Below are 57,671 nucleotides of genomic sequence, written 5' to 3'. Positions count from 1 at the left end.
ACCATCATTGATGTAGCTGAAATAAACCTGGAAGGATTCCTTTGTTTCTTGTATTTTTTTGAGATCCAGCTTGTAATGATTATTGTCCACTGTTTCAACCGCATGCATGAGTGTATGAAAATTTGTCTCTTTGCTGTAGGTGCCGAGACTGCTGCTCTCAACGCGCTGTCCTTGATATGAAGCAGCCAATTCGTGATTATTCTCATCCGTGACACACAACAAATTATCCAGCACTACAGAGCTTATATCCAGCAGCTCTTGTAGTGTTTGGTGATGATATACAACCTGCTGCATACGATTCTCCCAATCCTGATAAAGGGCAAAAATCGACTGAATTTGATTAAGTACTGCAGCCACAGGAACCTCGGGATCTACAACGATTATTCCGCTGTCTTTATTCAAATCAAGATCCGCAATGGGAATTCCGCAATAAACAAGGCAGCACCCTGCATACGAGGAATTCCTATTATCTGACATAACATAAATATGATTTTTTTGAACAGCTAACGATGATTCGTACAAAAGCGGTGGATGAAGTCCTTCCAGGCTATGTTCGGCAGCCTCATAATGGATGTTCCACTTTTTGGACAACTGATAAACTAGCATTTCAAATGTGATTCGCATAATAAGCTCTTTTCTGAATTTGTTTAAATATAATTTAACATGATTACCTACAATTTTGTAGGGTTGTAACTATTATTTACTATACTTTTGGAGGTTATTTATAAAATCAATCATCGATATAATCTAAAGTGATAAATTCCAGTAAATGAGAGAAGGGAATCAAGCGATGGATCGTATGAAAGGAAAGGTGGCTCTAATTACCGGAGCTGGGAGCGGGATTGGAAAAGCAACGGCAATCCTTCTGGCGAAAGAGGGAGCCAATGTTATTCTAACTGATATTCGAACGGATCATTTAAAGAATGCAGTGACAGAAATCGAAGCATTTCAAGGTGAAGCTGTTGCTATAGAACATAATGTCTCCGAAGAAGCAGAATGGCATACCGTTATACAGAAATCAGTCGACACTTACGGAACCATTGATGTGCTTGTTAACTCTGCTGGCATTAGTAGCAAATTTACAGATACTTTGGAAGACTGGAACCGATTACTGGATATTAATTTAACTGGAAGCTATCTTGGCATGAAGCATGTCATTGATTTGATGAGAAAGGGAAAAGGAGGGGCTATTGTGAATATCGCTTCTCTTGCCGGACTTGTCGGAGGTGGATTTAATGGTTATGCCGCTTCTAAAGGAGGCATTCGTGCCATATCCAGAGCGGCAGCTGTAGATTTTGCCAAGGATAACATTCGAGTGAATTCTATATATCCTGGCATTATTATTACTCCTATGACTGATGGGATACTTTATGTTGAAGAGCTGAAGCGTAAATTCGAGGAAAGCATTCCTCTGCCTCGCTTCGGAGCACCGCAAGATATCGCGAACGGTGTACTATACCTAGCATCCGATGAAGCTGCTTTTGTAACAGGGGCGGAGCTGGTCATTGATGGGGGAACTACTGCATCATAATATATAAGTCTATTGATGGATATTATGTGATATATAATGACAGTCGAAACTCAGACATTATTTCAAATGAACTTTTTGGCAAGAGCACTTATGTGACAGCTGAATAAACAAATAAAGAACCTCGGTAGCCAATACCGGGTTCTTTTGTCTTGTATATGAACAAAAACGCTGATATAATAAAACAGATTTCTTGTCAGTTGTAATATGTAGGCATAATTAACTCATCTTATATAATAAGAATATCATGCCGGCATATGGTGTGTCAAATGTTTTTTTCTCAATCTAGTAGTAAGGGGAGATATGGATGGATTATCCTTTGGTTCTCGGTTTTCAAGAAATGGATAGAACACAGTTATGGCTTGTTGGTGGAAAAGGATTAAATCTAGGAGAGCTGTCCAAAATTCAAGGAATTGAAGTGCCAGATGGATTTTGTATCACAACTAGAGGATATGAAGCAGCTATCGCACATAACAAAGTGTATCAGAAGCTGCTCAATCGACTTGCCATGTTATCTGTAGAGGATCGCGAGCAGATTGGTGCAATTTGTGAGGAGATCCGGCATACGATCAGGGCTGCGGGAATTCCTTCCGATGTTAAGGAAGCTGCAGCTCACTATCTCTCCAAGCTGGGTGAAGAACATGCCTATGCCGTGCGTTCGAGTTCGACTGCTGAGGATTTGCCGCATGCTTCTTTTGCCGGTCAGCAAGACACATACTTAAATGTTATTGGCACTGAAGCGATACTACAGCATATCAGCAATTGCTGGGCATCTCTATTCACAGACCGTGCGGTGATGTACCGTATGCAGAATGGATTTGATCACAAGCAGATTAAAATATCCGTTATCGTTCAAAGGATGGTATTCCCAGAAGCCTCAGGGATATTATTCACTGCAGATCCCGTAACTTCGAACCGAAAGCTCCTCACCATTGATGCCAGCTATGGACTAGGGGAGGCACTCGTATCTGGAATCGTATCTGCAGATGGCTATAAAGTGTGCGACGGAGAAATCGTTGATAAGAAGATAGCAACAAAGAAATTGGCGGTATATGGACGACCAGAAGGCGGTACGGAGACACAGAGGATCCATCCCGAACAGCAAAACACACAGACGCTGACGGACCAGCAAATCATGGAGCTTGCTCGCCTCGGTAGACAGATTGAAGCTCATTATAGTGCTCCACAGGATATTGAATGGTGTTTGGCCAATGATACATTTTTTATTGTGCAGAGTAGACCAATCACGACGTTATATCCAATTCCACATGTAAGTGATCAGGAGAATCATGTGTATGTATCTGTTGGCCATCAGCAAATGATGACAGATCCCATCAAGCCGCTGGGTTTGTCATTCTATCTATTAACGACACCTGCACCTATGCGCACAGCGGGCGGAAGATTGTTCGTTGATATTACGCCAGTGCTGGCGACAGCTGCTGGGAGAAATCACATGATCAACACGCTGGGACATTCCGATCTTCTCGTCAAGGATGCGCTTATAACCCTTATAGAGCGTGGAGATTTTCTTCCCGCATTAGATCCAGAGAATATAGAGGCGAGTAGAAATGCAGGCAGTGACAGCGCGTCGTCTATTGAAGCAGAGGCTTGGGTTGAATTCGATAAGTCCATCGTATCAGAGTTGATCCATAAGACTCAGAATTCCATCGCAGAGCTGAAGCATACGATAAAAGCGAAATCAGGAAGCGATGTATTTGATTTTATTCTGGAGGATATGAAGCAACTAAAGAAGATCTTGTTCGATCCACAAAGTTCACAAATAATTAATGAAACGATGAAGGCTTCAGCCTGGATCAATGAACAGATGTACAACTGGCTTGGTGAGATCAATGCAGCGGATACCTTATCCCAATCGGTACCATATAATATTACTTCGGAAATGGGTCTTGCTCTGCTTGATGTTGCGGATACCATACGTCCTTATCCGGATATCGTTGACTTTTTACAAAAAGCAGAAGATAATCGCTTTCTAGAGGATCTCGGTACTTTTGACGGCGGACAGAAAGTGCAGGATGCCATCTATGCTTACCTGGACAAATACGGCATGCGCTGTGTCGGAGAGATTGATATAACGCGAACGCGTTGGAGTGAGAATCCGATGACGCTCGTTCCTATAATCCTAGGGAATATTAGAAATTTCGAGCAGGGCGCAAGCGAACTTAAATTTGAGCAAGGACGACAGGAGGCACTCAGCAAAGAACAAGATCTACTGGAGCGTCTAAAACGGCTGCCGGATGGTGAGCAAAAAGCGAAAGAGACCAAGCAACGAATCGACCTCATTCGGAATTTCAGCGGATTCCGGGAGTATCCTAAATACGGCATGATCAATCGCTACTTCATATACAAGCAGGCGCTGTTGGAAGAAGCAGAGCAGCTCGTACAGAAAGGCATCATTCAGGATCAAGAAGATATTTATTATTTGACTTTTGATGAATTTCACGAGGCTGTGCGTGCCCTTACCCTGGACTACCAGCTGATTATGAAACGAAAAGAAGAGTATCGTCGATACGAGAAGCTGACGCCGCCACGCGTAATGACATCTGATGGAGAGAAGATAGCAGGCAGATACCACCGTGAGAATCTTCCTCCTGGAGCGATTGCGGGGTTGGCTGTATCAACCGGAATTATTGAAGGACGTGCGCGTGTCATTCTAAATATAGAAGATGCGAATCTGGAGGATGGAGATATATTAGTAACCTCTTTCACTGATCCCAGCTGGACACCCTTGTTTGTAGCTATTAAAGGACTTGTCACTGAGGTTGGCGGATTGATGACTCACGGAGCCGTAATTGCAAGGGAATACGGTATACCAGCCGTCGTCGGTGTAGATGATGCCGTTAAATTGATTAAGGATGGCCAGCGGATTCGTGTTAATGGAACAGAGGGGCATATCGAATTGCTCTAATAGGATTCCTGTGAATGATTGTTAGGAAAAGCGTGATAGTAAAAAAGATTCCGACAATTAGATCTATCCGTCGGAATCTTTTTTTTAGACCAAATATTTGTTTTTCAATAGGAGTCTATCTTCCTCACTAATTCCAAGTCCCTCAGAAAGATAATTCTCGAATGTTCCATAATTTTGATCAACGGCTTCAAACGCAGCTTGCAATAGGTTAGTCTTTATAAGATCTGTCTTTGAGATTTTTTGAAGTTGTTCTATCTGTTCAGAATCTTCAAAGTTTGCGATGACACGCTGCATGATATCCTCTAACGCCAAATCCGTAAGGTTATAATCTTGGATGACTACATCTCGAGGTACGCCTAAGGTGAGGAGAATAAGACCACATACAACCCCAGTCCGATCTCTACCGGCAGCACAGTGTAACAAGGATGTATTCCTGTCTTCTCTTAACAGCTCCTTTAGTATGAGGGAACACTTATCCGTATTTAATATCATTGCTTTATAAACCGCCTTCATATCATGACTGACCTTGAGCATTTCCTCCGGGTTAGCGTGTGACATAAATGGTATATTCGTGTTGATTGCTTTACCAATTATAGGACTTGGACGTTTCAACACTTCAAAGTCACTGCGCAGATCACAAATCCAGCTGATGTCCAGTTCATCCACGATCTGCATATCCGCTTCGCTTAATTCCGTCAAATCTGCGGATCGTAGTAACATACCCCAGCGTGTAGTGCGGCCATCCACAGTTTCGTATCCACCCATATCTCGAAAATTGAGCACTCCATCTGTATAAATCATACGATCAAAGGCTGAAGATACGGAACCGTCATTAAATTTTACATGATAATAGCATCTCAATGGAAAGTGATTCCTTGAAAAAGTGGCCTCAGTAACCTCGACTTGTGCTTCTTTAATTAGCGTACTACCGCTCTCTTCAAATTCTGGCTTCGAAGAATGATAGATCGCATCCACGCCAAATTGTTCATCCTTACTCCATGTAAGGGTTATCTTGTTCTTATCACTATACCTCGTCTTCATAAGTGGTCCTCGTTTGACAAGTGGCCTAGGTGTTAGCATGATAGTCCTCCTATTAATAGCATTCGTTTGTTGAATACAAGTAGGATACAAGATGAGTGTAAAACGTATGTGAATTATATGCAGTACATTTGTAAATTTATTATGACTTGAAGCTTCACATATAGCAAAGGGCTTATCTCATTATGAGATAAGCCCTTTGTCTTTTGGACAAACCATCGTCATCGCTCACTACTGTACGATTTGTACTACCAAATGTTGTTTTCTAAAATCCATGGGGCTTTACACCTAACTGTGTCTTAATAAATTGAAGCTGGAAGGCTGCGTTCACTTGTCATGATTTGAGCGAGAGCTGTAACACAAGACTACCCTCACGAAAATCACAGTACTGTCTGCCGTATTTAAAATCACATTGAGTTCCGCTCAGCAGAAATGTTGAGAAGACACAAGCAGCATTCAATGAAATTACTAAAGTATCAGGCAACTCCAATTTAGACTTGTTTACAGCCGATTTATGTTCTAAGTATTTCTAACTAATGTTATAAAAGAAAGCAGGAGATAATCCCCTGCTTGGATACTATAGCTTTCTTGCTTTGATCACAAACGTTATTGGAAACATCTTTGCTCTGTCCGCAAGCTCACTGTTATCTTCCCGCGAATACATCAGCTCCTCATCCGTTTCCTCAATCATTTGTTCAATAACAAAGCCCGCATTGGATAGCGCATTCACATAGGTTGATAATTTGCGATCCGCTAAGGTTAGTGCGCCTTCATTTAGAGGAACTGGATACCAAGCTTCATCAAAATAGCTCTTATTAAATACAAACATGTTATTTTCAGCAGTTACACATTTGTGTATAGGATGGGACCAGCTGAAAATAAAAGCGCCATCCTTTTTGACATAAGAGGCGATTCGTTTAAAAGTTCCCTCGAGGTCCGTGGTCCAGCCTATAGCATAGATCGAATAGACAAAGTCAAAATAATCCGCTGGTATGCCGCATTCCTCTTCCATGGGTGAACAGATCAATTTGGCAGACACGCCGCATGACTTCAGGTGCTGCGCTGCCTTCTCAATTTGCTTCTCAGATAGATCAATGCCCCATAGCTCAGATGCGTTGTGCTCTCCGTGATACTGTAGGGATTGACCGTTTCCACAGCCGATCTCCAGCAGCTTTTTTTCAGTTACATCGCCAAAGAGCTGATGTTTTTCTTCTGAAATAAATGCTCCATAGTAAGGAAGCACGATGGCTCTTAAGAAGTCATTTCCTATAGTATTCCAATAGTAGCTGTTTGTTTTATGTATCGAAGCATTCATGCAAGACCCTCCTTGACCATCTTAAAATTCAGTACCAATTCCAGGTTCAATCATACCAGAAAACTTCCACACTAATGAATAAAAATGATTAAGGATAGAACATCGATTTCAGCTGTAATGCATGAATTTTTCAAAAGCTTATCATAATACCAGAAGGACTGTTATGGAATCGATCGGAAAGGAGGCAAACGCATTTGAAATGGTTATCCGCCATGGTCCTGTTTGGACTGCTCACGATGCAAGCGAATCCAGGGGATCTATTGACTGTAACCCAAGATGGTAATTCACTGAGTACACTGGATCGGACCGAGTATAATCTTGGCGTGTTTCCGCTCATTAACACGGATACCTATGAACAGTGGGTGGATCAATTGGATCGAAAGACAATAAAGAAGCCTGAAAACGCACGAATTGCGATGGATGGTCATATTGAAGAGGGTCACAACGGATATCGCTTGGATCGACGTAAAATGCTGGCTCTCTTCTACAACTATTACTATGGAAAGGGACCGGCAACGGTTGAGCTTCCAACCTATACTTTACATCCCAAAGTAGATGCCGAGATACTCACATCCATTCGAACGAAGCCAATCGGGTATTATGTCACTTATTTTAATTCCAATAATAAAAATCGCTCGCATAACATCGCATTGGCAGCCAAGGCAATTGACAGTGCTGTTGTGTTTCCTGGAGAGATGTTCTCTTTTAACGAGGTTGTGGGCATGAGAACTATAGATAAGGGGTACAAAAAAGCGGGCGTCATTGTCCGGGGGGAACTGTCGGAAGGTGTGGGAGGAGGGATATGTCAAGTATCCTCCACGTTGTTCAATGCCATTGACAGAGCGGGGCTGCAAATCGTGAAGCGGTACTCCCATAGCCGGAACGTACCTTATGTTCTGGCTGGAAGGGATGCAACCGTCAGTTGGGGAGGGCCGGATTTCGCGTTTCAGAACGCCTATAATGAGCCAATCCTTATTCGGGCTTACAGCAACGGAGGACAAATTGCAGTGGCTGTGTATTCATCGGAATTCATCGAGTATCAGCCACGCCACGTACCCGGTATGTCCAAGCAGCTGCCTGAAGAGATCATCGACCGACGGGAGACATCCGTAAACGGTGAATAGCGGTATTAATTCGATTAGTTCTGTGAGTTCGCGTGATTTGAAGCAGCGTCTTTATTAAGTGTTAGGTAGATCACCATGATCATGATGCAGAGCGTTCCCATCCATTGAAACCCTCCGAAGGAATCCTTTAACCAGAATACGGTCGTCAGCACGGCCGCGACTGGCTCAAGGCTGCCCATAAGACTGGACTCCTTTGGAGACAAGCTGTTTAAGCTCTCAATATAGAACCAGAAGGCCAGCATAGTTCCAAATATGATAACGAAACATAAATATAAATAGGCTTCAATCGGCAAGCTTGTGAACATTAAATGCCAAGGCGGATGAATCAAGCTGATTGCGGCTCCACCGATTAACATTGCCCAGCCGACGATAACTAACGAATCGTAATTCTTGAGTAATTGGACAGCATAAAGGGTATAGAAGGCAAGCGCAGCTCCGGATAACACTCCCCATACAACCGCATCATGCGGTACGGATAACTGGATTAATGAACCATTTGTCAGCAAGAAAAAACATCCAATTAAAGACAGCGCTGCAGTCAACATATCTTTCTTGGTAGGTGCAGATCTTCCCCGGATTAGCAAGTACATCATAATCATGACAGGTGCCAGATACTGCAGCAATGTGGCTACAGCAGCGTTCCCCCGTTCGATCGAAGCCATATACGTATACTGAACGCCGAGCATACCAACGAGTCCAAATATGATGAGCTGGATCGATCGCTTTTTATCTGTCCAGATCTCAAATATATTTCGGCTGCCCTTTTTACAACAATGGATGGTAAGAAGAAGTATCCCCGCAATCAGCAAGCGAACGGTTACGAGCGAACCCATATCTATACCGTATTGAAAGAGCTTCTTCGCTACCGTTCCGCCAATTCCCCAGAATATAGCACCCAGAATAATCAGAATTAAACCTCTTTTTCTATTCATAGCCAACACTCCAGTAAAGTATTAAAATCGTATCCTGCTTTGACTATAATAAATAGAAAATGTATAAATATATACAAAAATCAGATATAAAAATATAAATATATTGAGGTTAGGTGTTCATGAATGCAATTTAAAGAATTTACAATTGACCCGGATTTTAAAGAGCTTACGCAGCACCGAACCACCATATTGCCACTCGCATGCTATCACACGACGATCATTTGTAATATTAACGGATATATCCCAATGCACTGGCATGAAGAACTTCAATTTGTACTTGTTGTCAAAGGGCAAGTTGTTTTTCAGATCCAGGAAGAAAGAGTGAGATTGGCGAAGGGGGAAGCTTTATTTATTAATAGTGGCTGTCTGCACCTTGCCAAAGATGACAATCATTCGGGTTGTGTCTACATTTGTTTGAACATTTCTCCGAGATTTATGCTGTCCCAAGAGTTATACGGAACTTATGTGTATCCTTATATAAAAGCAACAAACTTACCATACATCCTACTGAACACATCAGAGCAGTGGGTGACTAACATTATAAACAGCATCGTTGAGATTGACCGTTTGATCCAGGAGCGTCCACCTGCATATGAAATCGATATTTCTATAGAGCTTGCACAGATATGGAGAAACCTGATTTTGAATCATTTTCAATTAGAATACATAGAAGGGGAGATGTTAAAGAACGAGAAGATGAAGAAGATGTTGAACTGGATACATTTACATTATCCTGAGAAGATCGTTCTAGAAGATATCGCAAGAGCAGGGCAGCTAAGCAGATCTGAGTGCTGCCGCTATTTTCAAAGATTTATAAAGGATACACCGCTGAGTTATGTGATGGAATACCGAATTCAAAAAAGCTTGCTCCTGCTGCAAGCGCCTGAATATAATGTTACAGATGTGGCTTATCAGGTTGGTTTTAACAGCACTAGCTATTTTATAAGTCAATTCAAGAAATCAATGAACATGACTCCATTGGCCTATAAAAAGCAAAAAATATTCAATGATTGATTGGTCGATCATTCTTTAATATATAACTGAGTGATAGATGTGGTAAATTAGATACATGAGTTAAATGGAGGGAATTAGATGACAGTAGGATCGCAGAATGATATTGAAGGTCTGAAGGAAATCGGCAGAATTGTTGCCATGACGATCAAAGAAATGAAAATTCAGGCACGTGTCGGAATGACAACAAAGGAACTTGATGAAATTGGAGGGCAGATTCTGGCCAGGAATGGTGCTGTGTCGGCACCGAAGATCACTTATGATTTCCCTGGAAATACCTGTATTAGTGTTAACCACGAAGTTGCTCACGGTATACCAGGTAATCGAATTATTCAGCCAGGCGATTTAATCAACATTGATGTTTCTGCAGAAGCGGGGGGGTATTATGCGGATGCGGGTCATTCTTTTGTGATTCCTCCATATGAGTCTTCATTAATGCAGCTGTGCCAATACACGCATCAGACCATGATGAAAGTAATCTCTTCACTGAAGCATGGAGTTAAACTGAACGAAATCGGCAGGATTATTGAAATCGAGGCTAAAAAAGGCGGATACAACATTATTAAAAATCTATGCAGTCATGGTATCGGAAAATCACTGCATGAATCCCCAACAGAGATTCTACCCTTCTACAACAAGCATGATAAACGGGTATTGAAGGAGGGCATGGTTATTACGATCGAGCCTTTTCTATCTACAGGTGCAGGATATGCCGTTGAGCAGTCGGACGGCTGGACATTAAGTGTCCCTGACAATAGCTATGTAGCCCAGCACGAGCATACAATTATCATTACAAAAAATCAGCCCATTATCTTGACGGCTGTATAGTATAGCTAATGATTTAGAACAGACGCGTTTGATCCGAGATATCACGGAGCAGCCCGCTATAGCGGCCAGAGCGAGGCTGCTCCTATTATACATATAAGACCATTTGGGGGCGCTTAAGTATTGGGAAGTATTTATAACAAATCGGATGTAGAAGCAATATTGGCTCGGATCGACAATCTTAAACCGGATTAGAAACCACGCTGGGGTAAAATGAAGGCTGCTCAGATGTTAGCGCACTGCTCTTCGTTTCACGATATTGCAACCGGAAATTCCCGTCCTCGGAGAAGTTGGATTGGAATATTTGTAGGGAAGTTCGCGAAGCCTATTTTTTATAATGAGAAGCCTATACCGCATAACATGTCCACGATACCAACCATAATGATCTGAGATGAAAGGGTTTTTGAATGGGAGAAGGATATACTTAAACAAAAGATCATTGCTATTCAGAAAACAAGGATGAAAATCACCAATCCACGTCCCTTTTTCGGTAAGAAGTATCATCTGAACAACATCTGTTAGTTATTGCTGGCAGGTGTTTTTTGTTCATATCTTTTACGTGTTTAATAAACGAGTCACATGATATCCATTCTCCAACTAGGCATTAAGCACCAAATATCATTGATAATCACTGTTTTTGACAAGATTGGTGTAAAACGAGCTTATTCAAAGCTAGTATTCTGACGATATTATATTTGATAATCTGAAGCCATCCACAAAATCAGAGGAGGAAGCATATGAATTATACAGAGCTAGGGAAACAATTTATAGGTGGAGACTGGAGAGAAGGTTCCAGCGAGAAAGTGTTGCCTGATATCAATCCATATAATGATGAGGTTATCACGACGTTTCAGATAGCCAGCGTTAAAGATATTGATGAAGCATACAAATCAGCGCATAAGGCCAAGCTCGAATGGGATAAGGTTAATCCTTACAAGAAACGCGATATTCTGGAGAAAGCTGTTACATACATAGAAGCAAATGAAGAAGAGATTACATCCCTTATCATTCAAGAGCTGGGTGGTACTCGGATGAAGGCCGCATTTGAGATTGGTCTTGTTAAAAACATGATTAAAGAAGCGGCTACCTTTCCGCTCCGGATGGAAGGAAAGATTCTTCCGTCCACAGAAGATGGCAAAGAAAATCGTCTGTACCGAATTCCTGCCGGGGTAGTTGGGGTTATCAGTCCTTTTAATTTTCCGTTCTTCTTATCTATGAAATCTGTTGCGCCTGCACTGGGTGCCGGCAATGGAGTAGTGTTAAAGCCGCATGAGGATACACCGATTACAGGCGGCACACTGATCGGCAAGATCTTCGAGGCAGCGGGTATTCCAAAAGGTCTCTTAAATGTCGTCGTTACCGATATTAAGGAAATTGGTGATGCGTTTGTGGAGCATCCGATTCCTAGAATTATTTCCTTTACGGGATCAACTCAGGTCGGAAGCTATATTGGCCAGCTGGCAGTCAAGAACTATAAGAAGCCGCTGCTGGAGCTTGGTGGAAACAGTGCATTCATTATATTAGAGGATGCTGATCTAGAATATGCAGTTCAAGCGGCCACTTTCAGCAGATTCACACATCAAGGTCAAATATGTATGTGCGCCAATCGTATTCTCGTACAAAAATCAATATATGAACAATTCCTTAAGATGTTTAAAGAAAAGGTTACTACGCTTAAAGTGGGGGATCCTAGCGATCCAGAAACCGTCATTGGTCCTGTCATTAATAGACGCCAGGCAGAAACACTTGAGAAGCTTATTGCGAAGGGAATTGAGGAAGGAGCCGTTCCGCTCCTGCATGGTAAGATAACAGGAAGAATGGTAGAGCCTACGATTCTCATTGATGTCAATCCAGAGATGGTCGTTGCTCAAGATGAGCTGTTTGGTCCGGTTGTCTGCATCATACCTTTTGAAACAGAAGAAGAGGCTATTGATATCGCAAACGATACGAGATTTGGACTTAGCGGTGCAGTCCACACTTCCAACCTGGAGCGTGGAGTAGAGCTGGCGAAGAAAGTGCATACCGGCATGATCCATGTAAATGATATTACGATAAACGATGAGCCCATTATTGCATTTGGCGGAGAGAAACAATCGGGGTTAGGACGTATGAACGGTGAATGGAGCCTGGATGAATTTACAACGATGAAATGGATTTCGGTTAACTATGGACAGCGGAAATTTCCGTATTAAGAGCTAGGAGAGAAGAACATGAATACAGCAACAGAAGTCAATACACAGCACGACCTTATCAAATCATTTATAGCAGTAGCTCCGTTATTGAATAGTCTCTCAAATGATGATATTACCATTGGAATCTACGATACAGAGAAGCTGATCATTAATATTCCGGGGAAGACATTCTCTCTTAACGTAAACCCGGGAGACCCTTTAATGGAAGGGGATATCGTAACCAACGCCATTCGAAATAATACGCCTATATCCGCAATTGTACCAAAGGAACTCTTCGGATTTCCTTTAGCGGCTAGAGCAATTCCATTACATGATGAAGAGGGCAGAGTAATTGGTGGAATTGGTATGGGGACAAGTCTTGAGAAAGCGAGCAAGCTGTTTGAAATGGCGGAGAGCTTCTCCGCCATTGTCGAGGAGTCTACGGCTTCGATTGAGGATATTAGTCGTGCAGTGACACACCTGAATGATCGAGTGACAGACATGACTACACAAATGAAAGACATTAGTTCAAGTGCTCAGCAGATTGGCAAGATATCGACGGTAGTGAAGGAGATTTCGGATCAGAGTAACCTGCTCGGCCTGAATGCAGCCATCGAAGCTGCTCGAGCTGGTGAAGTGGGAAGAGGCTTCTCCGTTGTTGCCGGAGAGATCAGGAAGCTGGCTACGAGCTCCAAGAACAACGTAGATCAGATCAATGGAATTACACAAAATATCCAAGCGTTGCTGCTGCGTTTAAACCAAGCTTTTTCCGATATTCACACTTTAGCTGATACGCAATCAGGTACCATTCAAGAATTTACGGCTACCATTCAAGAGATCAGCGTTAAAGCAGAAGAATTAGCTCAAGTAGCGGAACAGACCTTGTATTCAAACGATAGTCAGTGAGTATATACATGCTGGCAATGGACGACCCTTAAGGTAAATTATAACTTAGGAGGTCATTGATTCTTGAAATTTGAACTTGGACAGTGCTTATTGAATGAACGATTGATGGAATCCGGAAGATCAGTGGAATGGCTGGCAAAAGAAATGCTTATGAAGCCGGAACGATTATATGATTATATGGAAAACAAAAGAGTGATGCCACTCAAAATGGCGATATCTATCTCCGATACTCTCGGTTGTGATGTTGCTGACTTGTATGAACTGATTCCGAACACATCGGAAACAAAGAGAGATTAACCGGTTAACAATTGCTCAGCATAAGACATACTGGATTAAAGATCGATTCATTAAGAATCGATCTTTAAATCTATCTGTAGAGGATTAGTACGGCCGATCCCCTGCAATTGACACCCGCTCTGCCACACGGCGATGGGGGTAATAATCAGACACAGCATAATGCTGAGTTGCTCTGTTATCCCATAGTGCGACCGAATTCGCTTCCCATTGGAACCGAACCTGATATTCTGGAATGTGAGCCTGACGGAACAGGTAATTAAGAAGCTTCTCGCTCTCCCCCTCCTCAAGTCCGACAATCCGGATGGTGAAGGCGCCATTAACGAATAATGTCTTGCGACCGGTTTCGGGATGAGTCCGCACGATGGGATGCTCTGCAGCAGGAAACTCCTCCTGTTTCGCAGCAAGGATCTCCGGCGGCATGTGACGTCCGAACGTCGTCGTAAAATCATGGATAGCAGTGAGTCCGTGGATTCGTTCTTTAATTGCATCGGGGAGGTTGTCGTAAGCTGCTCCCATATCAGCCCAAAGGGTATCACCACCAAAGGGAGGGACCTCAGATAAACGAAGTACAGAGCCGAGGGCAGGATCTTTACGCCAGGTCACATCTGCATGCCATATGTTCTCATTGCCTGTCATATTTGCATTTTTCTCAAACCGCGTAATTTCTTCTGCGCTTCCCCGGGGGAGGAAAGGATGCTTCTCAAGTTCTCCCCACTCTTTGGCAAAAGCCACCTGCTGTTCGCTCGTAATGTGCTGGTTCCGGAAGAACAACACTTTCCACTCCAGAAATGCGCGCTGAATTTCGGCCTTGAGCTCAGGAGCCAGCGGCTTTCCAAGGTCAACACCTTCGATTTCTGCTCCAATAATCGGACCAAGCGGTTTTAATGTGAACAAGGTATAAGGACGATCCTCTAATCCTTCTGCAAGTCGGTTCAAATGTCTCGCTCCTGCTTTAAATTCCCGGACAGGTGCGTAATCACGTGACAGATAAGTGGTTTGACTCATGGATATTAGCCTCCTCAATTATAGTATTCCTACGTTTTCAGTGGACTTTAGAACGAAAAAAAAGACGCCAGAGAAGTCAGACACGAAGAAGAAGGGTTTCATTTCTCGTGTCCGAATCTCTGGTCGTCCAGTTGATCCGTTCATCGTTTACAGACTGATTTATAGTTCAGTGTGTGATGGACCAAATCTTATCAGCAAGTATCGCAAACTGTCAACCTGTATTTTACTAAAATATGTAAGGTTTTCTTCACGAGATAGTTTAGTCTTTTAAACTTACTAATGTAATCTTACCTGTTTAATCGGGTATTGACAATATCCTCCCAGCTCTGCTAAGATGAGCCACAACAACGAATGATTTGGATCCCTTAACGGTAATTTTGAATCGATATGTGTGAATCGACTGGAACGACCAGAGATTCGGCTGACCCCCTTTTTTTCAGAAGGTGAGCCGAGTCTCTTTTTATTTTCACTAAGAATGGGGGAGCCAATATGTCCGAAGAACGAAGATCAATTCTCGAAGTGAACGCAGTAAATAAAACCTTTAGAGGAGACCAAGGCTCTAATCATGTGCTAGATGAGATCAATCTTACAGTGAAGGAAGGTGACTTCACGACCATTATTGGGCCGAGCGGCTGTGGGAAGAGCACACTGCTCAAAATTGTTGCAGGGCTTGATACCGATTACGAAGGGGATGTATTACTCAAAGGGAAACGGGTAGAGCGTCCATCTCAGGAAAAAGGCTTTATCTTTCAGGAGCACAGGCTGTTTCTGTGGCTCAGTGTAGAGCAGAACATCGCGGCGGATTTATCACTAAAAGATTCGGAAGTTCGAAGCCGAGTCGACGCGTTGATTGAACTGGTTAAATTGAAAGGGTTCGAAAAGGCATTTCCAAGAGAACTGTCGGGTGGGATGTCACAGCGGGTTGCCATTGCACGGGCACTGATCAGAAATCCGGAGGTGATGCTGCTCGACGAGCCGTTCGGTGCGCTGGATGCTTTTACAAGAGGCCATATGCAGGAAGCCCTGCTCGATATATGGCAGACCAACAAGACCGCGATGGTTCTCGTCACCCATGATATTGATGAAGCGGTATTCTTGTCCACCAGGGTGGTTGTGATGGACCGGCGTCCAGGTCGAATCAAGGCGATCGTGCCGATTGATCTGCCCTATCCACGTAAACGAACCAGCCGTTCCTTTATCGAGCTGCGCACTTTAGTATTGGATGAGCTGGATCACCGGGAGGAGCAAGAAGCATATAGTATTTAAATGGAACTATGAGAATAGGCGTGATAGCATCCAATTTTTACGCATAAACCATAAGCAGCCCCTGCTAGTAAACAAGTGTAGTAATAGATCGGGTAACCTCGATTTTGCTTACTTGTTGAACGAAGGGGATTTTTATTATGATTCAGACACAAAAACTCGTTAGGCTCACAGGAGGGCGGATGATCCTGATAATGTACCGCGCAAGAAAATGTCCACGAGCTCCTTGCCTAGCTTAGCAGTGAATTATATTCACTTACCGTTTCATTCTTATTCCCGATCACCATCATGGTTGAGAAAGTTTGTGCTAGAAGCATTGGATTATTCTTTCGAAGTATATTACGTTCCATCGCCTCTCGAAAATAGTCAGCTAATTCCTCGTAAATTTGATTTTCAGCTTCCCTAATTTCGCGTATCTGTTCCTCACTCAGAAACTTCTCCGCTTCTCTTAGAAGCGTCTCAATTTCCGCATGGGGATTGGCTAATCTTGCTTCTGCAACCTTTAGTAATCCTTCTTCCAGATGCTCTGCATCTCTTAATAATCGTGACGTATGTTGATGCACATTATTGAACATGATCGTAACCGCGGCTTTAAAAAGCTCTGACTTACTGGTGAAATGATAGTAGATGGTCGGTTTGGTCACATGGCAAGCTTTAGAAATTTGTTGGAGCGATACGGGCTCATAGCCATGCTGCATAAACAGCTGTGCAGCTGTTTGGAGAATAAGTTCTTGTTTGGATAACTCTTGTTCTGCTTGTTTCGGTCTTCCTGGTGAACGTTGAATCTCTTTATTTGCCATTAGAACCTCCGTGAAAATTTTGTGACAATTGATCGATGTGAACAAATATATCAACAAATGAACTTGTAATTATACTTACTGGTAAATATAATTTACTAGAAATGATCCATTAATTCAATGACAATGAAGAAAGCGAACGGTATCTTCATCCTTACAGAGCCTAAGGTTGGATACGGGGACGAATCGCTGATTGCTGCAGTCATTGAAGATGGGCATCGAAATATAATGATTAAGAAGGTGTTATAGCTTTGACAAAAAAGGCAAAAAAGGTGAAATGGAATAAAATATTATTATGGGGCTGCCTGCTCATCGTAGTTGTTGTTATTGGTTTATGGGTGTACTTAAATTCCATAACTTATAGTCCTTCCCAACAAGCAGAGTTCGCTTCACAGAGTGATGATCAGGTTAAAGTAACGAAGGTCAAAGAGGGTTATAAATTTGAGCCTGAAACTGGAAAGATTAACGAGCCTAATATTATTTTTTATCCAGGCGGGCTAGTCGAACCGGAAAGCTATTCTCTCTTTGCGAGAGAACTGGCTAAACGGGGACATCGAACATACATTGCCGAGATGCCTCTTAATTTGGCCATATTTGGTCAAAACAAAGCGGACTCTTTTCTGGAAGAACATCCAGATGAGTCGTTTGTAATTGGGGGACACTCTCTAGGAGGCGCATTTGCAGCCAGATATGCTAATGAGCATAGAGAGGAGCTTGAGGGGGTATTTTTCTTGGCTTCCTATGCTGACGAGTCCGGAACATTAAAAGATACGGATCTGTCTGCGCTGCAAATTACAGGTACAGCGGATGGAGTGCTTAATCAGGAGGTTTGGGAGAGCTCCAAGACGAACCTGCCTGAAGATACCTTTTATGTTAGTGTAGAAGGAGGCAACCATGGACAATTCGGATCCTATGGGAAGCAAAAAGGGGATAATGATCCAGCCATTGATGAAGAGGAACAATTACAAGAAGTTGTTACGGCTATAGAGGATTGGATCACCGAAATTAACAATCAATAATCATACTGAAGAACCGCGGCGAACAGTATTGCTGCGGTTCCTTTTTGTCATTTAATATCGGAATAGATCGAATGTGAAACCTCTAAATATTCACAGCGTATCAGACATTTGGAAGTGAATGATTTCTTGTGAATAAGAATGATCATTATTTATGTGTTTTACGGGGGATTTCTGAATATCGACACACATGAGTCTATTGAATGGAGAATGATCATGAGAGAAAGAATGGATAACAATGGATTGTCCGGCAAGCAGGGTACACACTTCATGAAGGCGATGGTATACGATACCTATGGAACGCCAGAAGCTCTAAGATTAGATAAAGTAGCAGTCCCTGTGCCCAAGGAAAATGAAGTATTGATTGAAGTCCATGCGACCTCAATAAATTCCTGGGATTGGGATCTGCTTCGTGGAAAGCCATTCGCAAACCGTATCGGTGCATTTCAGCAGCCTCGTTACCGAATTCTGGGCGCTGACGTAGCAGGAAAGGTAATTACGGTTGGAGCGGATGTCACCAGATTTAAACGAGGAGATGAGGTGTTTGGGGATCTTTCTGGATGTGGCTGGGGTGGATTCGCAGAGTATGTATGTGCTAACGAAAATGCCTTAACACCAAAGCCTGCTGCAATCAGCTATGTTCAGGCAGCCGCCATCCCTCAGGCAGCCGTTCTAGCCCTGCAAGGTCTGCGTGACAGGGGAAGACTGCAACAAGGCGAACGTGTTCTTATTAACGGAGCCGGTGGGGGAGTAGGAACGTTTGCCATTCAATATGCCAAATTGCATGGAGCAGAAGTGACAGGAGTAGACAGTGCAGAGAAGCTGGATATGCTGCGAGCTATAGGTACGGACCATGTCCTTGATTATATGAAAGAGGACTTTACTACAAGGGGGATTAAATACGATTTAATTCTTGATGTCGTTGGAAATCGCTCCGCATTTTCTTTAAAACGAGCACTAAACAAGGGCGGGAGATATGTGATGATCGGCGGCACGATGTTTCACATTTTCCAAAATCTATTGCTCGCCCCTTTCGTTTCTAGAATAGAAAAAAAGAAAATGATGCTGCTCATCCACAAACCAAACGACGGAGATCAGCAGGTGTGGAAGGAACTTGTCGAAATAGGACAGGTCTTGCCGGTAGTTGATAAGGAGTACCCACTGAGTGAAGCAGCCCAGGCATTTCGAGATATTGGAGAAGGCCGGTTGAAAGGAAAAGCCGTCATCGTTATGAAGGGTTAGACAGTAAAGTATTATTGAACAGCAAAGACTTGACTTTGTAAGCTACTACGTGATACTTTATAGCGGTAGTAAGTAATACTGCATACCAGTCATACAGAATAGTGAAGGGTGAATGTGTTGGAAAACTTAACGGAAATGCTCAAAGGTGTGCTTGAGGGCTGTGTCCTTGAAATTATAAGCCGCGAAGAAACCTATGGATATGATATTACCCGGAGATTAAACGCCCTCGGCTTTACCGATGTTGTGGAGGGAACAGTGTATACCATCCTGATCCGACTTGAAAAGAACAAACTGGTGGAGGTTACTAAGAAGCCTTCAGACATCGGACCACCACGAAAATTTTACGCAATCAACGATACAGGGCGTAAGGAGTTACAGAAGTTCTGGGTCAAATGGGAGTTCGTATCCTCAAAAATGAATGAGTTAAAGGAGGGGATAGAATGAATTTTTGGGAGAAAATTACCGGCAGTGATATGACGAAAGAAATGAAAGCTTTTGATTCGCGTGCGAAAAAGCTGCCTGCAGATTATCAAGCCGCATGGGAAGAGATTAATATCAATCTCTGGCCTCACTCCGATTTCTCAGGCCGTAATCTGATGCCTATTCTAGACGGTGTACTTGGCCTGTTCGAAGAAACAGCGGCAGAGGGTCAGAGTGTCCAAGAGGTGCTTGGTGGTGATATTAAAGGCTTCTGTTCAGCACTGGCCGGCGAAGAAGGAGCAAAGTCTTATCGAGATAAGTGGCGTGATCAGTTCAATAATAATATTGCCAAAAAATTAGGTAAATAGGAGGGTGAAATGCGAATACAAGATATCATCGAAGGCAAAAAGGAATGGCGAGCCCACGTTGCACGTGTCAAAGCGCTCCCGCAGGATTATCAGATTGTCTACAAAGAAATTCAAAAATATCTCTTTAAGGTGGGTCCTGTAGAATTGACCGAAGGAACAGGTTTGCTCTCGGGGATTGTCGATCTTTTTGAAGAGGGTGCTGCCTCGGGTAAAGGTGTGCTCGAGGTAACGGGCAGTGACGTAGCTGCTTTCTGCGATAACCTTATCAAAGATTCAAAAACCTATGCCGATATCTATCAGGAGTCTAATAATCAAAAAGGTAGTTAACTTATCTAAAAAACCTTATGGAGCATCTTACATCTACAAAGCTCCATAAGGTTTTTTGAAATTACTAGATTTGTGTACCTATTTAACGTTATCCAATTCTTAGCGCACTTGTACACAGTGGTTCAGGGTTTCTCGTATACTAGCATAAATGTCATCTTTCTCATATTTCAGTATTGGCATCGTGTCTTCGGGATCTAGATAGGCATCACGGCTTTGAATGACAGCAGTGACATCCAAATGGATGCCATGCTCTTTACCAGCGGACATGACCTGAGCATTATGCTGTTCCATTGCTGGTTTCATGGCCTCAAGTGGAACTTCCACAATCTTAGTATTCGTCTGACCAAGTTCATCAGCGATCATCTGGAAGAATTCGGTATGCTTCATATTTGTATCACAGATCGCGTATTTCCCTTGGTGCTGACCAAATTCGATGGCGCCAACAGCCGCCTGTGCAACTTGCTGTGCGGTAACCATAGCAGTGCCGCCCGGTAATACGGGTACGCTGTCCTGGTCTCTTACTCTATCAACCATCATCGTCCATAGCGGCGTCCGACCCGGCATTGTACCAAAAATATACGGCAAACGGAGTGTCATAACATCCATCTGACCATGGCTTTCCATGATTGCAATTTCCTCCTGCAACAAGCGTGTACGTGGATATGCATGATGTGTTTTGAGGTTAAGATCGGTCCATTTTTCTGCAAAGTGTGCAAAGTAAGAGCCGAACAAGACAAATTTTTTGACACCAGCTTGTCTGGCAAGTCGGGCTAGCCGCTGGGTAGGCAAAACATTTGCTTCGTAAAAAAACTTCACAGCAGGAGCGTCAGGAACGATTCGCTCATCCGCACCTGCCGCATAGATGAAGGCATAGACACCATCCAGAAGCTTAATAATTTCTTCGTCTGTATATTGGTTGAGGTCCCCGTATAATTCCTCGATTTCTTCAGGGAACAGGCTGTCAGCAACAGCTGGAGGAAGTGAGATACCAGACACTTGATAATGACGCTTATTTAGTTCTAAAGCTGTATAATAACCAAGAAAACCGGTTTGACCAAGAATAAATACTTTTTTCATGTTGAGTCACTCCTTAACGCTTTGTTAGTTTTATAGTTTCTCTTACCCCATAAGATTAAGACCTTAACGTAATAAAATAAGTGAAGGTTTTCACAGTTAACATCAATGATTGGAAAGAAGTGTGAGGAATGGAGGTGATGAAGCTACGGTATACCGACATTTGGGAGATATGCTATAAGTGCTGCGAAATCTTCTTGTATAATTCCAGTATACTTCATTGTGATCAACTACCTACGGCAGGAATTCCGTGTCAACTATCGAATTAGTAGAGCAATTCAGGGAAATCGAGGGATATGGATGTATAAATTGATGATCGTGGATGATGAAATGCTGATGCGAATCGGAATCCGTTCCTCGTTATTGTGGGAAGAGCATGGATTCCGCATTGTCGGAGAAGCAGGGAATGGCAAAGAAGCTCTCGAAATTGCGCTTGAAAGCACTCCTGATTTAATCATTACGGATATCAAAATGCCACTTATGGATGGCCTGGAGTTGATACGTGAAATATCGAAGAGATTTCCGGACTGCAGATATGTCATTCTTAGTAATTTTGATGAGATAGACTATGTTAAGGAAGCACTTAGGCTTGGTGCGCTGGACTATTTAATCAAGAGCGAAATCTCACCGGCATCGCTTACAGACTTGCTGACAAGAATTCGTGGAAAAATGTTGTCCAAGATTGGCAGCGAGGATCGCTTGTTTGCGGCGCCGTTTCATTATACGCAGAGCTTGACTCATCTGAAGGAAAACTTCTTTAAGGATTTAATAAGTGGCCTTCCAATTGGGGAACAGGCTGCCGTCAAGGCGGAACAGCTTCAGGTTCGCTTAAATCCGCATGATCTTGTGATCATCAAATTCAAAATGGATCAATTCGAAGAAGTAAGAAAGAAATACAAGGAGAAGGATGAGAAATTGCTGCGTTTCTCGATCTTGAATGTCATTAAAGAGGTGACACCGACAAGAGCCGACTGCGAAATTATTGTGGAGAGCTCTTCCGAATACCTGGTAATCCGCAATGCAGCTCCAACGGAGGAAGGGTCTTGGCGGAAGGACATAGAGAAGCTGAACAATAAGATTCTCGGGTCCATGAAGGACTTCATGAATATCACTTTTTCCGTCGGAGTGAGCACGATCGTTCCGGATCTCATATCTCTGAAGAGGGCATATCGAGAGGCAGATACCGCATGGCGGCATCGTTTCTTTACCGATAGCAGCAGCGTTCATTTCTTTACAGATGCGACAGTCTCAACCAATCGCGCAGGCGGTCAATATCCATTGATCCGAGATCTTGAGTATGAGCTGCGACTTGTTCTTGAAAGTCATAAGGTGGAGAAGATAAGTAGCTACTTGGAGCAATTTCGTATGAAGCTAGTGGAAGCGTGGGCTGACGAGTATGCTGTCCGCAAGGCCTACGTACTGTTCCTGGAAATCTTCAATACTGAGTTCTCCCAAGCTTCAAGGGAGCTTCTGTTATCCGATAGAATGTCACCTTATGAGTCTGTCTCTGCTGCTGAGACATGGAATGAACTGCACCGGATTGTGCAGGATTATGTGCTGGAATGTTTGCAAACGAAAACCCGCACCATGCAGGAACTCAGCTATGCAGACATCGCTGTCGACATCATCCGTCAGTACTACGCGGAAGATATCACCCTCCAGAGCGTAGCCAGTCAGATTAATGTGAACTCATCCTATTTGAGCCGAGTATTTAAACAAGAGAAGAATGAAAATTTTGTCTCGTATTTGACTCGCGTTCGTATCGAGAAGGCAAAGTCATATTTAGAGGATCGAAGATTACGTATATATGAGGTAGCAGATAAAGTTGGTTACCACAATTACACGTACTTCAGCAAAATTTTCAAAAAAATCGTCGGTGTAAGTCCTGAAGAATATAGAGGTTAGAATTTATGAAAGCGGTTGCGAGATATGAATTTTGAAAGGATACAGGTGCTGAGATGAAAATAACAGACATTAATGATTATTCAGTTAGCTTGGAAATGGGCGAATCGGTACTGCTGCCGCAGCGTGTAGAAGTTCGACTAGAAGGTGGAATAAAGACAACCTTTCCAGTGGTGTGGGAAGAGATCGATTCGACTCTACTCGAGCGGCCAGGTACGATTACCGTAGAAGGAGTAGTAAAAAATGAGGAGTTCCCGGATCCGCTTGTGATGAATCGGGCCGATCCTTACGTGCTTAAACATACAGATGGTTACTATTACTTTACAGGATCTGTGCCCGAATACGATCGAATCATACTGCGACGGTCCAGAACGATCTGCGGTCTATCCAATGCGGAGGAGATTGTGATCTGGACGAGACACGGAGAAGGCGAGATGGGCAGCCATATTTGGGCGCCAGAGCTTCATTATATAGATGGAAATTGGTATCTTTACTTCGCTGCCGGAAGGTCCGATGATAAATGGGCGATTCGTCCGTATGTTCTTGAATGCATAGAAGATAATCCACTAACGGGGCGGTGGATGGAGAAGGGCCGAATCAAGCTGCCGGTCGAAAGCTTCTCCCTCGATGCGACTACGTTCAAACATCGGGAAGAGCGATATTTAGTATGGGCCCAGATTGTCGAGGACTCTTGCCTGTATATTGCTAGGATGGATACGCCTTGGTCCATTGCGACAGAGCCGGTTAAGATCTCTTCGCCAGAGTATGAGTGGGAGATTCAGCGGCATCGTGTAAACGAGGGGCCCGCTGTTCTGGTCAAGAATGGCCGCGTCTTCATGGCATACTCGGCCAGTGGGACAGACGACCGTTATTGTATGGGTCTGCTGACAGCGGATGAGACGAGTAATCTGCTCGATCCATCTTCATGGACAAAGTCGCAGGAGCTAGTATTTGTCAGCAATGAGTCGACTTCCCAGTTTGGTCCCGGGCATAACAGCTTTGTGATGTCTAATGATGACTACGAGATCCTGTTCGTCTACCATGCGCGTTCCTATAAGGAAATTACCGGCGAGCCGTTATATGATCCTAATCGACACGCCCGTGTACAGCAGCTCTTGTGGCTCTCTGACGGTACACCTTATTTCGGGGAGCCGGGCTGGACACTTGAAACGGCAGGCCACACAGCAAAAGCGAAGATTACGATACGTAAAAAATAATTCAGACTAATGAACAAGATGAATAGGGCTGTGAACCATACTTTAGATGGCTTACAGCTCTATATTTAGTGCGCCCGGCATGGGCGATAGCTCGGCGGTGAAAGTCCGCTACAGGCTTGGCAGTAGGAACTGTTAGCCAAAGGCAAGGGTGTCCGCCGCGAGGCGGAATCTGAAGGAAGCCGGAGGCAAACCCTCGGTCTGACGAACAGGAATCACATACAAGGCATGACGGGACGGACGAGCTTGCTAATCAAAGCGAAGTCCAATACTGCCCGAATCCCGGCATGTAAATGTGGCAGATGGATGAGGGGAAGGCTATCGCTCTTACCCGGGGAGGTCTCACAGACGTCCGGTAGGAAAAAAAAAAAAAAAATCCGAAAAGACGGAGTAAAGCTTGCTGTGAGAAGTCAGCAGAGGCCATAGTACCGAGAAGTTTTTTTTTTCGGGAAGGGCCGAACAATCGTAAGCCTCGAGTATAGACTGGAAGGAGCATCGGCACGATGAAAGCAGAATACCGAAAGGGCTGCCTGCAAAGGGATAGCATGGAATGCGAAGAGTATGCGGGAGCGCGGAGTGCCGGCACTCGGGAACGTAGAGAAAGAGGCGGTGCAACGGACATGCTTGAGAGGATACTAAACAGGGATAACCTGAACAAGGCCTACAAGCGGGTCAAACGTAATCACGGAGCACCGGGAATCGATGGAATGACAGTCGAGGAGGCACTACCGTGGTTACGGGAACACAGAGAGGGGCTTTTGGAAAGTATCCGGGACGGAAGCTACAAACCAAACCCGGTACGGCGTAAAGAAATCCCGAAACCAGATGGAAGTGGAGTGCGGAAGCTCGGTATCCCTACGGTAATAGACCGCGTGATTCAGCAAGCGATATCGCAGCAGCTACAACCCCTGTTCGAACCGTTATTCGCGGAAGGAAGCTATGGCTACCGCCCTGGGCGGAGTGCGCAGCAAGCCATTCGCAAAGTAAAAGAGTATGCGGAGCAGGGATACGACTACGCAGTAGAAATCGATCTATCCAAATATTTTGACACGCTGAACCATGAGCTGCTTATGAATCTTTTGCGCAAACAAATCCAGGACAAGCGGGTAACTGATCTGATCAAGAAGTATCTCAAAAGCGGGGTCATGGAGCACGGAGTGCGGCGCGAAACGGAAGAAGGATCACCTCAAGGTGGCCCGCTATCGCCGCTGCTGGCGAATATCTATTTGAATGAGTTCGACCAAGAGATGAAAAGCCGAGAAGTGAATGTGATCCGCTACGCAGATGACATTGTAGTGCTGGCGAAAAGCAAACGTGCAGCAACGCGGCTGTTGGAGTCCTGCCAGAAGTATCTAGAGAAGCGAATGAAACTTCAGATAAATCGACGGAAAAGCAAAGTCGTAAGCATCGTGGCCCGAAAGCATTTTAAATTCCTTGGTTTTGCTCTGGGAAAGAGCAGGGACCGAGTACACATCCGCGCCCATGGACAATCTCTTGCGAAAGCAAAGAAGAAACTGAAGGAACTCACGAAACGCAGCCAGGGCAAGAATGTCCGTCAAGTGATGGAGCAGGTGAAGGTCTATATTCGCGGCTGGATAGGTTACTTCTACGTAGCGGACATGAAACGGACTCTGCAGAGATGGAACGAATGGTTGAGAAGACGATTCCGTATGTACATCTGGAAACAATGGAAGAAGCCAAGAACAAAGGCGCAAAACCTGCGAAAACTGGGAATACCGGAGTGGCAGGCCTACCAATGGGCAAACTCACGACTGGGATACTGGCGCATCGCCGGAAGCCCGGTGTTGTCTCGTTCCATAACAAACAAAAGGCTCGCACAAGCAGGGTATTATGACTTCCCTGCTCAGTACGAGCATTTACGTAACTTGCACTTAAGCGGTTGAACCGCCGTATACCGAACGGTACGTACGGTGGTGTGAGAGGTCGGCTACTCAATTAATGGGTAGCCTCCTACTCGATTAAATAGGATAATTATTGCGTAGCTCACTGATACCACTGAATAGAGGTGCATGATGTGGAAGCGTGCTTCACTCTTTCGAATCAAGAACAAAATCATGGTCATTTGTCTGACCGTAATTATAATTCCGGTACTTGTGATGACCGTCAATTCTTATTATTCCTCCGAACGGTTATTGGCGCAGAATTACACGAAGCTGATGAATGATCTAGCCAAACAGACGAATATTCGCATTGACGAGTTTCTTAAGGAGATTGAGAAAATTTCGTTACTGGCCAGCAACGGACTAAGCAGCAGCGTTTCGGCGACTAACGAAGGCAGCTTTCCAATCCAAGATTACCTAAGAAATGGCGGCAAACAGAACAAAAATACGGCCTACAATATTTTAATGAACTACATCATGATGAAGGACCGCGTATTTTCCATTTATCTCTATAACCTTAACGGAGGAGAAGATCTGTTCGTCAGCCCCAACCAGCCCATCGACACAAGCTACAAAGTGGAGAACGAATTGTGGTTCAAAAAATTTATGCATTCAAAAGATCGCATCATCACGTTGACGACACGGATCGACAATCAACTGAAAAATAAAATATTGGCAGTATCACATGCTCGAAAAATTTATGATGTGGCCACTGGGAAGCTGCTAGGGGTGATTGTGGTCAGCATCGATATCAAATTCATTGAGATCGTGAATCGTAACTTACAGGAAGGCCTTCGTTCGAGGTTTATGATCGTTGATGAGGATGAGAAAATTGTCTATAACGTTAACGACCAGCTCATCGGCACGTTATTTCGGGACAATGTGCGTCCAGACGAATCATTAAACGTCGTTGCGGTCAACCCGCTTAGCCAGCAGAAGTGGACAACATATTTGTACATGCCTATGGAAGAGCTGACTGCCGATGGGGCTATATTGGGTCGTAATCTTGTAACCCTGGCGATCGTGATGTCACTGTTCGCTGTCATTATTTCCATCTTTTTATCCCATGTGATTACGCGCCCTATTAAGAAGCTCATACGGAATATCGGTTTGGTTGAAAAAGGACATTTCGAACAGGTCGAGCATATTCGCTCTCAAGATGAAATAGGATATTTATCGGTTCGATTCAATAAGATGTCCTACGAGCTAAAAAGGCTGGTAGAGAAAGTGCAGCAGGAAGAAATCGACAAAGCAGCAGCGGAGATGCGTGCACTGCATGCCCAGATCAATCCTCATTTTTTGTATAATACACTCGGGTCGGTTAAATGGATTGCATCCATGCAAAGAGCGGATAAGATTGTGGAAATGACAGAGGCACTGATCTCGATGCTCCGCTATGCGACAAGGTCCGATGGAACCTTGGTATCGATTCGCGAGGAGTTAGATCATATATCGAACTACATTACCATTCAGAATGTCAGGTATTATGGCTCTATTCAGATGAACTATGAGATTGAGGCTGATTCACTAGATTATCTTATGCCCAAAATGATCTTGCAGCCGATTATCGAAAATGCGATTTTTCACGGTTTTGCCGAACTCGAAGAAGGTGGCATCATTACAATCCAAATCCAATTCCTAGGGGACGACATAGCCATTAAAATTCATGACAATGGGGCTGGTATGGATCAGGAAACGATTCAGGATTTATTAGAGATGAATAGGACAGATGCAGATGATGGAATCAAGGGGATCGGAGTACAAAATGTGCAGCGGCGAATACAGCTTCATTTCGGTCAGTCTTACGGATTGCAGGCTGAAAGCATACTGGGAGAAGGTACGGTATTTACTATCATGCTGCCTGCGATATTCAATCAACCAGAGACCGTGAAATTTGCAGACAGGAGCTAGTCGTCGACTATTCCATTCGTTCGGAAGAGACACTCTGCGAAATAAATAAGAGGCTTGCAGCATTTGGCTGCAAGCCTCTTATTTACCCTTTGACGCTGCCGAGCACTAAGCCCTTGGTAAAGTACTTCTGCAAGAACGGATAAATGAGCAGAATCGGAATAGCACCTAGAAACATTTGGGCAGCGCGCCCGGTCCTAGCGTTCATCATAGACAGCAGCTGTGTATAATCAGTTCCTGATTTCAGCATAATCTGCTCAAAGCTGAGCAGAAGGGTCTGAAGATAGCTTTGCAGTGGATAATTGGCAGGATTGTTCATATAAATGATCCCGTCAAACCACGAATTCCAATGACCGACGATACTGAACAAGCCAACCGTTGCAAGAGCAGGCTTCAAGAGAGGGAGCAGAATACGGAGAAGGACTTGAAGAGGACCTGCACCGTCAATGATTGCCGATTCTTCGATTTCCTCCGGCAGCCCTCTAATGAAATTCATGAGAATAAGCATGCTGAATACAGGAAGAGCACCAGGGAGGATCAGCGACCAGATAGAATCGATCAGTCCCATTTTAACCACGACGAGATAAGTGGGTATCAGCCCTCCGTTGAATAGCATGGTCACGATGAAAAAACTCATATACACATTGCGGCCCATCAGCTTTTGCTTCGATTTGGCAAGTGGGTAAGCGGTGAGCATCATTAACACGAGATTTACCGTTGTTCCGAGAACGACCCGTTTTATGGCTACCCATAGGGAACTATAGAACTCCCCGCCTGTTAATGCAAATTCATAAGCCTTGGTCGTAAAATCGATGGGCCAGAACGAAACACTGCCAGCGGAAACGGCTGCGCTGCTGCTGAATGAAACGGCCAGCAGATTGATAAACGGCAGTATACAGAGTAGAGAGATTACAATGAGAATCGTGTAGTTAAGGATATGAAATAAGCGTCGTCCCATGCTTTTGTCTTCGATCATAATGGCAGTGCCTCCCTTAGAAGATACGATAGCCCGCTACCTTGTAGGCAAGGAAATACGACAAGGCAACCAGCACGCTGGAGATGACGGACTTGAATAATCCAATGGCTGTACCGATGGAATATTGCGCCTGTTGAATTCCAAGACGGTAGACGTATGTGTCGATAATATCACCGGTCTGATATACGACAGGAGAGTACAGGTTGTAAATTTGGTCGAAGCCGGCGTTGAGTACGTTTCCAAGCGAGAGTACGGTCATCAAGACTATCGTCGGCATAAGGAGAGGTAAGGTAATGTAGATCGTTTGCTTCCACCTCTTGGCACCGTCAATAACGGCTGCCTCATATATTCCTGGATCAATGCTGGTCAGAGCTGCTAAGTAGACCACCGTGCCAAAGCCAAATCCCTTCCAAATATCGCTTAAGATCATTGTCCATGGAAATAACGAAGGCTCGCCAAGGAAGGAGATCGGCCCCATCCCGAATACGCCCAGAAAGGTGTTAACGATGCCATCGGAGCTAAGAATATCCAGCATAATACCGGCCATGATCACCCAAGACAAGAAATTTGGGATATAGACAAGTGTCTGAAATGTTCGTTTGATAGCATTGTGAGCTACTTCGTTCAGAAGCAAGGCGAAAATGACGGGTACAACGATGCCGCCGATAATTTTAAAAGCGGACATATAGAGCGTATTCCAGATCGTTCTTACAAAGTTAGGCTGACTAAATACGTGGGCAAAATTATCCCACCCGACCCAAGGCGAGTTAAAGCCCAGGCCAGGATTGTACTTTTGAAATGCAATAATGAGTCCGTAAAAAGGGATGTAACTAAAGATGAATACCAAAACAATGCTAGGTAACAACATGAGATGGTAGGGGCTCTGCTGCTTTAATTTTCTGAGCATTCCTAATCCTCCGTTCTTGAGTGAATAAGGGCGTGGATCGGTTTCTATAAATAAAGGAGAGGAGAACGTACGCATCCTCTCCTGACAGCAAACGGTTATTTCCCGTATTTTTCGTTAACTGCCTTGGTGGCTTCATCTCCACCAGCTGACCGCCAGTTCTGAACCACCGTATCGAAGTAGTCAATATCTTCACCCATAATGATCTTCGTGAAGCCCTCTGTCAGGATATCGTCAAGTGTTGTACCGTAGCTCGCCAGTTGTTCTGGCATGGCTCCCCACATTGCCGTCTTGGTATAGTTTCCGCTGTCCAGGATATGCTTAGACAGGCCGTACGCCGTTTTTGGAGCACCTTGCTGCAAATAATCGCCGACGGCTCCTGGTGTTGCATTTTCCATAAATTCCACGCTGTTGTTATATTTCTGCCACATCCCGGAAGTTATCAGTCCGCTGGTATCCTTGGATTTAAGGGCTTCCGATACAGCCTCGTATTGCTCGTAATCGGAATTCGGATTGAGAACCCGGAACGCCCCGACCACATGGGCAATATCATTGTCCAGTAAGGCTGACAATTCTTCCTCGGATTCCTTGCCTGCACCTTCGTCCACAATGTAGGCATAGTCATTTAAAAGATTGATGACTTCCTCAGGATGTTCGAACCCTTTTTTCATAACGATATAACTGCCGTTCGCGAAGAAGATCGATTGCTTCGCTTCCTTACCATCGACCGTAGGGATGAGATATGGATAGAATATGGCATCCTTACCCAGATTCGATACGGTATCTACACCTGGGTTATAGCCCCACCACTGGTAATAAGGCTGGATACCAACTTTGCCTGCTACGATATCCGCGTTCATTGCGTTGAAATCCTTGATCGCAAATTCCGGATCGATGATACCTTGCTTATACCATTCCGCCCATTCTGCCAGCGCAGCCTTCATCTCGGGTTGAATGGAGCCGTATACGAGTTGTCCACTGCTATCCTCAATCCACATATCCGGATGAGCATTCCAAGCGATGGCGAGCAGATTCAGGTAATCCAGCGTTTGGTCTACGGCAATGCCGTAACCTCCGTGTTTTTCCATAAACTTCAGCGCAATGTTCTTGATGTCTTCTACAGATTTGGGGTCATCAAGCTGAAGCTCTTCCTTCCAATCGTTTCGTATCCAGATAAAATCCGGCTGTTCGATCAATCCCCAGTGCATTTGTGGAATTCCATACAATTTTCCGTCCTTCTTGCCTGATTCATAGCTGTCTGCATCGGCCTCCATGTAGCCTTTAAGGCGCTCTGATGCTTTTTGATCAAAGACCTCCGTAAGGTCCATCACCATATCCGCTTCGATCAGCTGCTGCAGCTGGGAGGGATTGACTCTGAACACATCGGGGAGGTTATTCGATGAAATGGCTAGATTGAGCTTCGTATCATACTCATCACTGACCCAGTCCGTTTTGACGTCGATATTGAACTTTTCTTTGTACCGCCTAATCCACACGTTGTTTGTAATATCGTCTCCAGCAGGGTATTTTGCGGAAGTGTATTCAGAGGTCACCGTGCGAATGGTTACGTTCCCAGAATCCTTCGTTCCTGAATCCGTATTGACCGAATCCTTTCCTGTACTGCTGTCATTGCTACAGGCTGCCAACAAAGCGGTTGAAATACATAGAGATAGAATTAAAGCTGCCGTTTTCTTAGCCATACTTTGTTTCCCCCTATTCACAATATATTTTCATGAAAGACTTGCTTGAAAATATTGTAAAGGAGGAGGGTATAAAGAGATATCAAAGTTATTGACGAGAAGCGGCAACTTTTTTACCTATATCATGAATAGGCCGGAAGACAAAGCGTCAAACGTGCACAAATTTTACTTTGTACATTCTTTTTTTACTGAGAGAACTTAACTCACTTTGCTATATGAATTCATTTCTGTTTGCCTACACGGGCTCAACCCTTCTACCATATGATAAAAAATCATGGATAGAAGAGAGGTTAAGCCTTGAAGAGAAAAGGAAGTAAATATGGCGTTTCTATTGTTGTATGTACGAATAGACCGCAATTTTTTAATAATATCCTGACAAATTTTAATAGACAGCAATACAAGAACAAAGAGCTAATTATCATTCTGAATCATGACAGCATGAATCTAGAATCGTATCGTAACCGCATTCGAGCGTACGCCAATGTAAGTATATTCCAAGTTCCCGAAAGGATATCATTAGGACAATGCTTAAATGCAGGTATCGAGCGTGCCCGCTTTCCGTTAATTGCGAAGGTTGATGATGACGACTATTATTCCGCCTATTATTTGAAAGAACAAGTAGGAGCACTGAAGAGGACCAACAGTGATATCGTAGGAAAACATTCTTGTCTCGTATATCTAGGCGCTTCAAAGAAGCTATTGATCAGATCCCCTGATGAGGCAAGCAAATTTGTTGAATTTGTACAAGGCGGGACGATACTGTTCAAGAAGGAAGTTCTTAGAAAGGTTCGATTCACCGATCGGTCAGTAGGCGAAGATGTTACGTTTCTGAGACAGTGCAGGAAGAGAGGATTTAAAACATATGCTACCTCACCTTATAACTATGTGTATCATCGCAGGCAGAACAAGAAGAGCCATACATGGAGAGCCGATGACGAGTTTTATCTAAGAGGCAGCAAATTGATTACGGTCACAGACCAGTTTCGTCCGATTGCAGATAAAGAGTTCTAATCGTATTAACGAAGGAGCAGATTGCCACAGCAGTCTGCTTCTTTGTTATCAATAAGCTATAGTTCATGTTTTTTTGTGAATTATACTTTATAATATTCTAATATTTCAACAAAATCTGGAGGGAAAGCACATTGAATGCAAAAGAAAAAATGTTGAATCAGGAATTCTATATTCCTTGGGACAAAGAACTAACAGATGACAGGGAAAGAGCTAAAGATTTATTGTTTGAACTCAATAAAATAGCTCCATCAAAGCGTGAAGAGAGAAATCACATCATTCAAAAGCTTATTCCTTTTATCGGGGAAAACCCATGGATTGAATCACCCTTTAATTGTGATTATGGTTATAACATGACAATAGGCAACAGTTTTTACGCCAATACAAATTGCACCATATTGGATTGTGCTAAAGTAACAATTGGGAATGATGTCCTGTTTGGGCCGAATGTCAGCTTGTATACACCTAATCATGCATTCGATGCAGGAGAACGAAAAATGGGGTATGAGCGTTCATTGCCCATTACTATAGGTGATAATGTTTGGTTAGGAGGTTCCGTGACGATAGTTGGAGGTGTGACAATCGGAGATAACACAATCATTGGTGCTGGAAGCGTAGTGACAAAAGATATACCAGCTAATGTTATTGCGGCAGGTGTGCCTTGTAAAGTGATTAGACCAATTACTGATGAAGATAAATTAGGACTATAGAAATCGAGTACAAGTATTTAAGCCATTTTGTTTGATTATCCTATATCATTTTTGAAGTGATCCTGAAGAAGCGCCAACCTCCCTTTTTTTCGGTTTCCTCTCGTTGATAAGATAATTTCCTTTACCTCAATGAGTTCGAGGCGTATAATTCCTTCAGACATCAGAGAGAGAAGAGGGAAATTAATAATGAACAGCGGGTTGGTTAATGCGATTATTGCGTACATTATGTGGGGAGTGCTTCCGCTGTATTGGAAGCTCTTTGACAATGTGCCGGCAGGAGAGGTCCTGTCTCACCGAGTTGTCTGGTCGTTCGTCTTCATGGGTATACTTGTCGCATTACAGCGGCGCTGGGGGGATATGAAGCGAATCGTGGCCAGCAGGACGCTCCTGCTGTCACTTACTGCCAGTGGATTACTGATTGCTGTGAACTGGCTGATCTTTATCTGGGCGGTTAACGATGGGCATGTCGTTGAGACAAGCCTTGGTTACTATTTGAATCCGTTACTGAACGTGCTGTTAGCGGTCGTCTTCCTTCGTGAGAAGCCAAACCGAGGCCAATGGTTTGCGATTGCGATTGCTGGTGCGGCAGTGCTCATCATTGCCATCGATTATGGACGGTTTCCATGGATTGCGATTTCTCTTGCCGTATCGTTTGGATTATACGGACTCGCCAAGAAGAAAATCGCACAAGATGCTTCCGTAGGTTTGCTGTCAGAGACGGCTGTAGTCCTGCCTATCGCGCTTGGCTACTGGGTCTATTTGGCCGCAACAGGAAAGACAACAGCATGGACACTGCCTGCCCACACATTCATCGAGCTGCTGCTATCCGGTGTGGTTACGGCGCTGCCACTGCTCTTTTTTGCACGTGCAGCTGCACGGATGCCTCTGTCTACACTCGGTTTTGTTCAATACATTGGGCCGACGATTATGCTGTTACTAAGCGTATTTGTATTCAAGGAATCGGTATCGCCGGTTCTGCTCGTTGGTTTTGCACTGATCTGGGTTGCACTCGTTGTATACGCTGCAGCATCGATTCGAAGCACAAAACTCGCGAAGGCGAGCTGACAGCATTCTGGTAACCTCAATACGCCCATTCCCGCACCATAAGCAGGGAATGGGCGTTTCTTCATTATAATTAAAACAGGATAAGATTATGAAGTGGACAAACAACGAGGATCTAGGTTTCGATGAGAATAATAGCTTAATTTCTCAATAAGGCAAACGCCGATCCTGGCGATTGTAATTGAGTTTCACTGATCACGCACGCTAGCATCATGGATTCTTGTAATCGGCTTTGTCTAATATCACCCAGGTCAACAATCGTGGACCAACCCAGGTCCTTAAGAAGAGTGTTGACCTGATTTTTGGAGGATGGATTGTTCCCAGATATAAACATAATGGGAGAGCCTTCCTTGAAATGGGGATGAATCATAATCTTGTCGCTGACTGTATTTAATGTTTTAACAACATGACTTTCCGGTAACAGCTGTTGGATGACTTCTCCTGCTGATGTATCAACAAGCTGCAAGCGTGGACCGTCATCAAAATATACCGCATTGCTTACATCAACGACCGTCTTATTTTTGAAATAGACAGGATTAATTGTTTCAATGACATCTTTTAAGCAATACCATGGAAGAGCCAGAATAATCAACTCACCAAACAGCGCGGCTTCATGAAATGCTGTAATATCTCCTGCTGTACCTACTTCATGCTTCCATTTTAAATGTTTGGGATCATGTGAAACACGACTGCTGATGCAGACATTATAACCCGCCCTAATTAACCCTTTGCCTAACATTGTACCTACGTTCCCCGCGCCAAGAATCCCGATATTCATGTTCATTCTCTCCCTTCTAGGAGTGATTGTATGAGTTTTAATTCTTATGTACAATTAGGCACTTTTAAGTATCCAATCCGTTTGTATGTGCTTTGGTATATAATTGAAAATAAGTGAGGTGAGATAATGCCTGTCCAGCCGAGTGAATGTCCGGTAGAGTCGGTGATATCTATGCTAAGCGGAAGATGGAAAATTCCTATATATAGGCATCTATTCAATAACAACAAACCAGTACGGTATAGTGAACTGCAAAGGCATCTTCCATCCATTTCAAAAAAAATACTAACAGAGCAGCTACGTGAGCTTGAGGGTGACGGAATTATTGAAAGGAGAGCATATCCCGAACCAAGGCCAAGAGTAGAATATACGTTGACATCATCAGGAAGGTCTATGATTGTATTCCTTGATCAGATGAGCGAGTGGGGTCAGAATCATAATTGAATATGGTTAAAGTGGATTTATAGTAAGAATGAATAGGAAGTGTTTATTTGAATACCAGATTACAATCAGATTGTGAGAATTGCTTTGGAATATGCTGTGTAGCCTTACCCTATGCCAAATCAGCCGATTTTTCTTTTGATAAAGAAGGGGGAGTCCCTTGTCGTAACTTGTATTCAGATCATCGCTGCAGCATACATGAGCATCTGAGAGATAAGGGCTTTCATGGATGTGTTTCCTATGAATGCTTTGGAGCAGGACAACATGTTTCGCAAGAAATTTACAAAGGCAGAGATTGGAAATCCAATCCAGCGTTATCGAATGAAATGTTTGCCGTGTTTCCTATTGTTCAACAATTACATGAAATGCTGTATTACTTACATCAAGCCTTGGATTTAGAAGACACTCACACCATACATGATGAGTTACACAGCGTTTATGAGCAAACTTTATCCCTAACGAGACTTAACCCTAGCGATATATTGAATTTAGATGTAGCAAATCATAGGGCAATCGTGAATGATTTATTATTGAAAACAAGTGAATGGGTTCGAAAAGATTTCATTCAAAGCAATAAAAAAAGTAAAGTACGCAGAGGACTGGATTATTTAGGTGCAAATTTGAAAGGTATTGACTTCAGAGGTGCAAATCTACGAGGGGCCTTATTAATTGCATCTGATCTGAGAAAAGCTGACTTAAGAAAAGTGGATTTTATTGGGGCAGACCTAAGAAACGCTGATTTGTCTGGTGCAAATCTAACGGGATGTATCTTCCTTACTCAAGCACAAGTCAATTCGGCAAAGGGGAATCAACATACTCAATTACCCCGTTATTTGAAATTCCCTGCTCATTGGCTGGCAAAATCTTAGGCGGAGTTGGATTCATTACTTTCAATTAAACGGATGATTAATCCATCTTTTACGATACTGGAGCGGTGTAACACCCATATAGTCTTTAAATAATTTGCAAAAATACGACACATTCATTAAGCCGATTTCCTCTGCAATGACCAGGATCGGCTTGTTTGTCGTTGTTAACAATTGAACAGACTGATGTATTCTGCGAGCCGCAATGTATTGAGAAATGCTGACTCCGGCTGCTTCTTTGAATAAGTGAGCAAGGTGGTAAGAAGAGAGGTGTAAGGAAGCGGCTAAGTCGTCCAAACGATAAGGAGTATGATAGTTTTTTTCGATCCAGCTTAATATTTTTTCCACCTGGTGGTTTTTGCGCTTAACAGGAAGAATTGCCGAATTACCTTCCCGTTCAATCCACAGGGGATGAATTAAATGGAACAAGTTGACAAGAAAGAGTGAAACCTCCTCTGAGCGATTGGACTCGTCTATATTAGGGATACGCTCTTGGAAGGATTTGAATTGGTGAATGAGGATTTGCTGATCGTCAACGTCATACAGGCAGGGAAAGGGCAGATTACCTTGACAAATATGTTTAAAAAAAGCGTGAAGCACAGGCCATTTTTCGAAATAGGAATCATACAGACTGGGTTCAAAAATAGCCATGGATCTTTCAAAACATTGATCATTTGAATAATCCAATGTTAGATGATGAAGCTGATAAGGCTGAAATATACAGAGCATGCCGGGTTTAATCTCATAGCTTCGGTTATTTACGATCATCGTACCGCGCCCATCGTGGATGAATAGCAGCTCGATGCCCAGATGAGAGTGAAATGTTTCCCTATGTTCATTATTAATACTTTTGCGTCTGTACGCGAAATGCAGATTCTTTTCATTAAAATGATGAAGATCATATCGCATATTGCATCATCCTCCCAGCATGTATCTTCAATGCTACCAATATATCGAACCTTTTACAAAACCGCAATATAGCGTTATTTTATCCACATTACAGCATCACAATGAATACTCTTGTTGAGGTATGATCATGGTTGAGGACAACGTTAGGTAAAGGGAGGATGTGCAATGCAAAAGGTTGCGATTATTGGTGCTGGGGCCATTTCCAGAGCTCATATTGATGGTTTTTTACAGTTTAAGGATCGCTGTCAAATAGCAGCCTTATGTGATATATATCCTGACAAGGCTGAAGCAAAGAAAGAGGAGTATGGACTGGGCGCTAAAGTTGTCAGCGATTACAAAGAACTGCTTCATGACGGAATTGATCTCGTCTCCATCTGTCTACCTCCATATGAGCATGCACGGACAGCGATCGATTTTCTGAATGCGGGAATTCATGTTCTGGTGGAAAAGCCCATGGCTTCATCGCTGGAGGAATGTGATCTCATGATCGAAGCCGCCCAGAAGAGCGGTAAAGTATTGTCAGTGGTGGCTCAAAACCGGTTCACCAATCCAATCATGAAGCTTAAAAAGATGCTGGACACCGGGCTTGCAGGACCCATCCTGCATGCTCAAGTGGATTCCTTCTGGTGGCGCGGTCACTGTTACTATGATCTCTGGTGGCGTGGTACCTGGGAGAAGGAAGGAGGCGGATGTACGCTGAACCATGCGGTTCATCATATTGACGCCTTGCTCTGGATGATGGGACGTCCGAGTCAGGTTCAAGCATTCATGAGCAATGTTTCCCATGACAATGCGGAGGTGGAAGATCTATCGATTGCGATGCTTCGTTTTCCGAATGGGGCACTCGGACAGATCACCAGCTCGGTTGTGCATCATGGTGAAGAGCAGCAGTTTATTTTTCAAGGAAGGCATGCTCGAATTTCGGCCCCTTGGAAAATATACGCTTCCTCTTCGAAGTCGAACGGTTTCCCTGAAAAGAATGCCGAGCTCGAAGAACAGCTGCAACAAGCTTATGAGCGTCTGCCTGATCTGCCGTATGAGGGGCATGCTGCTCAAATTGATAATGTCCTGCGTGCTATTGAGACAGGCGAACCCCCATTGATTGACGGAGTTAGCGGACGTACGACCTTGGAAATGATCATGGCTATTTATACAGCGGCCAGTACAGGAGAGATCGTTAGTCTTCCGCTGGCTGCGGGGGATTCATTCTATACGCAAGCAGGCGTCAAACAGCATGCCATTCATTTCTATGAAAAAAGTGGTCATATCGATAATTTCGCTGATCAAGAGATTACTACAGGTACGTCATTGGAATAGTTAAATCCAATAATAGATGAGGTGAATCATAAATTTCATTGACGATCCTTTCGTAAAGCCGCTGATTCAGCGGCTTTTTTGTTGCATCGTGGTGTACGCCTTTGAACGAATGAAATATTTGTAAGAAACTATCGAAATACCATATTTACGCGCTTCCATAATTATGTTATTCTGTTAGTGTTACAACTATATTTTGTTTGTTTAATTGTTAGGGGGAGGAGGAAAATATTGCAACTGAAAGTTATATTAAAGGTTGTTAAATGAATCACTTGTTAAAACAAAATATGATAAACGGAGGATTCGTTATGCTTGCACAAATGAAGAAATTTGGCGTTCTCAGCTTAGCTCTTGTATTACTAGTGACCGTTGTCCTTACAGGTTGGAGCACACGCGCATCCGCAGCTAACTTCAGGTCTTTGTCAGCTTCGCAAATTGTACCTGAGATGGGTGCGGGTTGGAATTTAGGCAATCAGCTTGAAGCAACAGTAAACGGCACCCCGAATGAGACCGCTTGGGGCAATCCAGTCATTACACCGCAGCTGATTCAAAAGGTAAAGGCTGCCGGTTTCAAAACCATTCGAATCCCTGTATCGTATCTTAATCATATTGGAAGCGCTCCCAACTATACAATCAACGAAGCTTGGTTGAACCGAATCAAAACGGTGGTTGACTATGCTTACAACGAAGGCATGTATGTCATTATTAATATTCATGGGGATGGATACAATTCCGTACCTGGCGGATGGCTGTTGGTGAATGGAAGTAATCAAGCTGCCATTAAGGAAAAATACCAAAAGGTTTGGCAGCAAATTGCTACTAAATTCAGCAGCTATAATGAGCGTCTTATTTTTGAATCAATGAACGAAGTATTTGATGGTACTTACGGCAATCCGAATGCAGCATATTACGCAAATCTGAACGCCTACAATCAAATCTTTGTGGATACGGTCCGCAAGACCGGAGGCAATAACAATGCCAGATGGCTCTTGATTCCAGGCTGGAATACCAACATTGATTACACGGTAGGTAATTATGGCTTCGTTCTTCCGACGGATAATTTCAGATCTTCCGCTATTCCAAGCTCGGAGAAGAGAATCATGATCTCGGCGCACTATTACTCTCCATGGGATTTTGCAGGTGAGGAATCCGGCAATATTACACAGTGGGGTGCAACGGCAACGAATCCTTCTAAGAAATCCACTTGGGGACAAGAGGACTATCTGGAATCGCAAATCAAAGCGATGCATGATAAGTTTGTAACCCAAGGCTATCCGGTTGTCATTGGTGAATTCGGCTCTATCGATAAAACGGCGTATGATTCTACTAATAACGTTTACCGTCAAGCTTTTGCCAAAGCGGTAGCAGCAACCTCTAAGAAATACAAATCGGTTCCGGTTTATTGGGACAATGGTCATAACGGACAGCATGGATTTGCTCTGTTTAACCGCTCGAATAATACCGTTACCCAGCAAGGCATCATTAATGCCATCATGCAAGGTATGCAATAATTAAGCGATGCGTTTAATCGTACAAGCGGCGTGTTCCCGTAATAGGGGACAGGCCGTTTTTGGCTTTATACATTTACATACCTAGTCACGAGTCACTGCAACACAAAATTATATAGTTTATGTATTGATGATTTAATTCTGTTACTGCACTTGTATGGCTGATTATACTGCTTATGACCTAACAAACAAAGGAATAATGTGGGTTTGTATTCATTTGTTGAAATAGTATAACGTGGGATAAAAACAGTTGTATATTGCAAAAAACACGGAGTTTCTTCCAAAAAATCAATAAAATCGGTTTGACATTTCCAGAACATCCCTTTATCATGGAATCACGCTTAGTTTTCAGATACAGAATCTGGAAAGCGGGGGAACCAGTATTAATGGGGCGAATCACTTGAATTCGAGTGTAGGGTACCATCTTACCCGAGTCCGTCAGCTAACCTCGTCAGCAGTGGATGGGTCTTGTATACATAATGCATATCATCACAAAAGGCCCTTTTTAATTCTAAGGGGGCCTTTTTCTTCATTTTGACCCCTGCTGGCGGAGCTATGTCTTGTTCCCTGGATAGGCGGTCATTTTTTAATTTTACAAGGGGGGATCATGAGAAAAAACGAAAGAAACTCATAAAATGTCAGTTAGGTGAGTACAAGTAAATCAAAAGGACTTGTTTGGGGCTTGTTTTCATACTGACTCGTGACTTTTTGATGTTTAATATCCTAGTAAAAACATATATATACTAGGTTAATTTTGCTATGCCATTTATCAAGATTACAGAACGTGGAAAGGTTGTGGGATGTTTGAAGAAGGGCGTTATTCTTGTATTGTTAACTGTTTTGGTATTGTCATTGACAGCATGTGGGGAAAAAGGAAGCACCCTTGATCAAGCGATTGATCAGGGATATATCACGGTGGGATTTGCTAACGAGAAGCCTTACGCCTATAAAGACGAAAATGGAGAGCTAACGGGCGAAGCCGTCGAGATTGCAAAAGTTATCCTAGAAAGACTAGGTGTAAAAGAGATGAAGGGCGAGCTTACAGAGTTTGGTTCTTTAATCGCGGGTCTTCAAGCAGATCGTTTTGACATGATTACGGCAGGTATGTTTATTAATCCTAATCGCTGTTCAGCTGTATTATTTGCAGATCCGGAATACAGCATTGGGGAGTCGCTCGCGGTAAAACAAGGGAATCCCCTTAACCTAACCAGCTATGAAGATATTGCGGCAGATGATAATGCCAAAGTAGCAGTTATGACAGGAGCTGTAGAAATTGGTTATATGGAAGAGTCGGGAGTTCCTTCTGACCGTATTGTTCAGGTTCCCGATCAAGCCTCAGCTATTAGTGCTTTGCAAGCAGACAGAGTACAGGCGATCACCATGACAGGTCCGTCGCTTACCGCTATGCTGGAGTCCGCGAGCGATGATCAGATTGAACGTGTTGAAGGTTTCAAGCAGCCTGTCATTGATGGTGAGAGTGTCCGCGGGTATGGAGCGACAGCATTTCGTCAGGCGGATACGGAATTTCAAGAAGCATACAATGCTGAGCTTACAAAAATGAAGGAGTCGGGTGAGCTGTTAGAAATTTTGCAGGAATTTGGATTTACTGAAGAAGAGCTTCCAGGCGAAATGACAGCTGCAGCCCTATGCGGAGAATAACATGCCAAGTTCATGGCTTGATTTTCTCCCAACCCTGCTGAAAGGGGCAGAAATTACAATAACGGTCGCTTTCTTTTCAGCAATTCTGGCTCTAATCGTAGCCTTTGCGGCTGGGCTCTGCCGCTTGTCTAAACTATGGATCGTTCGCACTCTTACTACGATATACGTTGAGATATTTCGAGGAACTTCACTTCTTGTTCAGTTATTCTGGCTATATTTTGCACTTCCGTTCATCGGGATCGAGCTTCCAAAAATGTTGGCTGCCATCCTTGCTGTAGGACTTAATTATGGTGCATACGGATCAGAGATTGTTCGAAGTGCTGTACTCTCGGTACCGAAAGGACAATGGGAGGCAGCAACAGCATTAAATATGAAGCCTGGCCTGCGGTTGTGGAACGTTATTCTCCCCCAAGCCTCCATGCAGATGCTCCCTCCGTTCGGTAATCAGCTTGTGGAGCTCATCAAGTCGACTTCACTTGTATATTTCATTACGATGGCGGATTTGACATATCAGGCGATGGTTCTACGCAACAATTACATTTCCTGGACAACGGAGATCCTTATTCTGCTGCTCCTCATGTATTTTGTCATCACTACGCTCGTTTCAATGGGAGTCAGACAGCTAGAGCGTAAACTGACAGCGGGGAGGTTGTAAGCATGTGGGATTGGAATTATGTCGTTGAAATTTTGCCGGAACTGATTGGTGCTCTCCAAATGACGGTATGGATTACGCTTTGCGCCTTTGTCCTGGCACTAATTGTGGGGCTTCTCCTCGCCTTTGCTGCTCGAAGCAAATTCAAACCGATCTCGCTGATCACCAAAGGAATTATTGAATTTGTAAGAAACACACCATTACTGGTGCAGGTCTTCTTCCTATACTACAGCCTGCCGTTGATCACGAATTTATCCATTCCTGCGTTCTATGCAGGCGTAATCGGACTTGGCCTTCACTACAGCACTTATTTATCAGAAGTGTACAGATCAGGTATTGAAGCAGTGGATAAGGGGCAATGGGAAGCAGCGACTGCACTGAACTATACAAAGGCACAAACCTGGCGCACCATTATTTTACCTCAGGCGATTCCTCCCATTATCCCGGTATTGGGCAATTACTTAATTGTCATGTTTAAAGAAACACCGATTCTGAGTGCGATCACAGTAGTTGAGCTGATGCTGACAGCCAAAAACATCGTGTCCGAGTCGTTTCGGGCATTTGAACCTTATACACTTGTTGGCATATTGTTCTTGATCATTAGCTATGTTTCGTCTTTGCTGGTGCAGCAAGTAGAGAAAAGACTTAATCTGCAACGAGGAAAATAAAAAAGGAGGCTACATGTGTGAGCTCAGTCATTCTGAAAGGTACTGATTTAAGCACAGTACGAGGGGGTACGACAAATACCGAAATGAACCCGATCGTGAAATATAGCGGTGTAACCAAATCCTTCGGAGATGTGGAAGTGCTGAAGGGCATTGACCTGGAAATAAGACCTGGTGAAAAAGTGGCTGTCATTGGACCAAGTGGTTCAGGTAAAACCACATTGGGGCGAATGCTCATGACGCTTGAAGAGCCAACCCAAGGAACCATTGAGGTTGACGGCGAACTGCTATGGCACATGGAGGATAAAGGACGGATCATTCGGGCGAATGAAAAGCATCTTCACAAAATGCGCTGTAATGTCGGTATGATTTTTCAACATTTCAATCTGTTTCCACATATGAACGTACTTCGCAATGTAACAGAAGCTCCAAGAAAGGTGCTTGGTTTATCTAAAGCGGAGGCCGAGGAAAGAGCCATTTCTATGCTTGGTAAGGTAGGTCTTGCTGATAAGTTAAAGATGTACCCTGCAAGCTTGTCAGGTGGCCAAAAGCAGCGAGTGGCGATAGCAAGGGCACTAGTCATGCGGCCAAAAGTAATGGTATTTGACGAAGTTACCTCAGCTCTCGACCCCGAACTTGTAGGAGAAGTACTAGAGGTTATTCGTGAGATCGCGGAAGAAGGGGAGATGGCCATGATGCTCATCACTCATGAAATGGATTTCGCAAAGGATATTGCTGATCGGGTAATCTTCGGTGCAGAAGGAGTAATCGTTGAACAGGGAACACCGGAGGAAATTTTTGATCATCCTCAGAGTGAGCGTCTGCAAAGCTTTCTTGCACGATTCCGTTCTGGAGGAGAATCCAATTGAATTCTGATATTAATGGAAAGGAGGAGCAAGATGACTGTAAACACTCAAAAAGAAGTGACGTACCGACAGCCGGCAGCAGAAGATGGAAGCCGGATATGGGAATTAATTCGAGGAACGGGATCACTTGATCTGAATTCGCCGTATTGCTACATGATGCTCGGGGATTATTTCAAAGATACCTGTATTGTTGCAGAAGATGATGAAAATATAGTTGGTTTCATATCTGCCTTTCGCTCACCGAGAAATCCGGAAACCTTGTTTGTATGGCAGGTAGCTGTCGCTTCTTCTCATCGGAGACAAGGCATTGCCAAGTCTATGCTAACTAGATTGCTTAAACATAGGACGATGCAAGGAGTTCGATTCATTGAAGCTACTGTATCACCGAGCAACATGGCCTCTCGCCGGTTATTTCTAAGCTTTGCCGAAGAGAAGTCAATACCTAGCACGGTCACAGTGGGCTATGGAAAAGAACTGTTTCCAAACGAGTCAATTCATGAGGATGAGCCGCTTTTTGTTATAGGTCCTTTTTTTAATGACATTTAAACAGATGGAGGGAAACAATGGATAATCAAGTCATGGAGATGCCGAAGTTAACTGTGTTTAATGAAATGGAATCGGAAGTGAGGAGTTATTGCCGTAGTTTCCAAACCGTCTTTGATAAGGCAAAAAATTCGAGATTGTGGGATACACAGGGGAACGAGTATATCGATTTTTTCGCAGGGGCCGGTGCCCTGAATTACGGTCACAATAATGAAATAATTCGTAACAAGCTGATTGATTATATGATGCGTGATGGAGTTACCCATAGCCTTGATATGGCAACAGACGCGAAGGAACATTTCTTGACCCGTTTCAAGGAGGTGATTCTGAAGCCTAGAGAATGGGATCATAAAGTGATGTTTCCCGGTCCAACAGGAACCAACGCCGTTGAATCTGCCTTAAAGATTGCGCGCAAAGTGACTAAGAGATCCACGGTTCTATGTTTTACAAATGCATTTCACGGTATGTCACTCGGCTCCCTGTCTGTTACAGGAAATGCCTTTAAAAGGCAAGGTGCTGGAGTAGATCTGAACCACTCCATATTTATGCCGTACGATGGTTACTTCGGTTCAGGGGTAGATACAATTCGGTATATGGAGAAAATGCTTGATGATCCAGGGAGCGGCATACCACTTCCAGCTGCAATCATCGTTGAAGCCGTGCAGGGAGAGGGTGGTCTGAATGCTGCTAGTAGGGAATGGCTACGTAATCTTGAGCGGCTGTGCAAAAAGAAAGGAATTCTTCTGATCCTGGATGATATACAGATGGGATGCGGCAGAACAGGTACATTCTTCAGTTTTGATGACGCAGGGATCGAGCCTGATATTATCTGCCTTTCAAAATCCATTGGTGGATACGGCCTTCCAATGGCGCTAACCCTGATAAAACCAGAGATCGATATCTGGCAGCCTGGCGAGCATAATGGAACGTTTAGAGGTAATAATCTTGGATTCGTCGCAGCAGCGGAAGCTCTAAACTATTGGGAAACGAAGGACTTTCAGCTGGATATTGGGATTCGAGAACATCAGATTCGCAGTACATTAGAAAGTATCTCAATTCAGTACCCTGAGCTTATCGTTCAGTCCCGCGGCAGAGGCATGATTCAGGGGCTTGTTTTTGACAAGCCCGAACACGCTGGAAGATTATCAGAGATCGCATTTGAACATGGATTGATAATGGAAACATCAGGTCCTTACAGTGAGGTAGCAAAAATTATGCCTCCACTTACGATAGAGCTGGAATTCTTGGAAAAGGGACTTGAGATATTTAAGAACAGTATAGACCAATTAGCTAAAGAGGAGAGGTTAACATGATCGTTAAGCATTTAGAAGAAATTATTCATTCGAAGGATGACATTGATACACAAACTTGGAATTCAAGAAGATTGCTGTTGACGAAGGATGGCATGGGATTTTCACTGAATGATACGCTAATCAAAGCGGGAACAGAGACGTTAATTTGGTACAAAAACCATGTAGAAGCAGTGTATTGCATCGAAGGTGAAGGTGAGATCGAGGTAATAGGAGGAGAAACGTATCGGATCTCTCCAGGCATGATGTATGCTTTGGATGGTCATGAAAAGCATTATCTTAGAGCTCGCAGCCATATGCGAATGGTGTGTGTCTTTAATCCTCCGCTGACTGGAGCAGAAGTGCATGACGAAGAAGGAACGTATCCCCTGCTTTAAAAATTCATTCGAAGGAGATGTTATTGTCATGAACAAAAAATTATCTGCCTTACATGAAGAACAAAAAGACCTTTATCCTTCTAGAATCCACTTGGAGCCAAAAATTTTGAACAGAAAGGATCCAGTCCTCTATTCGGAATGGTCCACCCAAGCTCCTATTTCCAAGGAACAGTCAGACTTCTATGAGCGCAATGGCTATTTGTTTATAGAGAACTTTTTCGATGAAGATGAATTACAGCATTATCAGACTGAAGCCAGAAATTTGAAAGAACAAGTGAGCAATATCCAGGATGACAGAATTATTCGTGAGCCAGGTGGTGACGAGGTACGGTCTGTATTTGCCGTTCATAACAGCAATTCGGTATTCGTGAATCTCTCAAAGCATGCTAGAATAGTTGCGATCACAGACTATTTACTCGGAAGCAAGACCTATATACATCAATCTCGTATCAATTACAAGCCTGGTTTTACAGGGAAAGAATTCTATTGGCATTCCGACTTTGAAACCTGGCATGTGGAGGATGGAATGCCGCGTATGAGAGCATTAAGCTGCTCCTTTGCGTTGGAAGATAATTATCATTTCAATGGACCGCTTATGGTGGTTCCCGGTTCTCACAAACAATTTGTGGCATGTATCGGCCGTACTCCTGAAAATCATTTTAAAGATTCGTTAAGAAAACAAGAATATGGTGTTCCTGATCCAGATAGCTTGAGCCAAATGGTTAAGAAAAACGGGATAGATACACCTGTAGGTAAAGCTGGCTCTATACTCTTGTTCGATTGTAACATTATGCACGGATCGAACAGCAATATAACGCCTTACCCGCGAAGTAATATTTTCATGGTATATAATAGTGTTGAAAATAAGGTCGTAGAACCGTATTCAGGACAGGATCCAAGACCAGAATATATTGCTGCTCGTCAATCTATCTAAATTATATAGGTAGACAGGATTTCGGGCGAGGAATCAGGTATATCTATTCGTGGTAAGATCATATTCATATCATAGACTTTTCAATAATAATGGAGCGGTTGGCCTTACGGCAACGGCTCCATTTTTCATTAAATCTGATTAGCAAGTTAGTTGACTTCCAATTCATGAATCATTCAATATAAAAGTGATAGCGGTTACATATGGTTGTATAACTGAAAAAATGGAGGGGATTAAAGATTAGGAAAGGATGGAGGTCGTTAGGAAGAAATTATAAATTTAGCACGAAATTAATTATTGCAATATCCGTTGCCAATATCCTTATATCACTCATCACAGGCATAATTACTTATCGCATTCATTTGTCGTTGTTTAACGAAGAAATCAGTCGTCAGTATTATATGACAACAGAGCAAATTCTCGCTCAACTGGATTCAAGAGTCAACGAGATGTATCGGATAACGGATTACATCACCTTAAATCCGTCGGTCAGTCAGGAAGTCATGAAGCTGAACGAGCAATCCAGCTCCTACGAGCGGTTAAAACTCGAACAATTATTGGACAAGGAAATCTATCAAGTAAGACTGGATGCGCCAGAGATCATGGGGATTCGAATCTACGATCTTAAGGGGAACATTCTCAATCTAGGTTCATTCTCAGGCAGATTCAACAATTTCAACAGTTCTTATCTGAACGAAACACTGACAAGGCTAATTCCAACGGGTGGGGAGTATGTCTGGAGCAGAGCAGAAGAAAACGATTTTCATCAATTAAACACGGCAAATATGGTGGTAGCCGGCCGGCTGATGCGCACCATTGATCTGGATACCTATGGAACCATGCTCATTTTATTTAACAATTCGTTGTTTGAGTCGCATATGAAGGATCTACGTGTTCATGAGGATGCAGAAGCTTATCTATTTGATCAGGAAGGTCGGCTTCTATACTTGTTAAATGACAGAACCTATGCAGAGGAACCGAAACTCGGGGAATTTCCGTCACTAGGAAGTATCGTCCGTAAAGAGAATGGCACTTCCTATATGTATACTAGACAACAATCTGAACGAGTCGGGTTTACGCTTGTAAGCAAGGTTTCTCTTGCGCAAATTCAAAGTGAAAGCAAGGTGATACTGCAAGTAGCTGTAGTTTCTGCACTTGCGAGCTTTGTAAGCCTCAGTATCATCGTCATTGTCATCAGTCGTATTCTACTGCGTCCACTCGGTAACCTTGTGAGAGGAATGAGACATGTAAGAGCAGGTAAGTTCGATGCCCGTGTTCCAATTCAGAGTAAGGATGAGCTGGGCTACTTGGGAGAGAGCTTCAACAACATGACCAGCCAAATCGAGAATCTAATTTATGAAATGTACGAACGCAGAATTAATGAGAAAGAGGCTGAATTGAAGGCGATTCAAGCGCAGCTCAATCCTCATTTTTTATACAATACATTAGGGATGTTCTTCTGGAAATTCTATATGCTTGGAGATGAGAGGTCTGCTCGTCTCATTAACAACCTATCAGAAATGCTGCAATATTCGCTGGAACCTGTTCAGCAAATGACCACACTTCGGGATGAGATCCGTCAGATTCACAATTATGTGGAAATACAGAAAGAACGTTATCCTGATTCACTCACAGTTGATATGAATATGCCAGAAGAAATTATGGAATGCCGCGTGTTCAGGCTCCTCATCCAGCCCATTGTGGAGAATGCTTTCATTCATGCTTTTCGCGACAAAAAGACAGATCGCCGATTAGTGATATCAGGATATATTCAGTCTCATTCTGATGCTGCAGATCCGTCTCTTGTGATCGAGATTCGTGATAACGGCTGTGGAATGTCACAGGAGATGATTGACGGAATAATGATGGCCGCATCGGCTCCGCCGACGGACAAACGTAATCGCATTGGAACGGGAAGTATTATCAGGCGGGTTGAACTAGAGTTTGGTCCCCCATATGGAGTTGATTTCGAATCCGTAATTGGGCAAGGAACTTTGGTGCGTATAAAATTGCCCTATTTGCGATTGGAGCGTGAGGATCGTTGATTGGTAAATTGCTTGTCGTAGACGACGAAATTTGGTTTCGTGAAGGGCTTGTGCAATTGATATCAAGTAATCAACTAGGCTGGGAAGTGGTCGGAGAAGCATCAGATGGGGAAGAGGCAATGCTGTCGGTGGAATTAAACAAGCCGGATCTAATCATAACGGATATTAATATGCCGGTGATGGATGGACTACAGTTCATGGAGTGGCTGTCTCATATGCATCCGGATATTAAAGTGATCATTTTAACAGGTTATCGTGATTTTGAATATGCGCAGCGTGCACTCCGTTATGGAGCGGTGGAATTCCTATTAAAGCCGTTCTCGTTGGATGAAGCATACCGGGTGCTACGTCAAGCTTATGAGGAGCTCCGATTAAAGCAGCTGAATATAAGACTTATGAAACAGCAAAGGCAGATCGAGCTGTTCCGCTCAGCTTTGTTCGGCTTTCCTTGTGAGAGGGGAGTTAGGGAGGAGTGGATGCAGCATTGGAAGGGAGCGTCGTTCTACATCCTTCACATTGACAGCTATGATCTGCCCGGTAGAAATTATAATCCGGATGATATTGATCTTCTCTATTATGCTATAACAAATATTATACAGGAGCTGCAGCAGAGACACGCTGTCGAAGGGATTTATTTGCCGCTGCGCAAGGAAACGTTTGCGTTCTTATTCAAGCATGAGCCTGCAGTGGAAACTTACAGCGAAGCTGTCTTTGAGGCCGTGCGTCATTTTATGGGATTGGAGATAAGCTGGCTGAAGCTCGGAATATTAGATGGGTTTGATGATTTAGCAACCCAATTCACAACTTCCTTCAATCTACAAGGTGAAGGTGTATTAGAAGATTCAGCAGCAATGGATAGCTTCACTATGCTTAAGGAAGAAATTCTGTCTTTACTGATTACTAGTGATCTGTCGGCAGTCGAGCAGAGAATTATGGAGTACGTGGAACGAACAGTAACATCTGAACTGCAGATTTGTAAAATGAGGATGTACACACTGGTGTCAGTACTGTCCAGTATTTTGCTGTCAGATTTCAAGCATATTAGAGCGGAAGTAACAGGAGAAGACTTTAATCCTGCTCAAATCCTTGAATTTCGGACTGTGCAGGAGATCTTGCAATGGGCCAGAGAAAAAGGTGCAGACTTTCTGAGTATTTTTAAACAATGGTTAAACAGTCAACAGGATGATATCGTGTATCAAGCCAAGCAATATATCAAGAACCAATATTATAGTGACTGTTCTCTTCAGGCGGTTGCTGCGTATGTCCATGTAACACCTAATTATCTGAGTAATCTGTTCAAAAGAGAAACCGGAATTGGGCTTACCAACTACGTCAGCCAGCTGCGAATTGAAGAAGCTAAAGGATTGTTACAGTATACACGACTGAAGATGACGGAAATTGCCGAGCGAGTCGGATTTGATAATTCAAGTTATTTTACAGTCGTGTTTAAGCAGTTAACAGGTGTATCTCCTCGTTCTTATAGAAGGCAATATGAAGATTAAAGTTGTGGCAACTATTCTTGGAGCCGGCTGAATTAAGAATTCATTCAGTCGGCTGTTTTTTGTGCGAGAGTTACGCTTAGTGTGTAGAATTTCAATAATAATTCGTAAGATTTTAAATGTTTTGGCTATATGCAATTTGTAAAATTAAGGCATAAGCAATAAACGAAAAACTTGAAAGAGAGGAGTATCCGATGGAGATTAGGAACACGAGTTCAGCCATGTACCCCGAAGGCCCTAAAGTGAAGAGTAAATGGAGCGGCCCAAAATGGAAACGCTTTAAAACAAACATACCTCTGTTAATTATGTTTATACCTGTTATCTTGTTTTATCTTATATTCCGTTACGCGCCGATCGGCGGCCTAGTTATTGCGTTCAAAGACTATAACTTTTATGACGGAATCATAAACAGCCCTTGGGTTGGATTTCAATATTTTGAGCTATTGTTTCAGGATCCCCGAACTTTAGAGATCATCCGGAACACTTTGTTACTAAGCTTGCTAAGCCTCATTGTAGGCTTTCCTATTCCGATCCTTTTGGCCATTATGCTTAATGAAGTACGCAATATGTTCTTTAAGCGAACGGTCCAGACTATTGTTTATATGCCGCATTTCTTATCATGGGTAATCATTGCCATGCTGGTGTCGACGGCCTTTGCCATGGAGAATGGTCTGGTTAATCGAATTGTTGAGCAGTTCACCGGTGAAGCTTACCCATTCATGTATGAGAAATTCTCGTGGGTTGCTATTTTTGTCGGATCAGGAATATGGAAGGATATGGGCTTTAATGCCATTATCTTTTTGGCTGCGTTATCTACAATTAATCCAAACTTATATGAAGCAGCGGGAATGGATGGCGCAGGAAAGTTAAGACAGATCTGGCATATTACCCTGCCCGGCATTCGTCCAACGATTATATTGTTACTTATCCTATCGATGGGCAGGGTGATGGAAGTAGGCTTTGATCAGGTATTCATGCTTCAGAATTCAAATGTAAATCAGATTGCAGATGTAATAAGTACTTACATATATCGGGTCGGTTTACAGGGTGCACAGTTCAGTTTAACAACGGCAATGGGATTATTCGAGTCATTCGTTGCATTTATCCTGGTATTTACAGCCAACTATATCGCACGCAAATTTGATCAAGCTCTTTGGTAAGGAGGAAAGTAAATGCGGGATAGCAAGGGAGAAAAAATATTTTACTTCTTCAATTATGTATTACTTTCACTTATAGCAATAAGCTGCATCGTTCCACTTCTTAACGTGGTGGCCTTATCCCTTAGTGGAGCCGATGCGGTTGCAAGCGGCAGGGTGACATTATGGCCGATAGATTTCAGTTTCTCTTCCTTTAGTAGTTTATTTGCAGGTACTCCAATTCTTCAATCCTTCTGGAATAGCGTGCAAATTACATTGATTGGGACAGCGTTAAGTATGCTGGTTACAATCTTGGCGGCTTATCCCTTGTCCAGACGACAATTCTACAGCCGCCGATTTTTCACAATGGCCATGGTCTTTACAATGATTTTTAACGGGGGGCTTATTCCAACCTATCTCGTAGTGCAAAATCTAGGTCTCGTAAACAGCTATTGGTCATTGTGGCTGCCTGGCTTGGTGAGTACCTATAATATGCTGCTAATGCGATCTGCATTCGAGCAGCTGCCAGGGGAAGTAGATGAAGCTGCTAAGATGGATGGCTGCAGTGAGACAGGAATCTTATGGCGAATTGTCCTGCCTCTAACAAAGCCTATGCTGGCCACTTTAGCCCTGTTCTATGGAGTTGGATATTGGAATTCTTTCATGAGTGTCATGATCTATATCAATGATACAGACAAATACAACATGACGGTATTGGTTCAGAATATGATCAAATCTACGACCATGATTCAGGATTTCGCCGATCCGACAATGATGACCAGCATGACACCTGAGGGCATACGTTCTGCCGCCGTCATTGTAATGATTGTGCCCATACTAGCTGTCTATCCACTGCTTCAAAAGTATTTTGTAAAGGGTGTTATGCTCGGCTCAATAAAAGGTTAGCAAGCCGAACGTTATCCATATTCACATTTTACAGGAAAGAGGGGTATCACCATGAACAAATTGTATAAACTGCCTAAACTTTTGCTCATTTCCAGCCTGGTTGGGGGTATGCTAGCTGGATGTTCGAACAGCAAGGATGGCACAGCTGAGGGGAATGAAAATACGAATAAAGCCAGCATTTCTTCTACCATTTATGATCGAGGGGCTGTACCGAATGGGATGGGTACAATCGAAGATAATATGTGGACGAAGTGGATCAATGAAAACGGTCCTGCCAATGTTAAGTTTGTTGCAATCCCTCGCTGGGAGTCTCAGTCGAAGTTAAATGTGCTGCTGGCTTCAGGCAGTGCACCTGATCTAATATTTGAGTTTGGCACCAGTATTCGAAATCAGTTGTTTGACCAGAAGCAGCTCATGCCACTCGATGATCTCATCGAACAACATAGTGTAGAATACAAAGCGTTAATGGAGAAATACCCTCAGTTGAAGCAAGCAGGTATCAAATCGGATGGAAAACTGTACGAAGTGGGTCGCATGAATGAGGTGTATCCACTAGTCAGCCTGTTTATTCGAGAGGATTGGCTCGAGAATTTGGGCCTGGAAATCCCTAAGACAGAGGAAGAATTCCTGTCCGTAGCTAAAGCGTTCACAGAGCAAGATCCGGACGGAAATGGTGTGGATGATACCTACGGAGTAGGTGGATTTGAATTTGGAGACAATGCCGGACTGTTCCGATATATATTTAATGCGAACTGGGTTAATTTAGATGACAACGGCGGGATTCAGGTAGGCCCAGAGCGCTTGAAGAAAGAAGCGGAATTTAAACGTGCATTGTTTGAAGCCGGTGCCGTCGACAAAGACTTTTTGAGCGATAAGGACGGATCCAAATCCAAACAGGACTTTCTAAATGGCAAAATTGGAATTTACGCATTCATGACAAGCGATTATATAAGCTTTGCTTCTCGTGAGCTGGACACGCTAATGAAGAATGTACCGGATTCTAGACTGAAAGTCATGCCGCTTCCCATAACTTCTGAAGGACAATTTAATACCGTCTGGAATAATCCAGTACAAATGACCGCTGTTGTTAATGCTCGTGCCAAGGAGCCGGAAGCTATTATCAAGTACATTGACTACTTGGTCAAACCGGAGATTGGACGCACGTTCCGATATGGTATCGAAGGAGAGCATTATCAATTGGAGGAAGACGGAAAACCGGTCATTCTTGACCAGGATAAATACAAGAACGAAGTGAGCTGGGCAAGTGACTTTACAATGCTATACAGTCGTTTAGAAGAGGGCAAATATGGTTACGTCGAAAATCAATTCGATGAAGAAGTTCCTGCACAGAAAGAAGCACATCGTCTATTCCAAGAATCCATTGATGCCTATATGAACGAGCTCCCGGTGGGTGAAGGCTTGACTCATTCCGAGCATATGCCTCAGTTGCCTAAGGAACTGCAGCTTAAGTTCAGTAACGTACAAACAGCGGTACATGATATTTATACAAGAGCCATTATTGGTGGTAGTAATTATACTGTGGAACAAGCAGCAATTGACGCGCAGAAACAATGGGAGAGCGGTGGAGGCTCCGAGATTATAAGCTGGTATCAGGAGTGGTGGGATAAGGAGAAGGATAATGTATTGATCTGGAGTGATTTCTATGAAATTTATCAACAACAGCAGAATGAATTAAAAGCTGAATAATATAGAAGGAACGAATAATAGCCGCCAGGGAATTCCCTTGGCGGTTTCATTTGTTAGCTGGCTAGTGAAACGTATGAAGAATTATAAGAATATAGTCCATTAAATACAGAGGATTATCAATTGTCTGCTGGCTATGAACCTTGTAATCTTGAGCTAAGACATGTAAGCAGCTTAAGAAGGATCAAAGGAGTGATTGAGTTGAGTACGAAAGTATTAAAGGCGTCCGTACGGGAAACAATCGTGCAAATTCCTACATATGGAGTGGGTAAACCGGATAAGAATCCGATGTTTTTAGAAAAAAGAGTATATCAGGGCAGCTCCGGCCGCGTGTATCCGTATCCTGTCATCGATAAGATCGAAAATCAGAAGAAAATTCAGGAGTACCGGATGATCATCCTAGAAAATGAGTATCTGCGAGTTGAGGTGATGCCAGAGCTTGGCGGACGAATATACCGTGCCGTGGACAAAACGAACAATTACGATTTCGTCTATCATAATCAGGTGATCAAGCCGGCACTGGTAGGATTAGCAGGTCCGTGGATCTCGGGTGGAATTGAATTCAACTGGCCGCAGCATCACCGTCCGAACACGTTCGGACCCGTAGAATGGAAGCTGGAGGAGTGCGAGAGTGGAAGTGCGACCGCGTGGGTAAGTGAAATCGATCGAATGTATGGAACGAAGGTTACCACCGGATTTACACTGCATCCAGATAAAGCCTACATTGAAATCAAAGCTAACTTGTATAATCGAACGAGTCTTCCGCAAACCTTTCTATGGTGGGCCAATCCGGCAGTAGCGGTGAATGAGCATACACAGTCGGTGTTTCCTCCGGATGTTAACGCGGTGTTTGACCATGGAAAGAGAGATGTATCTCGTTTTCCGATTGCAATGGGCACATATTACAAGATGGATTATTCAGAAGGTGTGGACATTTCACGCTACAAGAACATTCCGGTGCCGACCTCTTATATGGCATACAAATCAGATTACGATTTCGTTGGGGGTTATGACCATCAATTAAGGGCAGGTCTTCTGCACGTGGCTAATCATCATATATCACCGGGTAAGAAGCAGTGGACATGGGGCAACGGTGAATTCGGGCAAGCATGGGACCGTAACCTGACGGATGAGGACGGACCTTATATCGAGCTAATGACCGACGTATTCACAGATAACCAGCCAGACTTTACTTGGCTTGCGCCATATGAGGAAAAGTCGTTCACACAATATTTTATGCCTTATAAAGATATAGGGGTAGTTAAGAACGCTTCCATAAATGCGGCACTCAACTTAGAAACCGATCGCAATAGCGGAGTCGCAACGATACAGGTGTATGTCACTTCGGAACAGAAAGGGGCAAGGATTGAGTTAAGGAGCAGCAAAGGGACGTTTTTGCAAGAGACAGTCGATTTGTCACCAGCCGTTACATTTATGAAGGAAGTGCCAATTCCTCCAGAAGTTAAAGAATATGAGCTAGTTGCTTCCGTTATGGATGGCACGGGCCGTAGGCTCGTGAGTTACCAGCCGCATAAGCCCGAGATCGAGCAAATCCCTGATGCTGCACGAGCGCTTCCAGAGCCAGAAGAGCTGAAAACCAATGAGCAGCTGTACTTGGCAGGCCTTCATCTAGAGCAGTATAGGCATGCAACATTTGAACCTGAAGCTTATTATTTGGAGGGTTTGAAGCGAGACAAAAATGATATTCGGATAAATGTCGCTTACGGTACCTTGTTACTTCGCAGAGGCGAGTACGAGAAGAGTGAACAGCATTTCCGAAAGGCAGTATTATCATTGACCTGGTTAAATCCCAATCCATACGATTGTGAAGCATATTATATGCTTGGCTTATCTCTCCAAGCTCAAGGCCGTAAGCAGGAGGCATATGCTGCATTTTATAAATCGGTATGGTCTTCCGCATGGCAGGACGCAGGCTATTTTTCACTCGCTCAGATCGCATCCGAGGCAGGGGAATACGTTGACGCATTGGAACTGGTAGAGCGTGCACTTGTACGTAATGCACATCATTTTAAAGCAAGGAATTTGAAATCTATTCTGCTCCGTAAGCTGGGACGATTGGAATCTGCAATAGCTTGGTTAGACAGCACCATCGCTATTGGTATAGCTGAGTTTGGCGCGTACTTTGAGAAATCCTTGTCATTAGAAGCACTAGGCCGAGAAGCAGAGGCAGCAGCAGTCAAGGAAGAGCTCCATAAGCTGATGCGGGACGAAGCCCGCAATTATTTAGCACTGGCATCAGATTACGCGGCGGCGGGGATGTACACAGAAGCAGCTATAATCGTAAACGATGCACCAGAAAAGGCAGCCATGGATCCTATGATCCATTATACTAAAGCTTACTTATATGGGGAGCTTGCAATGGAGGAGGAAATGAACCTGGCTTTGTCTTCAGCGGCAGCTGCTTCTCCGGATTATTGCTTCCCTAACCGTCTGTTCGAGCTCGATGTTCTGAATTTTGCTGTCAAAGTCAGTCCAAATGATGCCAAAGCACACTATTACTTGGGAAATCTTTTATATGATAAAAAACGTCATAAGGAAGCGATATTGTGCTGGGAGACTTCTCGTGAGCTGGATGACAGTTATTCTGTTGTGCATCGGAATTTGGCCCTTGCTTACTACAATAAGCTGAATAAACCAGACGAGGCTCTCAATTCGTTGAATAACGCATTTGCTT

The 57,671-nt window shown here is 43.5% G+C and carries 52 protein-coding genes and 1 riboswitch (2 of these 53 only partly in view); of the genes, 40 read left to right on the top strand and 12 right to left on the bottom strand.

The features are described 5' to 3' along the window. Positions 1-624, bottom strand: the beginning of a protein-coding gene (locus tag TCA2_RS12555; RefSeq protein ID WP_047911927.1) for a CdaR family transcriptional regulator. 894 nt of this gene lie to the left of the window's left edge; the window shows 624 of its 1,518 coding nt (coding positions 1-624); its start codon is at positions 622-624; its stop codon lies off the left edge, out of view. 166 nt (positions 625-790) lie between these two features. Between TCA2_RS12555 and TCA2_RS12550 the strand changes: the two genes are divergently transcribed. After that, positions 791-1,531: an SDR family NAD(P)-dependent oxidoreductase gene (locus tag TCA2_RS12550; RefSeq protein ID WP_047911926.1), complete on the top strand. Its 741-nt coding sequence runs from the start codon at positions 791-793 to the stop codon at positions 1,529-1,531. Positions 1,532-1,835: 304 nt separating this feature from the next. Next, positions 1,836-4,454 carry a phosphoenolpyruvate synthase gene (gene ppsA, locus TCA2_RS12545; RefSeq protein WP_047911925.1) on the top strand — a complete coding sequence of 873 codons (2,619 nt, stop codon included), beginning with the start codon at positions 1,836-1,838 and terminating at the stop codon, positions 4,452-4,454. Positions 4,455-4,538: 84 nt separating this feature from the next. On the opposite strand, the gene TCA2_RS12540 is transcribed toward ppsA, so the two are convergent. Then, on the bottom strand, positions 4,539-5,534 hold the full coding sequence (locus tag TCA2_RS12540) for a tyrosine-protein phosphatase (protein ID WP_047911924.1): 996 nt from the start codon (positions 5,532-5,534) through the stop codon (positions 4,539-4,541). A 535-nt stretch (positions 5,535-6,069) separates the two neighbouring features. Further along, complete coding sequence (locus TCA2_RS12535) at positions 6,070-6,807, bottom strand: class I SAM-dependent methyltransferase (protein WP_047911923.1); 738 nt, start codon at positions 6,805-6,807, stop codon at positions 6,070-6,072. Positions 6,808-7,001: 194 nt separating this feature from the next. On the opposite strand from TCA2_RS12535, the gene TCA2_RS12530 reads away from it, so the two are divergent. Then, positions 7,002-7,931 carry a VanW family protein gene (locus tag TCA2_RS12530; protein ID WP_370510351.1) on the top strand — a complete coding sequence of 310 codons (930 nt, stop codon included), beginning with the start codon at positions 7,002-7,004 and terminating at the stop codon, positions 7,929-7,931. 14 nt (positions 7,932-7,945) lie between these two features. On the opposite strand, the gene TCA2_RS12525 is transcribed toward TCA2_RS12530, so the two are convergent. Further along, a complete protein-coding gene (locus tag TCA2_RS12525; RefSeq protein WP_047911922.1) occupies positions 7,946-8,863 on the bottom strand; it encodes a DMT family transporter in 918 nt (305 codons plus the stop codon). 123 nt (positions 8,864-8,986) lie between these two features. Between TCA2_RS12525 and TCA2_RS12520 the strand changes: the two genes are divergently transcribed. The 5 genes from TCA2_RS12520 to TCA2_RS12500 all read left to right on the top strand — a co-directional run bounded on the left by TCA2_RS12520 (position 8,987) and on the right by TCA2_RS12500 (position 14,073). Further along, positions 8,987-9,877: a helix-turn-helix domain-containing protein gene (locus tag TCA2_RS12520; protein WP_047911921.1), complete on the top strand. Its 891-nt coding sequence runs from the start codon at positions 8,987-8,989 to the stop codon at positions 9,875-9,877. 78 nt (positions 9,878-9,955) lie between these two features. After that, positions 9,956-10,702, top strand: a complete 747-nt coding sequence (gene map / locus TCA2_RS12515; RefSeq protein ID WP_047911920.1) for a type I methionyl aminopeptidase — start codon at positions 9,956-9,958, stop codon at positions 10,700-10,702. 734 nt (positions 10,703-11,436) lie between these two features. Further along, positions 11,437-12,891 (top strand): aldehyde dehydrogenase family protein, encoded by a 1,455-nt coding sequence (locus tag TCA2_RS12510; RefSeq protein ID WP_047911919.1) that lies wholly within the window; start codon positions 11,437-11,439, stop codon positions 12,889-12,891. Positions 12,892-12,909: 18 nt separating this feature from the next. Further along, on the top strand, positions 12,910-13,776 hold the full coding sequence (locus tag TCA2_RS12505; RefSeq protein ID WP_047911918.1) for a methyl-accepting chemotaxis protein: 867 nt from the start codon (positions 12,910-12,912) through the stop codon (positions 13,774-13,776). A gap of 63 nt (positions 13,777-13,839) precedes the next feature. Continuing rightward, the gene (locus TCA2_RS12500) at positions 13,840-14,073 is read left to right on the top strand and encodes a helix-turn-helix transcriptional regulator (protein ID WP_047911917.1); all 234 of its coding nucleotides are present in this window, start codon (positions 13,840-13,842) and stop codon (positions 14,071-14,073) included. An 84-nt stretch (positions 14,074-14,157) separates the two neighbouring features. Here the strand turns inward: TCA2_RS12500 and TCA2_RS12495 are convergent, their stop codons facing one another. Next, positions 14,158-15,078 (bottom strand): TauD/TfdA family dioxygenase, encoded by a 921-nt coding sequence (locus tag TCA2_RS12495; RefSeq protein ID WP_047911916.1) that lies wholly within the window; start codon positions 15,076-15,078, stop codon positions 14,158-14,160. Positions 15,079-15,567: 489 nt separating this feature from the next. On the opposite strand from TCA2_RS12495, the gene TCA2_RS12490 reads away from it, so the two are divergent. Beyond that, positions 15,568-16,344: an ABC transporter ATP-binding protein gene (locus TCA2_RS12490; RefSeq protein WP_047911915.1), complete on the top strand. Its 777-nt coding sequence runs from the start codon at positions 15,568-15,570 to the stop codon at positions 16,342-16,344. 227 nt (positions 16,345-16,571) lie between these two features. On the opposite strand, the gene TCA2_RS12485 is transcribed toward TCA2_RS12490, so the two are convergent. Then, positions 16,572-17,141 (bottom strand): TetR/AcrR family transcriptional regulator, encoded by a 570-nt coding sequence (locus TCA2_RS12485; protein ID WP_238546373.1) that lies wholly within the window; start codon positions 17,139-17,141, stop codon positions 16,572-16,574. Between the two features lie 117 nt (positions 17,142-17,258). Between TCA2_RS12485 and TCA2_RS27865 the strand changes: the two genes are divergently transcribed. The 6 genes from TCA2_RS27865 (at position 17,259) to TCA2_RS12460 (ending at position 20,511) form a co-directional block, all read left to right on the top strand. Beyond that, positions 17,259-17,387: a hypothetical protein gene (locus tag TCA2_RS27865; RefSeq protein WP_274337194.1), complete on the top strand. Its 129-nt coding sequence runs from the start codon at positions 17,259-17,261 to the stop codon at positions 17,385-17,387. Positions 17,388-17,389: 2 nt separating this feature from the next. Then, on the top strand, positions 17,390-18,157 hold the full coding sequence (locus TCA2_RS12480; protein ID WP_047911914.1) for an alpha/beta fold hydrolase: 768 nt from the start codon (positions 17,390-17,392) through the stop codon (positions 18,155-18,157). Positions 18,158-18,370: 213 nt separating this feature from the next. Next, positions 18,371-19,396 carry an NAD(P)-dependent alcohol dehydrogenase gene (locus tag TCA2_RS12475; protein WP_081872479.1) on the top strand — a complete coding sequence of 342 codons (1,026 nt, stop codon included), beginning with the start codon at positions 18,371-18,373 and terminating at the stop codon, positions 19,394-19,396. 135 nt (positions 19,397-19,531) lie between these two features. Then, positions 19,532-19,840 carry a PadR family transcriptional regulator gene (locus TCA2_RS12470; protein ID WP_274338300.1) on the top strand — a complete coding sequence of 103 codons (309 nt, stop codon included), beginning with the start codon at positions 19,532-19,534 and terminating at the stop codon, positions 19,838-19,840. Further along, positions 19,837-20,184, top strand: a complete 348-nt coding sequence (locus TCA2_RS12465; protein ID WP_047911912.1) for a DUF1048 domain-containing protein — start codon at positions 19,837-19,839, stop codon at positions 20,182-20,184. The genes TCA2_RS12470 and TCA2_RS12465 overlap by 4 nt, the downstream gene beginning before the upstream one ends. 9 nt (positions 20,185-20,193) lie before the next feature. Next, the gene (locus tag TCA2_RS12460) at positions 20,194-20,511 is read left to right on the top strand and encodes a DUF1048 domain-containing protein (protein ID WP_047911911.1); all 318 of its coding nucleotides are present in this window, start codon (positions 20,194-20,196) and stop codon (positions 20,509-20,511) included. Positions 20,512-20,610: 99 nt separating this feature from the next. On the opposite strand, the gene TCA2_RS12455 is transcribed toward TCA2_RS12460, so the two are convergent. Then, positions 20,611-21,588 carry an NAD(P)-dependent oxidoreductase gene (locus TCA2_RS12455; RefSeq protein ID WP_047911910.1) on the bottom strand — a complete coding sequence of 326 codons (978 nt, stop codon included), beginning with the start codon at positions 21,586-21,588 and terminating at the stop codon, positions 20,611-20,613. 297 nt (positions 21,589-21,885) lie between these two features. Here TCA2_RS12455 and TCA2_RS12450 point away from each other — a divergent pair, with 297 nt between their 5' ends. The 4 genes from TCA2_RS12450 (at position 21,886) to TCA2_RS12435 (ending at position 28,513) form a co-directional block, all read left to right on the top strand. Beyond that, positions 21,886-23,490 carry a response regulator gene (locus tag TCA2_RS12450; protein WP_081872471.1) on the top strand — a complete coding sequence of 535 codons (1,605 nt, stop codon included), beginning with the start codon at positions 21,886-21,888 and terminating at the stop codon, positions 23,488-23,490. 53 nt (positions 23,491-23,543) lie between these two features. Next, positions 23,544-24,704 (top strand): family 43 glycosylhydrolase, encoded by a 1,161-nt coding sequence (locus tag TCA2_RS12445; RefSeq protein ID WP_047911908.1) that lies wholly within the window; start codon positions 23,544-23,546, stop codon positions 24,702-24,704. A 500-nt stretch (positions 24,705-25,204) separates the two neighbouring features. Next, positions 25,205-26,605 (top strand): group II intron reverse transcriptase/maturase, encoded by a 1,401-nt coding sequence (gene ltrA / locus TCA2_RS12440; protein ID WP_047911907.1) that lies wholly within the window; start codon positions 25,205-25,207, stop codon positions 26,603-26,605. A gap of 126 nt (positions 26,606-26,731) precedes the next feature. Then, positions 26,732-28,513 carry a sensor histidine kinase gene (locus tag TCA2_RS12435; protein ID WP_152557723.1) on the top strand — a complete coding sequence of 594 codons (1,782 nt, stop codon included), beginning with the start codon at positions 26,732-26,734 and terminating at the stop codon, positions 28,511-28,513. Positions 28,514-28,595: 82 nt separating this feature from the next. Here the strand turns inward: TCA2_RS12435 and TCA2_RS12430 are convergent, their stop codons facing one another. The 3 genes from TCA2_RS12430 to TCA2_RS12420 all read right to left on the bottom strand — a co-directional run bounded on the left by TCA2_RS12430 (position 28,596) and on the right by TCA2_RS12420 (position 32,090). Beyond that, positions 28,596-29,486 carry a carbohydrate ABC transporter permease gene (locus TCA2_RS12430; protein WP_047911905.1) on the bottom strand — a complete coding sequence of 297 codons (891 nt, stop codon included), beginning with the start codon at positions 29,484-29,486 and terminating at the stop codon, positions 28,596-28,598. A gap of 16 nt (positions 29,487-29,502) precedes the next feature. After that, the gene (locus TCA2_RS12425) at positions 29,503-30,393 is read right to left on the bottom strand and encodes a sugar ABC transporter permease (protein ID WP_047912007.1); all 891 of its coding nucleotides are present in this window, start codon (positions 30,391-30,393) and stop codon (positions 29,503-29,505) included. A gap of 95 nt (positions 30,394-30,488) precedes the next feature. Next, a complete protein-coding gene (locus TCA2_RS12420; protein WP_052511958.1) occupies positions 30,489-32,090 on the bottom strand; it encodes an extracellular solute-binding protein in 1,602 nt (533 codons plus the stop codon). A gap of 297 nt (positions 32,091-32,387) precedes the next feature. Here TCA2_RS12420 and TCA2_RS12415 point away from each other — a divergent pair, with 297 nt between their 5' ends. The 3 genes from TCA2_RS12415 to rarD all read left to right on the top strand — a co-directional run bounded on the left by TCA2_RS12415 (position 32,388) and on the right by rarD (position 34,873). Further along, positions 32,388-33,101 (top strand): glycosyltransferase family 2 protein, encoded by a 714-nt coding sequence (locus TCA2_RS12415; protein ID WP_047911904.1) that lies wholly within the window; start codon positions 32,388-32,390, stop codon positions 33,099-33,101. Between the two features lie 131 nt (positions 33,102-33,232). Beyond that, complete coding sequence (locus TCA2_RS12410) at positions 33,233-33,808, top strand: sugar O-acetyltransferase (protein WP_238546372.1); 576 nt, start codon at positions 33,233-33,235, stop codon at positions 33,806-33,808. A gap of 186 nt (positions 33,809-33,994) precedes the next feature. Then, the gene (gene rarD, locus TCA2_RS12405; protein ID WP_047911903.1) at positions 33,995-34,873 is read left to right on the top strand and encodes an EamA family transporter RarD; all 879 of its coding nucleotides are present in this window, start codon (positions 33,995-33,997) and stop codon (positions 34,871-34,873) included. Positions 34,874-35,009: 136 nt separating this feature from the next. Here the strand turns inward: rarD and TCA2_RS26175 are convergent, their stop codons facing one another. Beyond that, complete coding sequence (locus TCA2_RS26175; RefSeq protein WP_274520935.1) at positions 35,010-35,702, bottom strand: NADPH-dependent F420 reductase; 693 nt, start codon at positions 35,700-35,702, stop codon at positions 35,010-35,012. Between the two features lie 72 nt (positions 35,703-35,774). Here TCA2_RS26175 and TCA2_RS12395 point away from each other — a divergent pair, with 72 nt between their 5' ends. Beyond that, positions 35,775-36,089, top strand: a complete 315-nt coding sequence (locus TCA2_RS12395) for a helix-turn-helix domain-containing protein (RefSeq protein ID WP_047911902.1) — start codon at positions 35,775-35,777, stop codon at positions 36,087-36,089. 47 nt (positions 36,090-36,136) lie between these two features. Next, positions 36,137-36,955, top strand: coding sequence for a pentapeptide repeat-containing protein (locus TCA2_RS12390; RefSeq protein WP_047911901.1), 819 nt, complete (start codon positions 36,137-36,139; stop codon positions 36,953-36,955). Between the two features lie 21 nt (positions 36,956-36,976). Here the strand turns inward: TCA2_RS12390 and TCA2_RS12385 are convergent, their stop codons facing one another. Beyond that, on the bottom strand, positions 36,977-37,861 hold the full coding sequence (locus TCA2_RS12385) for an AraC family transcriptional regulator (protein ID WP_047911900.1): 885 nt from the start codon (positions 37,859-37,861) through the stop codon (positions 36,977-36,979). A 165-nt stretch (positions 37,862-38,026) separates the two neighbouring features. Here TCA2_RS12385 and TCA2_RS12380 point away from each other — a divergent pair, with 165 nt between their 5' ends. From TCA2_RS12380 to TCA2_RS12305, 16 genes are all read left to right on the top strand, one after another. Continuing rightward, the gene (locus TCA2_RS12380) at positions 38,027-39,178 is read left to right on the top strand and encodes a Gfo/Idh/MocA family protein (RefSeq protein WP_047911899.1); all 1,152 of its coding nucleotides are present in this window, start codon (positions 38,027-38,029) and stop codon (positions 39,176-39,178) included. Positions 39,179-39,483: 305 nt separating this feature from the next. After that, entirely contained in the window at positions 39,484-40,686 is a 1,203-nt protein-coding gene (locus tag TCA2_RS12375) for a glycoside hydrolase family 5 protein (RefSeq protein WP_047911898.1), read from the top strand. Between the two features lie 325 nt (positions 40,687-41,011). Next, a riboswitch (cyclic di-AMP (ydaO/yuaA leader) is annotated at positions 41,012-41,153 on the top strand. 289 nt (positions 41,154-41,442) lie between these two features. Continuing rightward, the gene (ehuB, locus tag TCA2_RS12370; protein ID WP_052511953.1) at positions 41,443-42,342 is read left to right on the top strand and encodes an ectoine/hydroxyectoine ABC transporter substrate-binding protein EhuB; all 900 of its coding nucleotides are present in this window, start codon (positions 41,443-41,445) and stop codon (positions 42,340-42,342) included. Position 42,343: 1 nt separating this feature from the next. After that, a complete protein-coding gene (ehuC, locus tag TCA2_RS12365) occupies positions 42,344-42,997 on the top strand; it encodes an ectoine/hydroxyectoine ABC transporter permease subunit EhuC (RefSeq protein ID WP_047911897.1) in 654 nt (217 codons plus the stop codon). Positions 42,998-42,999: 2 nt separating this feature from the next. Beyond that, on the top strand, positions 43,000-43,662 hold the full coding sequence (gene ehuD, locus TCA2_RS12360; RefSeq protein WP_047911896.1) for an ectoine/hydroxyectoine ABC transporter permease subunit EhuD: 663 nt from the start codon (positions 43,000-43,002) through the stop codon (positions 43,660-43,662). Positions 43,663-43,745: 83 nt separating this feature from the next. Then, positions 43,746-44,528 carry an ectoine/hydroxyectoine ABC transporter ATP-binding protein EhuA gene (ehuA, locus tag TCA2_RS12355; RefSeq protein WP_081872477.1) on the top strand — a complete coding sequence of 261 codons (783 nt, stop codon included), beginning with the start codon at positions 43,746-43,748 and terminating at the stop codon, positions 44,526-44,528. A gap of 30 nt (positions 44,529-44,558) precedes the next feature. Next, positions 44,559-45,071 (top strand): diaminobutyrate acetyltransferase, encoded by a 513-nt coding sequence (ectA, locus tag TCA2_RS12350; protein ID WP_047911895.1) that lies wholly within the window; start codon positions 44,559-44,561, stop codon positions 45,069-45,071. A gap of 17 nt (positions 45,072-45,088) precedes the next feature. Next, positions 45,089-46,381, top strand: coding sequence for a diaminobutyrate--2-oxoglutarate transaminase (gene ectB / locus TCA2_RS12345; RefSeq protein WP_047911894.1), 1,293 nt, complete (start codon positions 45,089-45,091; stop codon positions 46,379-46,381). Continuing rightward, positions 46,378-46,755 carry an ectoine synthase gene (locus TCA2_RS12340; protein WP_047911893.1) on the top strand — a complete coding sequence of 126 codons (378 nt, stop codon included), beginning with the start codon at positions 46,378-46,380 and terminating at the stop codon, positions 46,753-46,755. Before ectB ends, TCA2_RS12340 begins: the two co-directional genes overlap by 4 nt. Positions 46,756-46,783: 28 nt before the next feature. Then, the gene (gene thpD, locus TCA2_RS12335) at positions 46,784-47,689 is read left to right on the top strand and encodes an ectoine hydroxylase (RefSeq protein ID WP_047911892.1); all 906 of its coding nucleotides are present in this window, start codon (positions 46,784-46,786) and stop codon (positions 47,687-47,689) included. Positions 47,690-48,135: 446 nt separating this feature from the next. Beyond that, on the top strand, positions 48,136-49,731 hold the full coding sequence (locus TCA2_RS12330; RefSeq protein ID WP_047911891.1) for a sensor histidine kinase: 1,596 nt from the start codon (positions 48,136-48,138) through the stop codon (positions 49,729-49,731). Further along, on the top strand, positions 49,728-51,233 hold the full coding sequence (locus tag TCA2_RS12325) for a response regulator (RefSeq protein ID WP_047911890.1): 1,506 nt from the start codon (positions 49,728-49,730) through the stop codon (positions 51,231-51,233). Before TCA2_RS12330 ends, TCA2_RS12325 begins: the two co-directional genes overlap by 4 nt. Positions 51,234-51,451: 218 nt before the next feature. Beyond that, a complete protein-coding gene (locus tag TCA2_RS12320; RefSeq protein WP_152557736.1) occupies positions 51,452-52,390 on the top strand; it encodes a sugar ABC transporter permease in 939 nt (312 codons plus the stop codon). Between the two features lie 12 nt (positions 52,391-52,402). Then, positions 52,403-53,272: a carbohydrate ABC transporter permease gene (locus TCA2_RS12315; RefSeq protein ID WP_047911888.1), complete on the top strand. Its 870-nt coding sequence runs from the start codon at positions 52,403-52,405 to the stop codon at positions 53,270-53,272. Positions 53,273-53,323: 51 nt separating this feature from the next. Next, the gene (locus TCA2_RS12310) at positions 53,324-54,979 is read left to right on the top strand and encodes an extracellular solute-binding protein (protein ID WP_047911887.1); all 1,656 of its coding nucleotides are present in this window, start codon (positions 53,324-53,326) and stop codon (positions 54,977-54,979) included. A 198-nt stretch (positions 54,980-55,177) separates the two neighbouring features. Beyond that, positions 55,178-57,671, top strand: the 5' portion of a protein-coding gene (locus TCA2_RS12305; protein ID WP_047912001.1) for a DUF5107 domain-containing protein. 839 nt of this gene lie beyond the right edge of the window; the window shows 2,494 of its 3,333 coding nt (coding positions 1-2,494); its start codon is at positions 55,178-55,180; its stop codon lies beyond the right edge, outside the window.

The sequence above is a fragment of the Paenibacillus sp. TCA20 genome (assembly GCF_000732325.1).
GTDB classification, from domain to species: domain Bacteria; phylum Bacillota; class Bacilli; order Paenibacillales; family Paenibacillaceae; genus Paenibacillus; species Paenibacillus urinalis.
The sequence above is the reverse complement of the archived record's forward strand: the minus strand, read 5'-3'. Positions and strand labels throughout refer to the sequence as shown.

Coding starts and splice junctions, on each gene's coding strand:
- TCA2_RS12380 (WP_047911899.1), top strand. CDS start 38,027: ATGCAAAAGGTTGCGATTATTGGTGCTGGGGCCATTTCCAGAGCTCAT.
- rarD (WP_047911903.1), top strand. CDS start 33,995: ATGAACAGCGGGTTGGTTAATGCGATTATTGCGTACATTATGTGGGGA.
- TCA2_RS12385 (WP_047911900.1), bottom strand. CDS start 37,861: ATGCGATATGATCTTCATCATTTTAATGAAAAGAATCTGCATTTCGCG.
- TCA2_RS12340 (WP_047911893.1), top strand. CDS start 46,378: ATGATCGTTAAGCATTTAGAAGAAATTATTCATTCGAAGGATGACATT.
- TCA2_RS12540 (WP_047911924.1), bottom strand. CDS start 5,534: ATGCTAACACCTAGGCCACTTGTCAAACGAGGACCACTTATGAAGACG.
- TCA2_RS12395 (WP_047911902.1), top strand. CDS start 35,775: ATGCCTGTCCAGCCGAGTGAATGTCCGGTAGAGTCGGTGATATCTATG.
- TCA2_RS12495 (WP_047911916.1), bottom strand. CDS start 15,078: ATGAGTCAAACCACTTATCTGTCACGTGATTACGCACCTGTCCGGGAA.
- TCA2_RS12485 (WP_238546373.1), bottom strand. CDS start 17,141: ATGGCAAATAAAGAGATTCAACGTTCACCAGGAAGACCGAAACAAGCA.
- TCA2_RS12330 (WP_047911891.1), top strand. CDS start 48,136: ATGTATCGGATAACGGATTACATCACCTTAAATCCGTCGGTCAGTCAG.
- TCA2_RS12455 (WP_047911910.1), bottom strand. CDS start 21,588: ATGAAAAAAGTATTTATTCTTGGTCAAACCGGTTTTCTTGGTTATTAT.
- TCA2_RS12535 (WP_047911923.1), bottom strand. CDS start 6,807: ATGAATGCTTCGATACATAAAACAAACAGCTACTATTGGAATACTATA.
- TCA2_RS12450 (WP_081872471.1), top strand. CDS start 21,886: ATGTATAAATTGATGATCGTGGATGATGAAATGCTGATGCGAATCGGA.
- TCA2_RS12525 (WP_047911922.1), bottom strand. CDS start 8,863: ATGAATAGAAAAAGAGGTTTAATTCTGATTATTCTGGGTGCTATATTC.
- TCA2_RS12430 (WP_047911905.1), bottom strand. CDS start 29,486: ATGATCGAAGACAAAAGCATGGGACGACGCTTATTTCATATCCTTAAC.
- TCA2_RS12320 (WP_152557736.1), top strand. CDS start 51,452: ATGTACCCCGAAGGCCCTAAAGTGAAGAGTAAATGGAGCGGCCCAAAA.
- TCA2_RS12470 (WP_274338300.1), top strand. CDS start 19,532: ATGCTCAAAGGTGTGCTTGAGGGCTGTGTCCTTGAAATTATAAGCCGC.
- ltrA (WP_047911907.1), top strand. CDS start 25,205: ATGAAAGCAGAATACCGAAAGGGCTGCCTGCAAAGGGATAGCATGGAA.
- TCA2_RS12435 (WP_152557723.1), top strand. CDS start 26,732: ATGATGTGGAAGCGTGCTTCACTCTTTCGAATCAAGAACAAAATCATG.
- TCA2_RS12420 (WP_052511958.1), bottom strand. CDS start 32,090: ATGGCTAAGAAAACGGCAGCTTTAATTCTATCTCTATGTATTTCAACC.
- TCA2_RS12520 (WP_047911921.1), top strand. CDS start 8,987: ATGCAATTTAAAGAATTTACAATTGACCCGGATTTTAAAGAGCTTACG.
- TCA2_RS12375 (WP_047911898.1), top strand. CDS start 39,484: ATGCTTGCACAAATGAAGAAATTTGGCGTTCTCAGCTTAGCTCTTGTA.
- TCA2_RS12460 (WP_047911911.1), top strand. CDS start 20,194: ATGCGAATACAAGATATCATCGAAGGCAAAAAGGAATGGCGAGCCCAC.
- ehuC (WP_047911897.1), top strand. CDS start 42,344: ATGCCAAGTTCATGGCTTGATTTTCTCCCAACCCTGCTGAAAGGGGCA.
- ectA (WP_047911895.1), top strand. CDS start 44,559: ATGACTGTAAACACTCAAAAAGAAGTGACGTACCGACAGCCGGCAGCA.
- ehuA (WP_081872477.1), top strand. CDS start 43,746: ATGAACCCGATCGTGAAATATAGCGGTGTAACCAAATCCTTCGGAGAT.
- TCA2_RS27865 (WP_274337194.1), top strand. CDS start 17,259: ATGACAATGAAGAAAGCGAACGGTATCTTCATCCTTACAGAGCCTAAG.
- map (WP_047911920.1), top strand. CDS start 9,956: ATGACAGTAGGATCGCAGAATGATATTGAAGGTCTGAAGGAAATCGGC.
- ehuB (WP_052511953.1), top strand. CDS start 41,443: ATGCCATTTATCAAGATTACAGAACGTGGAAAGGTTGTGGGATGTTTG.
- ehuD (WP_047911896.1), top strand. CDS start 43,000: ATGTGGGATTGGAATTATGTCGTTGAAATTTTGCCGGAACTGATTGGT.
- TCA2_RS12445 (WP_047911908.1), top strand. CDS start 23,544: ATGAAAATAACAGACATTAATGATTATTCAGTTAGCTTGGAAATGGGC.
- ppsA (WP_047911925.1), top strand. CDS start 1,836: ATGGATTATCCTTTGGTTCTCGGTTTTCAAGAAATGGATAGAACACAG.
- TCA2_RS12425 (WP_047912007.1), bottom strand. CDS start 30,393: ATGCTCAGAAAATTAAAGCAGCAGAGCCCCTACCATCTCATGTTGTTA.
- TCA2_RS12315 (WP_047911888.1), top strand. CDS start 52,403: ATGCGGGATAGCAAGGGAGAAAAAATATTTTACTTCTTCAATTATGTA.
- TCA2_RS12475 (WP_081872479.1), top strand. CDS start 18,371: ATGAGAGAAAGAATGGATAACAATGGATTGTCCGGCAAGCAGGGTACA.
- TCA2_RS12505 (WP_047911918.1), top strand. CDS start 12,910: ATGAATACAGCAACAGAAGTCAATACACAGCACGACCTTATCAAATCA.
- TCA2_RS12310 (WP_047911887.1), top strand. CDS start 53,324: ATGAACAAATTGTATAAACTGCCTAAACTTTTGCTCATTTCCAGCCTG.
- thpD (WP_047911892.1), top strand. CDS start 46,784: ATGAACAAAAAATTATCTGCCTTACATGAAGAACAAAAAGACCTTTAT.
- ectB (WP_047911894.1), top strand. CDS start 45,089: ATGGATAATCAAGTCATGGAGATGCCGAAGTTAACTGTGTTTAATGAA.
- TCA2_RS12510 (WP_047911919.1), top strand. CDS start 11,437: ATGAATTATACAGAGCTAGGGAAACAATTTATAGGTGGAGACTGGAGA.
- TCA2_RS12550 (WP_047911926.1), top strand. CDS start 791: ATGGATCGTATGAAAGGAAAGGTGGCTCTAATTACCGGAGCTGGGAGC.
- TCA2_RS12490 (WP_047911915.1), top strand. CDS start 15,568: ATGTCCGAAGAACGAAGATCAATTCTCGAAGTGAACGCAGTAAATAAA.
- TCA2_RS12465 (WP_047911912.1), top strand. CDS start 19,837: ATGAATTTTTGGGAGAAAATTACCGGCAGTGATATGACGAAAGAAATG.